54 protein-coding genes and 1 pseudogene (2 of these 55 running past the window's edge) are annotated in these 56,470 nt (G+C 72.4%); 19 read left to right on the top strand and 36 right to left on the bottom strand.

Features of this window, described 5'->3' with window-relative positions:
• Both IF22_RS33800 and IF22_RS0118155 read right to left on the bottom strand, forming a co-directional pair.
• On the bottom strand, positions 1–308 hold the 5' portion of the coding sequence (locus tag IF22_RS33800; protein ID WP_051708588.1) for a hypothetical protein. The gene continues 202 nt to the left of window position 1, outside the view; 308 of the gene's 510 nt are visible here — the first part of the coding sequence; the start codon lies at positions 306–308; the stop codon falls past the left edge of the window.
• A gap of 180 nt (positions 309–488) precedes the next feature.
• Positions 489–1,115, bottom strand: coding sequence for a mycothiol-dependent nitroreductase Rv2466c family protein (locus tag IF22_RS0118155; RefSeq protein WP_030333513.1), 627 nt, complete (start codon positions 1,113–1,115; stop codon positions 489–491).
• A 220-nt stretch (positions 1,116–1,335) separates the two neighbouring features.
• Between IF22_RS0118155 and pepN the strand changes: the two genes are divergently transcribed.
• Entirely contained in the window at positions 1,336–3,885 is a 2,550-nt protein-coding gene (pepN, locus tag IF22_RS0118150) for an aminopeptidase N (protein WP_030333511.1), read from the top strand.
• A gap of 83 nt (positions 3,886–3,968) precedes the next feature.
• Positions 3,969–4,532 (top strand): Uma2 family endonuclease, encoded by a 564-nt coding sequence (locus tag IF22_RS0118145; protein WP_030333509.1) that lies wholly within the window; start codon positions 3,969–3,971, stop codon positions 4,530–4,532.
• Positions 4,533–4,600: 68 nt separating this feature from the next.
• On the opposite strand, the gene IF22_RS0118140 is transcribed toward IF22_RS0118145, so the two are convergent.
• The 14 genes from IF22_RS0118140 to IF22_RS0118075 all read right to left on the bottom strand — a co-directional run bounded on the left by IF22_RS0118140 (position 4,601) and on the right by IF22_RS0118075 (position 17,522).
• A complete protein-coding gene (locus IF22_RS0118140; RefSeq protein ID WP_030333506.1) occupies positions 4,601–5,008 on the bottom strand; it encodes a DUF5130 family protein in 408 nt (135 codons plus the stop codon).
• Positions 4,995–5,309, bottom strand: a complete 315-nt coding sequence (gene ctaJ, locus IF22_RS0118135) for an aa3-type cytochrome oxidase subunit CtaJ (protein WP_435823380.1) — start codon at positions 5,307–5,309, stop codon at positions 4,995–4,997. Before ctaJ ends, IF22_RS0118140 begins: the two co-directional genes overlap by 14 nt.
• A gap of 57 nt (positions 5,310–5,366) precedes the next feature.
• A complete protein-coding gene (locus IF22_RS0118130; protein ID WP_030333503.1) occupies positions 5,367–6,830 on the bottom strand; it encodes an amidase in 1,464 nt (487 codons plus the stop codon).
• 85 nt (positions 6,831–6,915) lie between these two features.
• Positions 6,916–7,917: an amidohydrolase family protein gene (locus IF22_RS0118125; RefSeq protein ID WP_030333501.1), complete on the bottom strand. Its 1,002-nt coding sequence runs from the start codon at positions 7,915–7,917 to the stop codon at positions 6,916–6,918.
• Positions 7,917–8,441 carry a 3-hydroxyanthranilate 3,4-dioxygenase gene (locus tag IF22_RS0118120; RefSeq protein WP_030333499.1) on the bottom strand — a complete coding sequence of 175 codons (525 nt, stop codon included), beginning with the start codon at positions 8,439–8,441 and terminating at the stop codon, positions 7,917–7,919. Before IF22_RS0118120 ends, IF22_RS0118125 begins: the two co-directional genes overlap by 1 nt.
• Complete coding sequence (locus tag IF22_RS0118115; protein WP_030333497.1) at positions 8,438–8,860, bottom strand: RidA family protein; 423 nt, start codon at positions 8,858–8,860, stop codon at positions 8,438–8,440. Before IF22_RS0118115 ends, IF22_RS0118120 begins: the two co-directional genes overlap by 4 nt.
• Positions 8,857–9,630, bottom strand: coding sequence for a 2-keto-4-pentenoate hydratase (locus IF22_RS0118110; RefSeq protein ID WP_030333495.1), 774 nt, complete (start codon positions 9,628–9,630; stop codon positions 8,857–8,859). The genes IF22_RS0118115 and IF22_RS0118110 overlap by 4 nt, the downstream gene beginning before the upstream one ends.
• Positions 9,627–10,742: a 4-hydroxy-2-oxovalerate aldolase gene (dmpG, locus tag IF22_RS0118105; RefSeq protein ID WP_051708587.1), complete on the bottom strand. Its 1,116-nt coding sequence runs from the start codon at positions 10,740–10,742 to the stop codon at positions 9,627–9,629. The genes IF22_RS0118110 and dmpG overlap by 4 nt, the downstream gene beginning before the upstream one ends.
• Positions 10,739–11,671, bottom strand: a complete 933-nt coding sequence (locus IF22_RS0118100; RefSeq protein WP_030333491.1) for an acetaldehyde dehydrogenase (acetylating) — start codon at positions 11,669–11,671, stop codon at positions 10,739–10,741. The genes dmpG and IF22_RS0118100 overlap by 4 nt, the downstream gene beginning before the upstream one ends.
• Positions 11,668–12,465, bottom strand: coding sequence for a 2-keto-4-pentenoate hydratase (locus IF22_RS0118095; RefSeq protein WP_030333489.1), 798 nt, complete (start codon positions 12,463–12,465; stop codon positions 11,668–11,670). The genes IF22_RS0118100 and IF22_RS0118095 overlap by 4 nt, the downstream gene beginning before the upstream one ends.
• Positions 12,466–12,485: 20 nt before the next feature.
• Positions 12,486–13,967 (bottom strand): 2-hydroxymuconic semialdehyde dehydrogenase, encoded by a 1,482-nt coding sequence (locus tag IF22_RS0118090; RefSeq protein ID WP_030333488.1) that lies wholly within the window; start codon positions 13,965–13,967, stop codon positions 12,486–12,488.
• A 23-nt stretch (positions 13,968–13,990) separates the two neighbouring features.
• Positions 13,991–15,328 (bottom strand): FAD-dependent oxidoreductase, encoded by a 1,338-nt coding sequence (locus tag IF22_RS0118085; RefSeq protein ID WP_030333486.1) that lies wholly within the window; start codon positions 15,326–15,328, stop codon positions 13,991–13,993.
• Complete coding sequence (kynU, locus tag IF22_RS0118080; RefSeq protein WP_030333484.1) at positions 15,325–16,605, bottom strand: kynureninase; 1,281 nt, start codon at positions 16,603–16,605, stop codon at positions 15,325–15,327. The genes IF22_RS0118085 and kynU overlap by 4 nt, the downstream gene beginning before the upstream one ends.
• A 14-nt stretch (positions 16,606–16,619) precedes the next feature.
• The gene (locus tag IF22_RS0118075; RefSeq protein WP_030333482.1) at positions 16,620–17,522 is read right to left on the bottom strand and encodes a tryptophan 2,3-dioxygenase; all 903 of its coding nucleotides are present in this window, start codon (positions 17,520–17,522) and stop codon (positions 16,620–16,622) included.
• Positions 17,523–17,670: 148 nt separating this feature from the next.
• On the opposite strand from IF22_RS0118075, the gene IF22_RS0118070 reads away from it, so the two are divergent.
• The 3 genes from IF22_RS0118070 to IF22_RS0118060 all read left to right on the top strand — a co-directional run bounded on the left by IF22_RS0118070 (position 17,671) and on the right by IF22_RS0118060 (position 19,617).
• Complete coding sequence (locus tag IF22_RS0118070; RefSeq protein ID WP_030333480.1) at positions 17,671–18,135, top strand: Lrp/AsnC family transcriptional regulator; 465 nt, start codon at positions 17,671–17,673, stop codon at positions 18,133–18,135.
• Positions 18,136–18,240: 105 nt separating this feature from the next.
• The gene (locus IF22_RS0118065) at positions 18,241–18,765 is read left to right on the top strand and encodes a hypothetical protein (protein ID WP_030333478.1); all 525 of its coding nucleotides are present in this window, start codon (positions 18,241–18,243) and stop codon (positions 18,763–18,765) included.
• Between the two features lie 75 nt (positions 18,766–18,840).
• Positions 18,841–19,617: a class F sortase gene (locus tag IF22_RS0118060; RefSeq protein ID WP_030333476.1), complete on the top strand. Its 777-nt coding sequence runs from the start codon at positions 18,841–18,843 to the stop codon at positions 19,615–19,617.
• Here IF22_RS0118060 and IF22_RS0118055 read toward each other — a convergent pair.
• Positions 19,560–20,291 (bottom strand): TioE family transcriptional regulator, encoded by a 732-nt coding sequence (locus IF22_RS0118055; RefSeq protein WP_245233664.1) that lies wholly within the window; start codon positions 20,289–20,291, stop codon positions 19,560–19,562. The genes IF22_RS0118060 and IF22_RS0118055 overlap by 58 nt on opposite strands.
• A gap of 96 nt (positions 20,292–20,387) precedes the next feature.
• Between IF22_RS0118055 and IF22_RS0118050 the strand changes: the two genes are divergently transcribed.
• Positions 20,388–21,983: a DUF6194 family protein gene (locus tag IF22_RS0118050; RefSeq protein ID WP_030333472.1), complete on the top strand. Its 1,596-nt coding sequence runs from the start codon at positions 20,388–20,390 to the stop codon at positions 21,981–21,983.
• 15 nt (positions 21,984–21,998) lie between these two features.
• Here the strand turns inward: IF22_RS0118050 and IF22_RS0118045 are convergent, their stop codons facing one another.
• Entirely contained in the window at positions 21,999–22,535 is a 537-nt protein-coding gene (locus tag IF22_RS0118045) for an HNH endonuclease (protein ID WP_030333470.1), read from the bottom strand.
• A 223-nt stretch (positions 22,536–22,758) separates the two neighbouring features.
• Between IF22_RS0118045 and IF22_RS0118040 the strand changes: the two genes are divergently transcribed.
• From IF22_RS0118040 to IF22_RS0118025, 4 genes are all read left to right on the top strand, one after another.
• Positions 22,759–23,475: a hypothetical protein gene (locus IF22_RS0118040; RefSeq protein WP_156057617.1), complete on the top strand. Its 717-nt coding sequence runs from the start codon at positions 22,759–22,761 to the stop codon at positions 23,473–23,475.
• A gap of 136 nt (positions 23,476–23,611) precedes the next feature.
• Entirely contained in the window at positions 23,612–24,604 is a 993-nt protein-coding gene (locus tag IF22_RS0118035; RefSeq protein WP_483414219.1) for a mechanosensitive ion channel family protein, read from the top strand.
• A 232-nt stretch (positions 24,605–24,836) separates the two neighbouring features.
• Positions 24,837–26,225 (top strand): MFS transporter, encoded by a 1,389-nt coding sequence (locus tag IF22_RS0118030; protein ID WP_051708604.1) that lies wholly within the window; start codon positions 24,837–24,839, stop codon positions 26,223–26,225.
• A 163-nt stretch (positions 26,226–26,388) separates the two neighbouring features.
• Positions 26,389–26,778, top strand: coding sequence for a globin (locus IF22_RS0118025; RefSeq protein WP_081883881.1), 390 nt, complete (start codon positions 26,389–26,391; stop codon positions 26,776–26,778).
• Positions 26,779–26,799: 21 nt separating this feature from the next.
• Here IF22_RS0118025 and IF22_RS0118020 read toward each other — a convergent pair whose 3' ends face one another.
• From IF22_RS0118020 to ettA, 4 genes are all read right to left on the bottom strand, one after another.
• Entirely contained in the window at positions 26,800–27,384 is a 585-nt protein-coding gene (locus IF22_RS0118020) for a type III secretion system chaperone family protein (protein WP_030333460.1), read from the bottom strand.
• Between the two features lie 131 nt (positions 27,385–27,515).
• Positions 27,516–28,253 carry a DUF8185 domain-containing protein gene (locus IF22_RS0118015; protein ID WP_030333458.1) on the bottom strand — a complete coding sequence of 246 codons (738 nt, stop codon included), beginning with the start codon at positions 28,251–28,253 and terminating at the stop codon, positions 27,516–27,518.
• Positions 28,250–28,696, bottom strand: a complete 447-nt coding sequence (locus IF22_RS0118010) for an acyl-CoA thioesterase (RefSeq protein ID WP_030333456.1) — start codon at positions 28,694–28,696, stop codon at positions 28,250–28,252. The genes IF22_RS0118015 and IF22_RS0118010 overlap by 4 nt, the downstream gene beginning before the upstream one ends.
• Before the next feature lie 12 nt (positions 28,697–28,708).
• On the bottom strand, positions 28,709–30,385 hold the full coding sequence (gene ettA / locus IF22_RS0118005) for an energy-dependent translational throttle protein EttA (protein ID WP_030333455.1): 1,677 nt from the start codon (positions 30,383–30,385) through the stop codon (positions 28,709–28,711).
• Positions 30,386–30,594: 209 nt separating this feature from the next.
• On the opposite strand from ettA, the gene IF22_RS0118000 reads away from it, so the two are divergent.
• The 4 genes from IF22_RS0118000 to otsB all read left to right on the top strand — a co-directional run bounded on the left by IF22_RS0118000 (position 30,595) and on the right by otsB (position 35,415).
• Complete coding sequence (locus IF22_RS0118000; RefSeq protein ID WP_156057614.1) at positions 30,595–30,879, top strand: hypothetical protein; 285 nt, start codon at positions 30,595–30,597, stop codon at positions 30,877–30,879.
• Positions 30,876–31,268, top strand: a complete 393-nt coding sequence (locus IF22_RS33795; RefSeq protein ID WP_051708584.1) for a hypothetical protein — start codon at positions 30,876–30,878, stop codon at positions 31,266–31,268. The genes IF22_RS0118000 and IF22_RS33795 overlap by 4 nt, the downstream gene beginning before the upstream one ends.
• A 143-nt stretch (positions 31,269–31,411) precedes the next feature.
• Entirely contained in the window at positions 31,412–32,812 is a 1,401-nt protein-coding gene (locus IF22_RS0117990) for an alpha,alpha-trehalose-phosphate synthase (UDP-forming) (protein ID WP_030333449.1), read from the top strand.
• A gap of 41 nt (positions 32,813–32,853) precedes the next feature.
• Complete coding sequence (otsB, locus tag IF22_RS0117985) at positions 32,854–35,415, top strand: trehalose-phosphatase (protein ID WP_051708603.1); 2,562 nt, start codon at positions 32,854–32,856, stop codon at positions 35,413–35,415.
• Positions 35,416–35,636: 221 nt separating this feature from the next.
• Here the strand turns inward: otsB and cobA are convergent, their stop codons facing one another.
• The 3 genes from cobA to cobC are packed head-to-tail and all read right to left on the bottom strand — an operon-like array spanning position 35,637 to position 39,251.
• Positions 35,637–36,995, bottom strand: a complete 1,359-nt coding sequence (gene cobA, locus IF22_RS0117980) for a uroporphyrinogen-III C-methyltransferase (RefSeq protein ID WP_030333446.1) — start codon at positions 36,993–36,995, stop codon at positions 35,637–35,639.
• A 40-nt stretch (positions 36,996–37,035) separates the two neighbouring features.
• Positions 37,036–38,166, bottom strand: coding sequence for a nicotinate-nucleotide--dimethylbenzimidazole phosphoribosyltransferase (gene cobT, locus IF22_RS0117975; RefSeq protein WP_030333444.1), 1,131 nt, complete (start codon positions 38,164–38,166; stop codon positions 37,036–37,038).
• On the bottom strand, positions 38,166–39,251 hold the full coding sequence (gene cobC, locus IF22_RS0117970) for an Rv2231c family histidinol phosphate aminotransferase CobC (protein ID WP_030333442.1): 1,086 nt from the start codon (positions 39,249–39,251) through the stop codon (positions 38,166–38,168). Before cobC ends, cobT begins: the two co-directional genes overlap by 1 nt.
• A 121-nt stretch (positions 39,252–39,372) precedes the next feature.
• Here cobC and IF22_RS0117965 point away from each other — a divergent pair, with 121 nt between their 5' ends.
• Positions 39,373–41,502: a transglycosylase domain-containing protein gene (locus IF22_RS0117965; RefSeq protein WP_030333439.1), complete on the top strand. Its 2,130-nt coding sequence runs from the start codon at positions 39,373–39,375 to the stop codon at positions 41,500–41,502.
• A gap of 43 nt (positions 41,503–41,545) precedes the next feature.
• On the opposite strand, the gene IF22_RS0117960 is transcribed toward IF22_RS0117965, so the two are convergent.
• Together IF22_RS0117960 and IF22_RS0117955 are read right to left on the bottom strand one after the other, a co-directional pair.
• Positions 41,546–42,115 (bottom strand): GNAT family N-acetyltransferase, encoded by a 570-nt coding sequence (locus IF22_RS0117960; protein WP_030333437.1) that lies wholly within the window; start codon positions 42,113–42,115, stop codon positions 41,546–41,548.
• Positions 42,112–43,515 (bottom strand): cobyrinic acid a,c-diamide synthase CobB, encoded by a 1,404-nt coding sequence (locus IF22_RS0117955; RefSeq protein ID WP_051708602.1) that lies wholly within the window; start codon positions 43,513–43,515, stop codon positions 42,112–42,114. The genes IF22_RS0117960 and IF22_RS0117955 overlap by 4 nt, the downstream gene beginning before the upstream one ends.
• A 206-nt stretch (positions 43,516–43,721) precedes the next feature.
• On the opposite strand from IF22_RS0117955, the gene IF22_RS0117950 reads away from it, so the two are divergent.
• Positions 43,722–44,543, top strand: coding sequence for an SURF1 family cytochrome oxidase biogenesis protein (locus tag IF22_RS0117950; protein WP_030333433.1), 822 nt, complete (start codon positions 43,722–43,724; stop codon positions 44,541–44,543).
• Between the two features lie 10 nt (positions 44,544–44,553).
• Here IF22_RS0117950 and IF22_RS0117945 read toward each other — a convergent pair whose 3' ends face one another.
• From IF22_RS0117945 to IF22_RS0117925, 5 genes are all read right to left on the bottom strand, one after another.
• Positions 44,554–46,146 carry an ATP-dependent DNA ligase gene (locus IF22_RS0117945; protein ID WP_030333431.1) on the bottom strand — a complete coding sequence of 531 codons (1,593 nt, stop codon included), beginning with the start codon at positions 46,144–46,146 and terminating at the stop codon, positions 44,554–44,556.
• Positions 46,147–46,240: 94 nt separating this feature from the next.
• On the bottom strand, positions 46,241–46,447 hold the full coding sequence (locus IF22_RS0117940) for a hypothetical protein (protein WP_030333429.1): 207 nt from the start codon (positions 46,445–46,447) through the stop codon (positions 46,241–46,243).
• 83 nt (positions 46,448–46,530) lie between these two features.
• The gene (locus IF22_RS0117935) at positions 46,531–47,874 is read right to left on the bottom strand and encodes a dipeptidase (protein ID WP_030333427.1); all 1,344 of its coding nucleotides are present in this window, start codon (positions 47,872–47,874) and stop codon (positions 46,531–46,533) included.
• 36 nt (positions 47,875–47,910) lie between these two features.
• Complete coding sequence (locus IF22_RS0117930; RefSeq protein WP_030333426.1) at positions 47,911–49,056, bottom strand: M48 family metallopeptidase; 1,146 nt, start codon at positions 49,054–49,056, stop codon at positions 47,911–47,913.
• A gap of 67 nt (positions 49,057–49,123) precedes the next feature.
• Complete coding sequence (locus IF22_RS0117925; protein WP_245233663.1) at positions 49,124–49,768, bottom strand: uridine kinase family protein; 645 nt, start codon at positions 49,766–49,768, stop codon at positions 49,124–49,126.
• A gap of 284 nt (positions 49,769–50,052) precedes the next feature.
• Between IF22_RS0117925 and IF22_RS0117920 the strand changes: the two genes are divergently transcribed.
• Positions 50,053–50,454 (top strand): rhodanese-like domain-containing protein, encoded by a 402-nt coding sequence (locus IF22_RS0117920; protein WP_030333422.1) that lies wholly within the window; start codon positions 50,053–50,055, stop codon positions 50,452–50,454.
• 161 nt (positions 50,455–50,615) lie between these two features.
• Here IF22_RS0117920 and IF22_RS0117915 read toward each other — a convergent pair whose 3' ends face one another.
• The 3 genes and pseudogenes from IF22_RS0117915 to IF22_RS0117905 form a co-directional block, all read right to left on the bottom strand.
• Positions 50,616–52,157, bottom strand: a complete 1,542-nt coding sequence (locus IF22_RS0117915; RefSeq protein ID WP_030333420.1) for a cobyric acid synthase — start codon at positions 52,155–52,157, stop codon at positions 50,616–50,618.
• Positions 52,158–52,294: 137 nt separating this feature from the next.
• A pseudogene (locus IF22_RS0117910) lies at positions 52,295–53,278 on the bottom strand (cobalamin biosynthesis protein); the annotation flags it as partial.
• A 200-nt stretch (positions 53,279–53,478) separates the two neighbouring features.
• On the bottom strand, positions 53,479–54,261 hold the full coding sequence (locus IF22_RS0117905) for a single-stranded DNA-binding protein (protein WP_030333417.1): 783 nt from the start codon (positions 54,259–54,261) through the stop codon (positions 53,479–53,481).
• 304 nt (positions 54,262–54,565) lie between these two features.
• Between IF22_RS0117905 and IF22_RS0117900 the strand changes: the two genes are divergently transcribed.
• On the top strand, positions 54,566–54,976 hold the full coding sequence (locus IF22_RS0117900; protein WP_030333415.1) for an HPF/RaiA family ribosome-associated protein: 411 nt from the start codon (positions 54,566–54,568) through the stop codon (positions 54,974–54,976).
• Positions 54,977–55,142: 166 nt separating this feature from the next.
• A complete protein-coding gene (locus IF22_RS0117895) occupies positions 55,143–56,168 on the top strand; it encodes an alpha/beta hydrolase (protein ID WP_030333413.1) in 1,026 nt (341 codons plus the stop codon).
• A 76-nt stretch (positions 56,169–56,244) separates the two neighbouring features.
• Here the strand turns inward: IF22_RS0117895 and IF22_RS0117890 are convergent, their stop codons facing one another.
• On the bottom strand, positions 56,245–56,470 hold the 3' end of the coding sequence (locus IF22_RS0117890; RefSeq protein WP_030333411.1) for a hypothetical protein. Its footprint extends 470 nt past the window's final position; the window shows 226 of its 696 coding nt (coding positions 471–696); its start codon lies off the right edge, out of view; the stop codon is at positions 56,245–56,247.

Below are 56,470 nucleotides of genomic sequence, written 5' to 3'. Positions count from 1 at the left end.
GGCGGCGGGGGCGCGGGTTCGGCCGGCGCCGCCCCCGACGGCACCAGCGCCGGCACGTCCGCCGGCACGGCGTCGGCGGGCGACGGGAGCGGGTCGACCACGGCGGGCGGGGTGAGCCGGGACGTCACCGGTACCCGCGCCACGCCCACCACGATGGGCGGCGCGAGCAGATCCACCAGATGGGCGGGAAGATCCGGGCGGACCGTCGGCCAGCGGGAGTCGTCGACGGACCAGTAGTCCGCGCCGGGAGGTTCGATCACCCCCTGCCGGGTCGACTGTTCGTCACCGGACGCGCGGTGCTTGGCCATCGGGAATGCCTCCACGAGCTGCGGCGTGCGGCCCTACGGGTCGCTGCGGCGGACACCGAGGGAAACGACGCCGCCCGCCTCCCGGTGACGCCACGACCGCCCGCCGACCTCGGCACCCGACCCGAAACGCCCCCGTCCACGCAGCTGACGCGGCACGGACGGGGGCGCGGTGGCCGTCGCTCAGTCGAAGATCGGGTCCTGCTCCCGGGTGCGCTTGAGCTCGTAGAAGCCCGGGGTGCCGGCGACCAGCAGCACGCCGTCCCAGAGCCGGCCGGCGGCCTCACCCTTCGGAGCCGGGGTGATCACCGGGCCGAAGAACGCGACAGGAGCGCCGTCCGGGCCGGGCGCGTGCACGACCGGAGTGCCCACGTCCTGTCCGACCGGGCGCATGCCCGCCTCGTGGCTGGCCCGCAGCGCCTCGTCGTAGTCGGTGCTGTCGGCGGCCGCGGCCAGCGCCGGGTCCAGGCCGGCGTCGGTGAGCGCGGCCACGTACAGCTCGGTGTTCCGCTCCTGCTTCTGCAGGTGGATCCGGGTGCCGAGCGCGGTGTAGAGCGGGCGCAGCACCTCGTTGCCGTGGCGCTGCTCGGCGGCGATGCAGACCCGCACCGGGCCCCACGCCGTCTTCAGGAACTCCTTGTACTCCTCGGGCAGTTCCTCGCGGCCGTCGTTGAGCACGGCGAGGCTCATCACGTGGAACCGGATATCCACATCCCGGACCTGCTCGACCTCGAGCAGCCAGCGTGAGGTGATCCATGCCCACGGGCAGGCCGGGTCGAACCACATGTCGGCGGTGACACGTTCGGTCACGGTGAGATCCCTTCACAACGGGTGGCGCCGGGAGTCGGCGTCTCAGAAGAATCTTCACCCCGCAGCACATCGACCGGCACCCGAATGAGAGCGTGACCTCGGCCACCGCGGGCTGCCCGTACATGGAAGACTCGAATCGGGCCGGCCGTCACGAGCGGTAGGCGAACGGGCGCCGCCGGGCGTACGGCGACACGTGGGATGGAGACGAACAGTGCCGGGAGTGCGCAACCTGACGCAGGTCGAGGCGACCGAGCGGGCACGCCTGCTCAACGTGACGGGGTACGACATCAGTCTGGACCTGTCCACCGCCGTGCTGGCGGCCGACGGTCGCACGTTCTCCTCGACGACCGAGGTTCGGTTCCGCTGCTCCGAACCGGGGGCGAGCACGTTCATCGAGTTGGCCGCCGAGTCGGTGCGGTCCGCGACGCTGAACGGCACGCCCGTCGACCTCTCCGACTGGTCCGCCGAGAAGGGCCTGACCCTGTCCGGTTTGGACAGCGACAACGTCCTGGTGGTCGAGGCCGACTTCGGTTACTCCAACAGCGGTCAGGGCCTGCACCGGACGGTCGACCCGGTGGACGGCGAGACGTACCTGTACAGCCAGTTCGAGACGGCCGACGCGCAGCGGGTGTACGCCTGCTTCGACCAGCCCGACCTGAAGAGCGTCTACACCTGGCACGTCACCGTGCCGGCGCACTGGCGGGCGGTGTCCAACATGCCGGTGCAGCGCGAGGAGCCGGCGGGTGAGGCGCTCAAGACGCTGCACTTCGCCGAGTCGCCCCGGATGAGCACCTACATCACGGCGATGTGCGCCGGGCCGTACCACGAGGTGCGCGACGCCCACGACGGCATCGACCTGGGGGTGTTCTGCCGGGCGTCGATGGCGCGATACCTGGACTCCGACGACCTGTTCCTGATCACCAAGCAGGGCTTCGACTTCTTCCACGAGAAGTTCGGGGTGCGCTACCCGCTGCCGAAGTACGACCAGCTCTGGGTGCCCGACTTCAACGCCGGCGCGATGGAGAACTTCGGCTGCGTGACGCACGCCGAGTCGCACTACCTGTTCCGCTCGCAGGTCACCGACTTCGAGTACGAGCAGCGGGCCAACACGATCCTGCACGAACTGGCCCACATGTGGTTCGGTGACCTGGTCACCATGCGCTGGTGGAACGACCTGTGGCTCAACGAGTCGTTCGCCGAGTGGGCCAGCCACTGGTGCAACACCAACGCGACCCGGTTCACCGAGGCGTGGACGACCTTCCTGTCCATCCGGAAGAACTGGGGCTACCGGCAGGACCAGCTCTCCTCCACCCACCCGGTCTACACCGAGATGCCGGACATGGAGGCCGTGGAGGTCAACTTCGACGGCATCACCTACGCCAAGGGCGCGAGCGTGCTCAAGCAGCTCGTCGCCTACGTGGGTGAGGAGCCGTTCGTGGCCGGGCTGCGGGCCTACTTCGGCAAGCACGCCTGGGGCAACGCCACCTTCGACGACCTGCTCACCGAGCTGGAGGCCGCATCCGGTCGGGAGCTGCGCAAGTTCGCCGCGCAGTGGTTGGAGACCGCGCAGGTCAACACGCTGCGGCCGGAGGTGACCATCGGGGCGGACGGCACGTACGAGCAGGTGCTGGTGCGACAGGAGGCGCCGGCGGCGTACCCGACGCTGCGTACACACCGGATCGGCGTGGGCCTGTACGACCTGACCGACGGGCGGCTGGTCCGTCGGGAGCGGTACGAGGTGGACGTGACCGGCGAGCACACGGATCTCGCCCCGCTGCGCGGTGTCCGGGCGGCCGACGTGCTGCTGCTGAACGACGACGACCTCAGCTACACCAAGCTGCGCCTCGACGAGCGTTCGATGGCGACAGTGGTGCAGCACATCGGTGGCTTCGACTCGTCGCTGGCCCGCGCGCTCTGCTGGACCGCCGCGTGGGACATGATCCGCGACGCCGAACTGTCCGCCCGCGACTACGTGGCGCTGACGCTGAGCGGGCTGCCCGCGGAGACCGACATCAACCTGGTCACCGCCACCCTGCGGCAGGCGACCACCGCGCTCACCCTGTACGCCGACCCGGCCTGGGCGCCCACCGGCTGGGCCGACCTGGCCCGTACCGCCCGCGACGCGCTCGCCGCCGCCGAGCCCGGCAGCGGGTTCCAGTTGGCCTGGGCCCGCGCGTTCACCTCGGCGGTCCGCTCCGAGGAGGACCTGGCGACGCTGCGGGGTTGGTTGGACGGCACCGGCGTGCCGGCCGGGCTGACCGTCGACACCGAGCTGCGCTGGTCGGTCCTCGCCGCGCTGGTGGCCAACGGTGCCGCCGGCGCCGCCGAGATCGAGGCGGAGCTGAGCGGCGACCGTACGGCCAGTGGTGAGCGGGAGGCCGCGTACGCGCACGCGTTGATCCCGACGGCGGAGAACAAGGCCGCCGTGTGGGCCCTGCTCACCGGCCCGGACGCGCTGCCCAACTGGCGGCACCGGGCGCTGTTGCAGGGCTTCGCCCACCCGACGCAGGTGGAGCTGGTCACCCCGTACCGCGAGCGGTACTTCGCGGCGGTCGGGCAGGTGTGGGCCACCCGGGACAGCGAGCCGGCGCAGGAGTTCGCCCAGCTGGCGTACCCCACCTACCTGGTGGCGGACGACACGGTGGCGGCCACCGACGCGTGGCTGGCCGGCGACGGGCACCCCGCCCCGCTGCGTCGGCTGGTGGCCGAGGGTCGCGACGGTGTGGTGCGGGCGTTGAAGGCCCGCGCGAAGGACGCACAGAGCGCCTGAGCATCGAGTACGTGGCCCGGGCCGGCGTGGGTGCGAACCGACGCCGGCCCGGGCCATTATGGTTGCGAGAGGAGGTGAACGCGATGGCACAGCCGACCTACGAGTGGCGACCCCCTGCGCGCGCGTGGCGTGAGCAGGACCTGTTCCACCTGCCTGAGGACGGGAACCGCTACGAGATCGTCGACGGGAGCCTGCACGTAACACCTCCAGCCGGTCCCGAGCACCATGAGCTGGCGGACGACATCCGGATGGCGATCCGCCTGGCCGCGCCCACAGGTTGGCGGGTGATCCGGGAGATCGGGGTACGGGTCCCGGGCGGCAATCTCATCCCTGACCTGACGGTGTTGCGGCCAGACGCACCGCGCGAGCGGATGTGGGCCGAGCCGGCGGACATCGGTCTCGTCCTGGAAGTCGAGTCGACAGGAAGTCGTCGCCACGATCGGTTCACCAAGCCCGCCCTCTACGCCGAGGCTGGTATCGCACATTACTGGCGGGTGGAACGGGGCAACTTCGGCCCGGTGGTCTACCGCTACCGGCTCGGCGAGGGCGAGCACTATGAGCTGTTGGGCACCCTGGGTCCGGACGACCCAGTGAACGTGGACGAGCCGTGGCCGATGAAGCTGGACCCGTCTGCCTGGCCGCGCTGAGACAAACACCCGGACAGACCGAAGCCCGGCCCGCTGCACGCGGGGCCGGGCTTCGTCGTCTGTGTAGCTCAGCCCTTGCCGGCGTGGCTGGCGAGCTGGTCGAGGCCGTTGATGATGCCGCCGGCCAGGTCGCCGCCGCTGAACGCGCCGACCATGGAGAGCGCGGCCAGCTTGGCGTACGTGTCGGGGATGCGCTTGCGGGCGTATCGCCCGGTGACGATCTCCAACTGCCGCTGGTTGGGCGACACGGCGATCAGCACCGACTTGTCGGGCTCGGCGAGCTGACGGTGCAGCCGCTGGGCGTGCTCGCGGATCGGCTCGTCGAGACCGCCGACGAAGACCGAGAACACCAGGCCGGTGCCCTTGTCGGCCAGGCGCAACGCCTCGTCGATGCGCAGCAACTGGCGGGTCGAGAACGGCCCGTCCAGCACCTCGGGCGGATTTTCCGACCCGGCCTGCTTCTCACCAACGGTCACTTGCGCCTCCGGTTCCACCGGCCGGCGCCTCGACGCTGGCCTTCTCAAGCTTGTGGCTGGTCAGCGCGGGCGCCTGCGCCCCCGCCGTCAGCGCGGTGCCGGCCGAGTCGGCCAGCTGCTCCGGGCGGCCCAGGAACCAGACCGGAGTGAAGTCGAAGGGCCGGCCCGGCCGGTAGCGCTTGGCGTGACCGCCACCGCCGGTGGCACCCCCACGGCTACCGGCGTACGACAGGCCGGCGATGACCAGCACCGCTGCCAACGGGATGCCGACGAAGACCAGCAACGTCTCGGTAACAGACAATCCCAACGCCCCCAGGCGGAAGAAGGACGACCTTGAAAAACCGGGTCGGATGGACGATCACGCTGCCGACCGCCCGACTCCGTCGCCATTCACGTTAGCGGAGTCGACGGCCCGCCAGATTGCGGGGTGCCGATCCCATCCGTCACTGGAGTTCTCCAGTTGCGCAGCGGTAGCGATAAGCCGCGCGTCGTCGCCGTACCGGCCGGTGAGCAGCACCCCGACGGGCAGTCCGTCGGTGGTGCTGCCCAGCGGCAGGGAGACGGAGGGATCGCCGGTGACGTTGAAGATGGCGCAGTAGGGCGAGAACCGGCGTTGCCGGTCGAAGTCGGCGGCTGGGTCCGCGTCGGCGCTGAACCAGCCGACCGGCGCCTGCGGGGTGGCCAGAGTGGGGCAGAGGAGCAGGTCGCAGCCAGCGGTGCGACGGGTGCCCAGGCGGACCTGCGCCTGCAACTCCCCGAGGGTGGCGGCCAGGGTGCCGGCGGAGAGCTCGGCGCCCCGGGCCCGCAGCAGCCGGGTCAACGGCAGCAGCTCCGCCTCCCGCTGCGGCGGCACCGGGGCGAGCGCCAGCACGTACCAGAGGATCTCGAACAGCGGCCACGCCGCCGGCCCGAGCGGCGGCGGCACCTCGACCACCTCGTGGCCGGCCGCCGTGAGCAACGTGGTGGCCCGGTCCACGGCGGCGACGCAGTCGGGGTGCACCGGCTCGTCGGCGAGCATCGGCGTGGTGAACCGGCCGATCCGCAGCGGGCCGGGCTCGGCCCGGCGCGCGACGGCCAGGTAGCCGCCGGGCGGCGCGACCGGCGGCAGGTAGGGCTCGCCGGGGACCGGGACGGCCATGACGTCGAGCAGCGCGGCGACGTCGGTGACCGTCCGCCCGAGCGGACCGCTGATGGGCAGGCCGAACGCGCCGGAGCCGACCGGCCCGCCGGAGACGAGGCCCCGACTGGGCTTGTAGCCGACCAGGCCGCAGAGCGACGCCGGGATGCGTAGCGACCCGCCGCCGTCGGACCCCTGGGCGACCGGGACCAGCCCGGCCGCGACCGCCGCCGCCGCGCCGCCACTGGACCCACCCGCGGTGTACGCCAGCTGCCACGGGTTGCGGGCCGGTGGCGCGACCCGGCCCTCCGAGTAGAGCGAACAGCCCAGCTCGGAGGTGGTCGTCTTGCCCAGGCTGACCAAACCGGCGGCCTTGATGAACCGGACCACGTCGGCGTCGACCGGCGGGACAAAATCGGCGAACGCCGCCGAGCCGAAGGTGGTGCGCACCCCGGCGGTGAGGGTGAGGTCCTTGATCGCGGTCGGTACGCCGTGCAGCGGGCCGCGCTCCCCGGTCGGCACCGCGTCGGCGGCCCGTGCGGCCTGCCGGGCGAGATCCGGGGTGACGGTGACGAACGCGCCCACCGTGTCGCCGAGCGCCGCCACCCGTCTCAGGCAGTGCTCGACCAGGTCGACGCTGGACAGCTCGCCGCGCGCGATGGCGGCGGCCTGCTCCAACGCGGTCAGGTCGTGCGGTTCGGCCATCCCGCCATCCTGCCGCCCGTCGGCCCTTCGCGCAGCCGACACGCGCTGCCGTCCCTAATCGGACCAACCGGACGGCCCGGGTTGGTCAGCCGTGCAGGAAACGCAGGGCGTTGGCGGATCGGAGCTTGTCGCGCTGGGCGTCGGTGAGGAAGTCGGCCGCGTCGACAACAGCGCCGGCCGGCCGTTCGCCAAGCGGGTACGGGTAGTCGCTGCCGATCAGCACCCGATCCTCCCCCATGGTGTCCACCAACAGCCGCAGCGCGGGCGGCGTGAAGACCACCGAGTCGACGCTGAACCGGTCGACGTAACTGCTGGGCGGGGCGGCGGACGCGCCCCGGACCAGGTCGCCGCGGCGGTGCCAGGCGTTGTCGGCGCGACCCAGCCAGAACGGGAAGCTGCCACCACCGTGCGCGAAGCAGATCCGCAGCGTCTGCGGCACCCGGTCGAAGACCCCGCCGAGGATCATCGCCAGCACCGACAGGTGCGTCTCGGCGGGCATCCCGGTGAGCCACCGGGCCATCCAGCGGTCCAGTCGCGGTCCGCCCGGCATGTCCCACGGGTGGACGAAGACGGGTGCGCCCACCTCGGCGCAGTGCTGCAGGAAGGTGACCACACCGGCGTCGTCCAGGTCGCGGTCGCCGACGTGGTTGCCGATCTCCACGCCCACGTGCCCGGCGGCGAGGCTGCGGTCCAGCTCGGCGCAGGCGGCGTCCGGGTCCTGCAACGGCACCTGGCAGAACGGCACCAGCCGGTCACCGCCGGCCGCGGTGACCTCCAGGGTCAGGTCGTTGAAGATCCGGGCGACCTTGACCGCCTGGTCGGCCGGGCGGTCGTAACTGAAGAAGACCGGGGTCGGCGAGACCACCTGCACGGCCACCCCGTCGGCGTCCATGTCGGCCAGTCGCGTCGAGGCGTCCCAGCACTCCGCGCCGACCGGGCGGAACTCCGTCTCCCCCACCATGATCATGGCGGCGCGCTCGGAGTCCACCCGCAACCACGGCCAGCCGGACCCGCCGCACGCCGCGCCGAGGTCCGGCCACCCCTTCGGTACGACGTGCGTGTGCACGTCGACAACGGCTGCGGGCATCAGCCCTTACCCGGGTGCAGGGTGCCGCAGTTGGCGCAGGTGCGCGCCGCCTCGTCGGCGTAGAACGCCTGGAACACCGGCGGCAGGTCGGCGGCGATGTCGCGGACCTGCAACTCCACCTCGTGCACCTTGTGCCCGCACTCGGGGCAGTACCACTGGAATGTCTCCAGCGTGCCCTCCTCGCGGACCCGCTCGACGACCACGCCGATCGAGCCGGCCTCGGGCCGCTGCGGGGAGTGCGGGGTGTTGCGCGGCAGCATCCACATCTGACCCTCGCGCACGTGCACCGTACGCGGCCCCTCGGGAGTGACCAGGTTGATGTGCATGTTGCCCTTGACCTGGTAGAAGAACTCCTCGTACGGGTCCACGTGGAAGTCGGTGCGCTGATTGGGCCCGCCCACCACCATCACGATGAAGTCGTCCCCGCCGGGGAACATCTCCTTGTTGCCCACCGGGGGCTTCAACAGGTGCTGGTTGTCCGCGATCCAGCCCGGAAAGCTGAACGGCTCGGCGATCTCACTCACGACTGACCTCCCGAGGGAAGAAGGGCCACGGCCTGGATTTCGATCAGCAGGTGCGGGTGCGGCAGCTGGTGCACCGCCACCGTGGTACGGGTCGGCCCGGAGGCGTCGAAGAACTCCGCCCACACCTCGTTGTAACCACCGAAGTCATTCATGTTGACCAGGTACGTCGTCACCTGGACGAGGTCGGTGAGGTCCGCGCCGACCGAGCGCAGCAGATCGCCGATGTTCTCGATCACGGCCCGCGTCTGCACCCGGATGTCGAGGTTCGTGGTGCCGAACTCGTCCACCTCGACGCCCGCGAAGCTGTTGTCCGGCCGCCGGGACGACGTACCGGAGACGAAGACGAACCCACCCGCCACCTTGACGTGCGGAAACGCCCCCCGAGGAACGGCCTTCCCGGCGACGACCCGGGCGGTCACGACGACGCCCGGAGCGACGCCGTGCCGAGCTTCTCGACGACCGCGCGGACATGGGCACCGGGACGCAACGGCACCGCGGCGGTCGCGGCACCGGCCAGGAAGACCCACCCCGACTCCAGCCGCACCCCGTGCCCGCCCGCCAGCCGGATGCCCTCGTCGAGCGCCCGACGCGGGTCACCGAGGATCGCCGCCGTCGAGCCGACCTGCGCCACCCGCCCGTCGACCTCCAGCAGCACGCCGAGGTTGTCCAGCCCCGCCGGCACCGGCGACCACGGTCCGATCACGAAGGCGGCGGCAGAGGTGTTGTCAGCGATCACGTCCGGCAGGGAGAAGCGGAAGTCCGCGTACCGGGAGTCGATCAACTCGATGGCCGGGGCGACAGCGCGGACCGCCGTGGCGAAGTCGCCGACCGGTTCGCCCGGCTCGGGCAGCCGGTCCAGCAGGAACGCCACCTCCGGCTCGACGCGGGGATGGATGTACGCGGCCGGGTCCACGGCGCCGCCGTCGGGCACCCGCATCGCGTTGGTGAGCCGCCCCCAGATCACCTCGTCCACACCGACCTGGGCCATCTTCGCCCTGCTGGTCAGCCCCATCTTCAACCCGACCAACCGTTCACCGGCGTTCAGCCGGCGGTGCAGCAGCGCGGCCTGCACGGCGTACGCGGTGTCCACGTCGAGGCCGGTCTCGGCGGCGAGCTGCGGGATCGGGGTGGCCGTGTCGGCCGCCGTACCCAACTTCTCAGCGATCCCGGCGATGTCCGGTCCGATCATGCTGCGCCACCTTCCGTTCGCGGCTGCGGGGCTCGCAAACCCGGCTCACTCACCGCCGGCTCCTTGCCGGCCAGGTCGAGTGCGACGTCGACGATCATGTCCTCCTGGCCGCCGACCATCCGGCGGCGGCCCAGTTCGACCAGGATCGACCGGACGTCCACGCCGTACTTCGCCGACGCCCGTTCGGCGTGCCGCAGGAAGCTGGAGTAGACCCCCGCGTACCCCAGGGAGAGCGTTTCCCGGTCCACCTGGACCGGCCGGTCCTGCAGCGGGCGGACGATGTCGTCGGCCGCGTCCATCAGCGCGAACACGTCGCAGCCGTGCTTCCAGCCGTGCAGCTCGGCGACCGCGACGAAGACCTCCAGCGGGGCGTTTCCGGCACCCGCGCCCATGCCGGCGAGCGAGGCGTCGACCCGGACGGTCCGGCCGTGCGCCGCGTCGGGGCCGACCGGCGCGGACCCGGTGACCCGCCCGTGCTCGACGGCGAGCACGCTGTTGGCCACCCCGAGCGACAGGTTGTGGTGGGCGTGGATGCCGATCTGCGTGTCCGGGGCGAGGACCTGCCGGTACGCGTCGACCCGCTGCGCCACGTCGGACATCAGCAGCCGCCCGCCGGAGTCGGTGACGTAGACGCAGTGCGCGCCGTACGACTCCATCAGCTTCGCCTGACCGGCCAACCCGGCCGCGTCGTTCATGTGCGACATCATCAGGAACCCGGCCACGTCCATGCCGTTCTCGCGGGCCCAGGAGATGTGCTGGGCGGAGATGTCCGCCTCGGTGCAGTGGGTGGCGACCCGCACGCTGGTCACCCCGAGCGCCTTCGCCGCCTTCAGGTCGGCGATGGTGCCGATGCCCGGCAGCAGCAGGGTGGTCAGTTTCGCGGTGGTCAGCACCTCGGCGGCTGCGGAGATCCACTCGGCGTCGCTGGCCGCGCCGTGACCGTAGTTGACGCTGGAACCGGCGAGCCCGTCACCGTGCGCCACCTCGATGGCGGCCACCCCGGCGGCGTCCAGCGCGGCGGCGATCGTCCGTACCTGGTCGACCGTGTACCGGTGGGCGATGGCGTGCATGCCGTCGCGCAGCGTCACGTCCTGGATGTACAGGTCGGTCATGCCACCGCTCCCGTCGACCGCAGGGCGACCAGCCGCTCCGCCGTACGCAGCGCGGCGGAGGTCATGATGTCCAGGTTGCCGGCGTACGCGGGCAGGTAGTTCCCGGCACCGGAGACCTCCAGGAAGACCGACACCTGCAACGCGGTGAGCTGCCGCCCGAGCGAGGGCAGGTACGTCTCGACCCGGTCGAACTGCACGTCCTGCTTGAGCCGGTAACCGGGCACGTACTCCTGCACCGTCGCCACCATGTCCGCCACCGAGGCCGCGATGGCACCGGTGTCGGCGTCGGCGTCCGGGCAGAGGCAGTAGACGGTGTCCCGCATCAGCAGCGGCGGGTCCGCCGGGTTCAGCACGATGATCGCCTTGCCCCGTTCGGCCCCGCCGACCACCTCGATGGCCCGGGCCGTGGTCTCGGTGAACTCGTCGATGTTGGCGCGGGTGCCCGGCCCCGCGGACTTCGACGCGATCGACGCGACGATCTCGCCGTACGCCACCGGCGTGACCCGACGCACGGCGGCCACGATCGGCACCGTCGCCTGTCCGCCGCAGGTCACCATGTTGACGTTTGGCTCGTGCAGGTGCTCGTCGAGGTTGACCGGCGGCACCACGTACGGGCCGAGCGCGGCCGGGGTCAGGTCGACCACAGTGCGGCCGTGCGCGCGCAGCACCTCGTCGTGACGTCGGTGCGCGCCCGCCGAGGTGGCGTCGAAGACCAGCTCGACGTCGGCGAACTCGGGCATCGCGACCAGCCCGTCCACACCGTCGGCGGTGGTGGCCACGCCGAGCCGGCGGGCCCGCGCCAGACCATCGGAGGCCGGGTCGATGCCGGCCATCGCCACCATCCGCAGACTGTCGCTCAATCGCAACACTTTGATCATCAGGTCGGTGCCGATGTTGCCGGAACCGAGCACCGCCACACCGACGCTCATGCCGAACCCTCCCTGCTGAAAGAGGTACGCACCGAGCCGAGCCCGGAGATGCGGGCCTCGTACGCGGCGCCCGGGGTGACCGGCACCATCGGACCGAGCGCCCCGGAGAGCACCACGTCCCCGGCGCGCAGCGGGTCGCCGGCCCGGGCGAGGGTGCCGGCCAACCACTGCAGGGCGTGCAGCGGGTTGCCCAGGCAGGCCGCGCCCGCACCGACGGAGACCGGCTCACCGGCGTGCTCCAGCACCATTCCGCACAGCCGCAGGTCGACGTCGGCGAGCCGGCGCGGCGTGGTGCCGAGCACGAAGAGCCCGCTGGAGGCGTTGTCGGCGACGGTGTCCACGATGGAGATGTCCCAGGCGGCGATCCGTGAGTCGACGATCTCGATCGCCGGCAGCACGTGGTCGACCGCGCGGATCAGGTCGACTGTGGTGAGCTGCGGGTTCGGGAGATCCTTGTCGAGCACGAAGGCGATCTCCGCCTCGACGCGGGGCTGGAGCAGCCGGTCGATGGGCACCTCGACCCCGTCGCCGACCGCCATCGCGTCGGTCAGCATGCCGAAGTCCGGCTGGAACACCCCGAAGGTCTCCTGCACCGCCCGGGAGGTCAACCCGATCTTCGCGCCGACCCGGCGTTCGCCGCGACCCTGCCAGGCCCGCGCCTGGAGCTGCTGCACCCGGTACGCGGACTCCACGTCGCCCTCCGGCAGCAGCCGGCCCCGCAACGGCGCGCACGGCTTGCCGGTGCTGCGGGCGTCGGCCAACTCCCGGTTGGCGGCCTCGATGTCAGCTTCCATGCCCGCTCCCTCGGTACGGCTCACGACAGGTCCACGCAGACGTTGGTGAGTTCGGAGTAGAAGTTCAGCGAGTGCACGCCGCCCTCACGACCGATCCCGGACGCCTTCACCCCACCGAACGGGGTGCGCAGATCCCGCAGGAACCAGGTGTTCACCCAGACGATGCCGGCGTCGAGCCGGGCGCCGGCCCGGTGCGCCACGCCCACGTCCCGGGTCCACACGGTCGCCGCCAGACCGTACTCGGTGCCGTTGGCGAGGGCGTACGCCTCGTCCTCGGTGTCGAACGGCGCGACGTGCACCACCGGGCCGAAGATCTCCTCCCGGTTGGTACGGGCGTCCGGGGCGAGCCCGGTGAGCACCGTCGGCTGCACGTACGACCCGCCGTCGCGGGCGTCGCCGAAGGTGGGCGTGCCGCCACCGGTGAGCACCTCGGCGCCCTCGGCGCGGGCCAGGTCGTACGCGCCGAGCACCTTCGCCCGGTGCTGGTGGGAGATCAGCGGCATGGTGGCGGTGGCCTCGTCGGTCGGCCAGCCGTACGCCAGCTCGCCGGCCCGCTTGGCCAGCCGGGCGGTGAACTCCTCGAAGACCGGGCGCTGCACGTAGATGCGCTCGGTGCAGAGGCACACCTGCCCGCCGTTGGTGAAGCTGGACCGCACCGAGCCGGCGACCGCGGCGTCCAGGTCGGCGTCGGCGAAGACCAGGCCGGCGTTCTTGCCGCCCAACTCGAAGCTGACCGCCTTCACCCCGTCGGCGGCGGCCCGCATGATCGCGCCGCCGGTGGCCGACTCGCCGGTGAAGGTGATCGCGTCGACCCCCGGGTGGCGGGTGAGATGTTCACCGGCCGAACCCGGCCCGAAGCCGTGCACCAGGTTGAACACCCCGGCCGGCACCCCGGCCGCCGCCATCACCTCGGCGAGCAGCGTCGCCGAGGCGGGAGTCTCCTCGCTGGGCTTGACCACCACCGCGTTGCCGCAGGCCAGCGCCGGAGCCACCTTCCAGGTGAGCAGCAGCAGCGGCAGGTTCCACGGCACGATGACAGCTACCACACCGACCGGCTTGCGCAGCGCGTAGTTGAGCGCCCGGCCGCCGGTCGGGGTGACAGTGGTGAACGACTCGGTGGGTGCGGTCGCCACGATCTCCGCGAACGCCCGGAAGTTCGCCGCACCGCGCGGAATGTCCAACGTGCGGGCCTGGGCGATGGACTTGCCGGTGTCGGCGACCTCGGCGGTGATCAGGTCGTCGAAGCGGCGCTCCAACTCGTCGGCGACGCGGCGCAGCACCTCGGCGCGCTCCCGCTCCCCCATCCGACCCCACGGCCCGCGCAGCGCGGCCCGAGCGGCGGCCACCGCGTCGTCCACGGTGGACTCCGATGCCTCGTCGACCTCGAAGACCTGCTCCCCGGTGACCGGGCTGGCCTTGGCGAACGTCGTCGCGCCGTCGACGAACTCACCGGCGACGAAGTTGCGCAACCGGTGCGGGCCACTCGGCGCGTGGCCGGCCATCAGTCGCGGATCCCAGGTGCCGGTCATGCGCGCCTCCCTCGGCTCAGTGCCGCACCGATCGCGCCGACCAGCAGCAGCGCGGCCCCGCCGACGACCGCCCCGAGCACCCGGTGCTGTCGGCGCACCCGGCGGCGCACCTCGGCGTACGGGGTGGTGGAGAACGACACCAGCTCGTACTGGGAAACGTACCGGCCGGGCAGGGCCCGTTCCAGTGCGTGCTCCACCCGCCGCCGGGCCTGGAAGACCGGTGAGGCGACCTTGTCCCGCATCTCCACGAAGTTGGTGAGCGCCATCGTCGCGATGGCCTCGGCGTTCTCCTGCCGGCGCCGCTGGAACAGCGGCAACGCCGCCAACCAGTCGTCGGCGCACTCGTCCAGGCAGCGGTCCAGCTCCACCACGTCCTCGAACGCGCAGTTGGCGCCCTGGCCGTAGAACGGCACGATGGCGTGCGCCGCGTCGCCGAGCAGGCCGACAGTGCCGCTGACCTGCCAGGGGGTGCAGCGCACCGTGCCGAGCACGCCCACCGGGTTGTGCTGGTAGTCGTCGACCAGGTTCGGGGCCAGCGGGACCACGTCCGGATAGTGCTCGGTGAAGTGCCGTTCGATCTCCGCCGGGCTGGTCAGGGAGGCGAAGCTGCCGGCACCGTCGTTGGGCCAGAACAGCGTGCAGGTGAAGGAGCGGTCCGGGTTCGGCAGGGCGATCATCATCGAGGTGCCACGCGGCCAGATGTGCAACGCGTCCGGGTCCAGGGCGAAGTCCCCGCCCAGCGGCGGGATCGTCAGCTCCTTGTAGCCGTAGTCGAGGAAGTCCACGCTCTCGTCGAGCAGCCCGTACGCCAGCAGTTGCCCGCGCACCGCGGAGCCGGCGCCGTCGGCACCCAGCACGACCGACGCCTTCGCCGCGACCGGGCCCTGCGGGGTCTCGAAGCTCAGCGCGCCGTCGGTCGGGTCGAGCCCGACGAGGCGGTGGTCGAAGACGACCCGTACCCCGGGCAGCGCGGCGGCCTCGTCCAGCAGGGCGTTGTTCAGCGCACCCCGGCTGATCGAGTTGATCGCCCGGTCGCCGGCCGCGCTGTACGACTGGAACTGCTGCTCACCCTCGACCGGGTGGATCATCCGGCCGCGCATCGGCAGCGCGTCGGTCATCACCTGCTCGGCCAGCCCGATCCGGCGCAACGCGTCCAGGCCGCGCTCGGAGAGCGCCAGGTTGATCGAGCGGCCGCGCTCGGCGGTGCCGGCCCGCGGGTCGGGGCGGCGCTCGTAGAGGGCCACCGGGTAGCCCCGCCGGGCCAGGAAGCAGGCCGCCAGACAGCCGGCCAGGCCGGCACCGATGATCGCGATCTCGTCGCGCCGCGCGGTCACGGGTTCACCCGCCCGACCGTCGCGGCCAGCGCGGACGCGGCCCGCCAACAGTCCAGGTACGTGGAGTACAGCGGCACCGGGGCGAACCGGACGACGTCCGGTTCGCGGGCGTCGGCGATGACCCCGTGTTCGTACCGGAGGCGTTTGGTCAGCTCGGCGGCGCTGCCGGAACCGATGCGCACGGAGAGCTGGCAGCCCCGGCGGGCCGGGTCGCGCGGGGTGACCACCCGCAGCGGCCGGCCGACGGTCACCTGGTCGAGCAGCGACTCCAGCCAGCCGGTGAGGCGCTGGCTGCGCGCGCGCAGCGCGGTCATCCCCACCGTGTCGAACAGCTCCAGCGAGGTACGCACCGGACCCATCGCGAAGATCGGCGGGTTGGAGATCTGCCAGGCCTCCACAGTGGCCGGTGGCCGGGACACCGGCGTCATCTCGAACCGGGTCGCCGATGCGGTGCTCCACCACCCCTCGAAACGGGGCAGGCTGTCGTCGCCGAGGTGCCGCTCGTGCACGAAGACACCGGCCAGGGCACCGGGGCCGGAGTTCAGGTACTTGTAGGAGCACCACGCGGCGAAGTCGACATCCCAGTCGTGCAGGGCCAGCGGCACGTTCCCGACGGCGTGGGCCAGGTCCCAACCGATCACCGCGCCGGCGGCCCGGCCGGCAGCGGTGATCGCCGGGATGTCCAGCAGCTCGCCGGTGAGGTAGTTGACGCCGCCGAGCAGCACCAGCGCCACCCGGTCACCCTCGGCGGCCAGGTAGTCGGTCACATCCTCGGTGCGCAGGGCATCCTCACCGTCGCGGGGACGCAACCGGACCACTGTGTCGTCCGGGTCCAGGCCGTGGAACCGGGCCTGGCTGCGCACCGCGTAGCTGTCCGAGGGGAAGGCCGCGTCCTCGATGACGATGCGGGTGCGCGCGCCGGCCGGGCGGTAGAAACTGACCATCAGCAGGTGCAGGTTGACGGTGAGCGAGTTCATCACCACGGCCTCCGCCGGGCGGGCGCCGACCAGTCGGGCGGCCGGCCCGGTCAACAACTCGTGGTACGGCAGCCAGGCGCGCTCCGCCTCCAGGTGCCCCTCCACGCCGAGCCGCCCCCACGCGTCCAGGTCGGCCAGGAGTTCGTCGCGGGTGGCCCGAGGTTGCAGGCCGAGTGAGTTGCCGGCCAGGTACGCCGACTCGGGGTGCTCGCCCCCGTCGGCCGGCGGCACGTGGAACAGGTGCCGGTGGCCGGGGTCGGCCTCGTCGCGGCGATGCGCTTCTTGTTCTGAGGTGTGCATGTCTCGCTCTCCGGTCACATCGCGGTGCGGGCCGACCACAGCTCCGGGAAGACCACCCGGGCCATGCTGCGTTGCAACCACGCCAGGCCGGCGGAGCCTCCGCTGCCGACCTTGGCGCCCATTGTCCGCTGCACCGCCTTGACGTGATTCCAGCGCCAGTCGCCGAACTCCTCGGCGACCGCGCTCAGCGCCTCACCGAGCAGCCGCAGGTGGTTGTCCGGGCCGGCGTCGTCGTAGATCCGCACCCAGGCCGCCTCGACCGAGGGCTGCGGGTCGTGCTCGACGGCCACGTCCCGGTCGAGCAGGTCGGCGGGGAGGTCGAAGCCGCGGCGGGCGAGCAGGGCGAGCACGTCGTCCCAGAGGCTGGGGGTGGCCAGCGCGGCGCTCAGCGCGGCGTGCACCTCGGCCTGCCGGCGGAACGGGCGGATCAGCGTCGGGTCGCGCAACCCGAGCAGGAACTCCAACTGCCGGTACATCGCCGACTGGAAGCCGGAGGCTTCGCCGAGCAGGTTGCGGAACCGGTTGAAGTCGGCCGGGCTCATCCAGCGCAGGCCCTGCCAGGCGGCGTTGAGCCCCTCAAGGTGCAGCTTGGCTCGGCCCAGCGGGGCCAACGCCTCCCAGACCTGGTCGGCGCGGATCAGCCGCTGGGTCTCCCGCAGCTCGTGGCAGGTCAGCCCGAAGTACAGCTCCATGATCTGGCTGACCATCAGGAAGGACATCTCGCCGGGGTCGTCGCTGAGCGGGTGCTGCATCTTGTGCAGGGCGCTGGCCTGCACGTACGCGTCGTACGGCACCATGTCGGCGAACTCCAACGTCGGCTCGCCACCGGTCCGCTCCGCCTGCGCGGCACGCTGCCCGGGGGTCACCGGCTGCACCGTGGCACGGCGGTTCGTCGCCCGCCGCTCCGTCTGATCCACCATCTCGTCTCCCTCCCCCGGACTAGGCGACGCCATGATCTCGCGGTCGGATCGGCCTGCGGAATGCCGAATCAACGGCTCTCGCCGCCTTCTCCTGGCAAACCAAAGGCAACTAGGCGAAGTCGGTTCACGAAAGTAAGGTCTGAGCGTGGACGACATGGACTGGGCGCTGCTGCGCGAGTTGCAGGCCGACGCGCGGCTCTCCTTCAGCGAGTTGTCCCGGCGGGTGCACCTGTCGCCGCCGTCGGTAGCGGAGCGGGTCCGCCGGCTGGAGGAGTCCGGGGTCATCACCGGCTACCACGCCCATGTCGACCTGACCCGCGCCGGCCGAACAGTGGTCGCGTTGATCCGGATGTCCTGTTACGGAACGCGGTGCATCCTGCACGACCCGGCGGTGGCCGGCTGGCCGGAGATCCTGGAGATCCACCGGATCACCGGGGACGCGTGCAGCGTGCTGAAGGTGGCGGCCGGCTCGATCGGCGCGTTCGAGGGGGTCATCGACCGTCTCGCCCCGTACGGCCAACCGTCGAGCACGATGGTCCTTTCCTCCCCGCTGAACTGGCAGCCCGTGACCCCCCTTGCCAGCCCGAACCCCGCACCCCGCCCCCGCTGACCCCCCGCACCCCGCCCGCCTGCGGGTTTGCGCCTGCGCCAACGGGAAAGCAGCGCGCGTGCCCAGGGGAGGGTTCCGGCGGTCGTCGCCGGTTGGGGGGAAATCATGCAGGGAATCCGCACGATCAACCGCGCGCTCTCGTCGCTACTGACACTGGTGGGGCTGGTCGGGGCGTTCGTCCTGTTGTCGGTCGCACCGGCTCGGGCCGGCGAGAACGTCTTCGTCGAGGTGACACCGAACAGCGCCCAGGCCGGTAGCCGGGTCAGCATCAAGGCAAGCTGCGACAACGACAACAACAACCGCCAGTCCAATGTGCACTCCGACGCGTTCGGGAACGTGATGCTCAAACCGGACAAGGGTTTCCTGACCGGACAGGTGACCATTCCGCGTGACAAGCCGGCCGGTGACTACCCGGTCGACCTGCGCTGCGAAAACGGCCAGACCTCGTCGACCACCCTGACAGTGCTGAACATGGCCTCGCCCAGCAAGGGGCCGGCGACCGGTGGCGGCGGTATGGCCGGCGGTCGCGGCACCGGCTCGTTGCTGGTGCTCGGCGGCGTCGCGTTGGTGGCCACCGCGATCGGGCTCGGGATGGCCGGCGGCCGGCGTCGATCGGGAGCCGGCTCCTGAGCCGGATCACCAATGACCCGCAGATCCGCGCGGGCGCGGCGGGACCGCCGCGCCCGCCTCCGGGCCGGGCCGGCGCTGCGCGCGTCCGGCCGGCTGGTGGCGCGCGTCTCCGGGCGGCTGCGCCGGGTCGCCGGGCAGGCCGTGTCGGCAAGTGTCGCCACCATCGATCCGGCCGCCCGCCCGCTGCCGCCACGGCGTCCGGCCGGGCCGCCGTCGGCCCGACACCGTTTCGCTACGAGCCCCGGGTTGCCGGTGCTGGCCATCGGCGCGCTGATGGTGCTGATCGTGGCGATGCTCGGCGTCGAGCAGGTGACCGGGATGAGCCTGCTGCCGGACCGGCTCAGCGCCGGCCTGCGACCACCGCCGAAGAAGTTCCCGGTGCTGCCGGCCAGCCAGCCGACCAGCCTCGCCATCGAGGAGATCGGCGTGCGGGCGCCGGTGCACGCCGTGGGCATCGCCCCGGACGGCACGATCGCCGTGCCGGACGCGGGCCGCGCCCAGGAGGCCGGGTGGTACGACCAGGGGCCCACCCCGGGCCAGTACGGTCCCGCCGTGATCGTCGGGCACGTCGACACCACCAGCGGCCCGGCGGTCTTCCACAAACTCCGCGAGCTGCGCTCCGGTGACGAGATCGAGGTCACCCGCACCGATCAGCGGGTGGCGGTCTTCGAGGTCAACTCGGTGGAGAAGTTCGACAAGGGCCGGCTGCCGGTGGACGAGGTGTACGGGGACTTCAGCCGCCCGAGCCTGCGACTGATCACCTGTGGCGGGCAGTGGGTCGGCGGCGAGACCGGCTATGCGGACAACGTGGTGGTCTTCGCCTCGCTGGTCAAGGCGCGTTCCGGCGGCTGAGCAGCGTCGAGGTAGTCGGCGAGCCGGGCGGCAGCGGTGAGCATGGCCCGGCCCCGCTCGGTGAGTCGCTGCCGCCACTGACCCAGCGACGCGGCGAGCGGTTCCGCGCCGCCCGCGTCGCGCACCCGACGCAGCACGTCGGCGATGTGGTCGAGCCGGTACCCGCCCCGGCGCAGCAGGTGGGCCAGTTCGGCGTCGCGGACGTCGTCAGCCGAGTAGACGCGGTAGCCCGTCGCCGGGTCACGCACCGGCCGCAGAATCCCGGCCCGCTCCCACTTGCGTAGCGTGGCCGGTCGTACACCGAGCCGGTGGGCCAGCACGCTGATCGGCACGGCTCTGCGGCTCTGCGGCTGCGGCGGCGCCCCGGTGAGCGTCGCCACCGCCGCCTCGACCGCGTCCAGGGTTTCCCGATCGCGCTGGAGCAGCGCATGACCCTGGTCGACGACGCGCAGCGCCGTGTCGATCTCACCCCGGTTGACGGCCCGCATGATCTCGCCGCTGGCCGGATAGCCGTGGCCCACGATCAACGCGAGGTAGGCGCCCAGGGCCTTGGCGTGCAGCTCGGTGAAGCGACGGTAGCCGTTCGGGGTGCGCTGGGCCGGCGGCAGGACGCCGTCGCGTTCGTAGTTGCGCACGGCCTGCGCGGAGAGGCCGTGCGCACGCGCGAGATCCACCGGTCGGCGTACACCCAGGTTTGAGGGTTTTGTGGCTGTCACCGCGCTCCGCCGCTCGTAGGTCTCAACCGCTGGTTCAACGATACGGTTCATGGAATGGCATCTTTTCTCGACCTGCTGGCGGCATCCCCGGACCTTCTCGCGCTCGGTGAACCGACGCACGGTGAATCCGCCTTCCTGCAGCTGCGCAACGAGGCCTTCCTGTCGCTGGCAGAGCACGGCTACCGCTCGATCGCCCTGGAGAGCGACCGGGCGGCCGGGCTGATCGCCGACGAGTTCGTGCGGGGCGTCGCCGACGTGACGCTCGACCGTGCGCTCGCCGAAGGGTTCAGCCACGGGTTCGGCGCGTACCCGGCCAACCGCGACCTGCTGCTGCGGATGCGGGAGTGGAACGCCGGACGGCCGGACGCGGAGCGATTGACGTTCCACGGCTTCGACGCCCCGGTCGAGCTGGACAGCGCGCCGAGCCCACGCCACCACCTCCGCCAGGTCTGCCACTTCCTCGGCGTGGACCGGTCCGCCGAGATCGACGACCTGATCGGGGACGAGGCGCGGTGGAGTGACCCGGCCGCGATCTGGGAGCCGGGCCGGTCGGTCGGGCGTTCGGCGGACGCGCAGCGTCTGCGGGTGATCGCCGACGACCTGCTGACCGAGCTGTACCTGCGGGCACCGGGCAGGTCCGAGGGCTGGTCGGCGGCGTTCGTGCACGCCACGGCCGCAGTGGAGTTGCTGCGCTACCACGCCGCAGCCGCCACCCCGGTGGCGCAGGAGGAACGTTTCAACCGCCTGGCCGCGGTCCGGGACGCGCTCATGGCCGAGAACCTGCTCGCGATCCGGGCCGTCGAGGCCCATCGCGGACCCACGGTGGTCTTCGCGCACAACGCGCACCTGCAACGCCACCAGAGCACGATGATGCTCGCCGACAGGCAGCTGACCTGGGCCGGCGCCGGTGCGATCGTCGCGGCGCTGCTGGGTGACCGGTACGCGGTGATCGCCGGCAGCCTCGGCGCGAGCCCGGCGCTCGGCATCGGAGCGCCCGCCGCCTCGACCTACGAGGGCAGACTCCAGCAGCAGGCCGGCCTGCCCCGGTACCTGCCGGCGGCCGACATCGCGCCGGCCGAGCGGCGGACGCACGACTACCGCTACTTCCCGCTGGATCAGGCCACGATCGACCACGCCGACCTGGTCCTGCACATCCCGACCGGTGTCGACGCGGCGGTGCTCGCCGATCGGATCCTCGCACTGCCCGACGTCGAGCAGGTGGTGGCGAGCGAGGAGAACGGATCACCCGAGGCGGCGTGGGGCGACCGGTTCTTCCACGTGGGCCCGGACCGCCGCCAGCCGTTCGCCACCATCGTCGAGCACGACGTGCCCGGCTTCGACGAGGCCGCACAGCTCGACCGCCCCGGCGTCTTCCGCCTCAACCTGGACCTCGGCCGGGCCGAGTTCGAGCGGCTGTTCGGCTTCCCGCCCAAGGAGTTCGAGGAGCACCGGCACGAGTTCGACTTCGCCCGGCTGGACACCCTCGCGCCGCACCCGGGCTACGCCCTGTACGGGTTCGCCAGCGTCGTCATGCCCGGCCCGCACCTGCTGCCCGAGATCGACCGGCTGCTCGCGGTCGCGCACCGCCGGGCTGTCGACCGCCACGAACGCGCGACCCGCCGAGCACCCCACCCGCAGTCCGGAGCCTGACCACGCCCCTCGACGTCAGGCGGCGGCCTCGGGCTCCCGCAGGTCCAACCAGTCGGCCCAGCGGGGGTCGGGGGCGCGGTGCCCGAGGACCCGCCAGGCGGTGCCCTTCGGGGCGGCCGGCAACGCGTGTAACCGCCACCCCATCTCGGCCGGGGTCTTGTCGCCCTTGGTGTGGTTGCACCTGGCGCACGCGGCGACGACGTTCTCCCAGGCGTGCCGGCCGCCCCGGCTGCGCGGGAAGACGTGGTCGATGGTCTCGGCCGGGCCCCGGCAGTAGGCGCACCGCCACCCGTCCCGGGCGAAGATCGCCCGCCGGGACAGCCCGACATGCGTTCGGTACGGCACCCGGACGAAGCGCGTCAGCCGGACCACCGACGGCACCGGGAGCGCGTCCCGGGCGCTGTGCAGGATGCCGTCACCATCGGCGACGCAGACCGCCTTGGCGGAGAGGACGAGGATCGCGGCGCGACGCACCGACACGACACACAGCGGCTCGTAGGTGGCGTTGAGGACCAACGCGCCGGAGCCCACCGTGGGTCGTATGTCAGGCATCGCGCTCACCCTCCCGGTTCAGCGGCTGCTGGGGACCGCCGCCGACCGGGGCCGGGCACAACGGCCCACACGGTCGACGCCGGGCCGATCACCGACGTCCGTTGCGCCAATAGTCCCTGATCGGACCCCGGATTGCACGTACTAATCTCTCTTCTGGTAAGCGGATCACCCCTGCCGGGTCGGGTAGCTGCGGCAGTGGCCATCGACACCTATGGTCACGGGCATGATCGACAGACTTTCCGCCGCCACCGTGCGCCACCGGCACGTCGTCCTGGCGCTCGGGCTTGTCCTTGCCTGCGTGAACGCCGCCGCCCCGGGTTCCACCGTGGGGACCCGCGTCCTGCTGTTGCTGTCCCTGGCGGCGCTGGTCCTGTCGGTGTTCCTCATGGGGGTCCGTCCGGCCTACTTCGTGGTGCGGCCGCAGGTTCCCGCCTTCGCCACCCCTGGTCCGGCCTGGATGGTGTTCTTCGCCCTGGGCTACCTCGGGCCCGCGTCGCTCTGCCTCGGCGCGCTGATCCGCTCGACCAGCGAGGGCACTCTGTCGACGTTCGACCTGGTTTTCAATCTTCTCTGGTTGCTCCTGGCCGCGTTGGTGATCACGCGGGCGTGGCGGGGTCACGGGGTACGCCTGCATCCGTCCGGGGTACGGCAGACCTGGCCGCTGGGCTCGCTCACCGTGCCGTGGGAGGCAATGCTGGCGCCGCAGGTTCCCCCGGCGACCGACAGTCGTCCGTGGCTGGCGATGCGGATCACGGAACCCGAACTGGTTCGGGGGCGCGGCATCCCGCGCAGCCGGCGGGCGTTGCGGACGGACGTCGTCGATCCGGGATTCCTCGCCTCTGCCATCGGGCACTACGTCGCGCACCCCGAACACCGGGCGGCGATCGGCAGTCACGCCGAGTACGAACGGCTGCGCGCCGAGTTGCCCGCGAGAGGGTGAGCAACGACCGGCAGGCAAGCCTGCCGGTGGAATCACCGGCCGGTGGGTCGGCGGCGGACGCCCGGTCTCCTTACGGTACGAAGACAGGGTGAGTGCCGCCAGCGTGACGCCCCTAGCCCTGTCCGACGCCGTCTCGGTGAGCTGCCAGGGCAGCACCTCCTGCGAGTGGATCTACCGGATCACCGGGTCCGGCTGGTTCGCCGAGGGCAGCTACTGGATCCTGCTCAAACCGCTTCGGGTGCTGCTGATCCTGGCGCTGGCGATGGTGGCCCGGTGGGCGCTGCACCGGACGATCAACCGGTTGGTGCGGACGACCACCGACGGCGCGGTGCCGACGATGCTGCGGCCGCTGCGCGAGCGGGTGCCCACCGCCGCGGCCGACCCGGCCGAGTTCGTCCCCGAGCGACGACGGCAGCGGGCCGAGGCGATCGGGTCGGTGCTGCGCAGCCTGACCACCGCGTTCGTCTTCGGCATCGCGCTGCTGATGATCCTTCGCGAGTTCAGCTTCGACCTGGCTCCGCTGCTGGCCAGCGCGGGGATCGCCGGCGTCGCGCTGGGCTTCGGTGCGCAGAGTCTGGTGAAGGACCTGATAGCCGGCCTCTTCATGCTGATCGAGGACCAGTACGGCGTGGGCGACAACGTCGACCTGGGCGAGGCGATGGGTGTGGTCGAGTCGGTCGGCCTGCGGGTCACCACGGTGCGCGACGGCCGGGGCGTGCTCTGGTACATCCGCAACGGCGAGATCATCCGGGTGGGCAACAAGAGCCAGGGCTGGGCCCTCGTGGTGGTGGACCTGCCGATCGGCTTCAACAGCACCGAGGAGGCCACCGCGGTGCTGCGGACCGCTGCCGCCTCGGTCGCGATGGACCCGGAGCTGTCGCCGGAGATCGTGGAGGCACCCGAGGTGCTGGGGGTCGAACAGGTGACGGTGGACGGCGCGGTGATCCGCACAGTGGTGAAGACGACCGCGGACGGGCAGTTCGCTGTGGGTCGGGAGTTGCGTCGGCGGCTCGCGGAGGCCCTGGAGAACTCGGGGATCACCGCGCAGATCGCGGCGGCCCGCATCTATCCCGGTCTCTCGACCCGCCCGCTGTCCGACGGTGAGACTGGTCAGGGCGGCGCCACCTGACCCGGCGACATCGTCCTGCGATTCAGGGGTCGCGAGCCGGCCGGCCCCTCGGGTATCGTCCGTTCGTTCAGTCGGGGAGGCGACGAACGACCCGTTCGACCTAGCTAGTTGTCAGACGATCGGGCAGAATCCGGAACACGCGTTCCCACCAAAGCGTGATCACATCCTCGCTGATCCGTAGATCTGACGAGAGCTTCCGGCCGTGCTGCCACGAGCGGCCAAGCCGGGGCCGATGGAGGCGACGGTGCCTAACGAGCGACCTTCCGCGGAAGGCCCGGCCACATTTCGCGAAGTGTTCTCCCAGCGCGAGTTCCGGGCTGTGTTCGTGGCCAGCGCGCTCTCCTGGGTCGGCGACTATGTAGCGAAGGCCGCCGTCACCCTGCTCGTCTTCCAGCAGACCCGGTCCGTCGCGCTCTCCGCGGCCGCCTTCGCCGTCAGCTTCCTGCCCTGGCTGCTCGGTGGTCCGGTGCTCGCCGCACTCGCGGAGCGGTACCCGTACCGGCGGGTGATGGTGGCATGCGACCTCATCCGGATGGCGCTGATGCTGCTCATCGCCATTCCGAGCCTGCCGTACCAGGCGGTGCTGGTGCTCATCTTCGCCGCCACCTTGGCCAACCCACCGAGCCAGGCGGCGAAGTCCGCGCTGATCCCGCAGTTGCTCACCGGGGACCGACTGGTGCTGGGTCTGTCGCTGAACAGCAGCGTCGGGCAGGCCGCCCAGGTGGTGGGGTACGCCTTCGGCGCCGCTCTCGCCGCGATCACCCCGGAGGTGGCGCTGCTGTTCAACGCGGCCACGTTCGGCCTCTCGGCGCTGCTGGTACGCCTGGGCGTGCGCGACCGCCCGGCGGTGATGAACCCGGCGCACCGCAGTCACCTGCTGCGCGAGACCCGCCAGGGGTTCGGCATCGTGTTCGGCACACCGGTGCTGCGGGCCATCGCGGTGCTGGTGTTCAGCGCGATGCTCTTCTCGATCGTTCCCGAAGGGCTGGCCGCGGCCTGGGCCAACGACGAGAGTCGCGGCGCCGTCAGTGCGGGCACCGCCCAGGCAGCGATCATGATGGCGAACCCGATCGGCTTCATCCTCGGCGGGTTGCTGGTGAGTCGCCTGTTCGGGCCGGCCCGCCGACTGAAGCTGATGCGGCCGCTCGCGGTGCTCGCCCCCCTGATGCTCGTGCCGGCCCTCCTCGACCCCCCGCCGTTGATGGTCGCGCTGCTCGCCGCGCTCTGCGGGTTCGCGGTCGCCGGCATGATGCCGATGGCCAACGGGTTGTTCGTCCAGGCACTGCCGGACGGGTTCCGGGCCCGCGCCTTCGGCGTGATGGCCACCGGTGTGCAGGTCATCCAGGGTTTCGCGGTGCTGGTCACCGGGGTGCTCGCCGACCGGTTCCCGATCCCGATCGTGGTCGGGGTGTGGAGCGCGGCCGGGGTGGTGCTCATGGCGGTGGCCACGCTGCGCTGGCCGGACCGGCAGACGGTGGACGACGCGATCACCGCCGCTGCGAAGGCCAACGTCGAGCCGCCGGCCGTCGGACCCGACGGCCCTCCCGGTGACCGCTCGCCGGGAGGCGCCACCGCCGACCCGCACGCCGGTGACGGACACCGCCGGCACGCCGTCACCTGACCCGTCGCGCCGAGGTCGACACGAGCGGGTCGGACGCCCGACATCGGGGGGCGTCGACCCGGCGTGATCCGACGCACGCCGTGCGGGTCGGGTCGGCCCGGGGCGCACCTGGCAGGATGGAACTGTGACTTCCGCAGGCGAATCCGACCGTCCCGGTGCGTCGATGACCCTCTTCGAGGCGGTCGGCGGCGAACCCACCTTCCGCAGGCTGGTCGACGAGTTCTACGCCGGTATCGCCACCGATCCCCTGCTGCGCCCCATGTACCCGGAGGAGGACCTGGGCCCGGCCGCGGACCGGATGACCCTGTTCCTGATGCAGTACTGGGGCGGGCCGAACACCTACTCCGCCCAGCGCGGGCACCCGCGGCTGCGGATGCGGCACGCGCCGTTCCGGATCGGCGCGGCCGAACGGGACGCCTGGCTGCGGAACATGCGCCGGGCCGTGGATCGACTCGACCTTGAGCCGGAGATCGCCGGCACCCTCTGGGACTACCTGGAGCGGGCCGCGTACTTCATGGTCAACGTCGAGGACGACCCCGCCCACGGCGTCTGACCCGCCCGGCCCGCCACACCGTCAGAGCAGCGCGCCCTCGTCGTGCAGCCAGTCCACGAAGCTGGTGGCGACCGCCGCGCCACAGTCGAGCATCTCGACCAACAGCGCGTCGTGGGTGCCGGCACCGAGCGGGACCTGAAGCTCCGCGTAGATCGGCAACTGACCGCGCTCGGTCGGGTCACCGATGTACGCCTTGCAGAACCGGCGGGTGTGGTTCCACTCGTTGACCACCCGGTACGCCCGGTCGGCCCAGTCCGGCGGGACCGTGGCGTGCGGACGGGCCCGCATGACGAGGATCTCGTCCTCGGGGCCTTCCAGGGTGACCAGCACCGCGTGCCGCTCCCACATCGCCAGCAGGTTGCCGTCGCCGTCGGCCAGGTAGCGCACGTCCAGTAGATCGAGTGCGTCACAGACCCGGCGCAGGCTCACCGGCTCGACGGTGGCGGGCATCTCGGTCAGCACTGGCCGCTCGTTGGACGGGCAGTCGTCCCCCGGCTGGCGAGGGCTGGGCGGACCAATCCGGACCGCACTGTCGACTGTGATCCCGCTTCGGGTTTCCGGATCGCCGCCGTCGGCGGGACCGGGGCGCCATGACCACCACGGCATCGCTCGCGCACCTCACTCCCCAGCGGATCCAGTCGCCTACGGTGCGTTGGATCCGAGGATGGACGGTACCCGGACAGCCGGGTTGAAGCACCCCCCCAACGACCGCCCCTGACCAGAAGAATGAACCGGGGTCATCCGTTCGGACGAGCGCTCAGGGGTGTCACGGCAAGATCCGTGGCCTTCTGCAACCACGCCGCTCCGTGCGGTCCCACCAGGCCGACCCAACGACCGGCCACCCGCACCTGAACGGTGCCCCCGCCCTCGCCGGCCGACGAGCCGTCGGCGGCGCCGAGGAAGCCCATCCGGACCACCCCCTGCACCAGCCGCTGCGGCACCTCGACCGGCGCGGCGGGCGTCCCGTCCGGGGTGATCAGCACCGCCACGTGGTCGAGCAACGCGTCGCGCAGCGCCCGCTGGCCCACAGCCCGGCCGGCGACACCCTGCTCGCTCGCCGTCCGCAGGGTGCCCGCCGCCGCGTCCGCGATCCGTCGCAGCTCGGCGACGGGCAGCGCCTCCACCTGCTGGCTCCGCGCCGGCGGCAGCGGCCACCGCCACTGGGCGTCCCGCCGGGCCGGCAGGGCCGTACCGCCGCGCTCCAGCTCGGCGAGCAGCTCCGCGGCGGCCACCGTGACGTCCTCAGCGGCGCCGTCGGCCGGCCCGCCGGCAACGGTGCGGACCACCAGAACCTGCCACGGCAGCCGGGCCCACAGCGCGACCCGGCCGGGTGCGCCGGCCGGCCGCAGCCGGACCGGCGCGGCCGGGTCCAGTCGGACCAGCCGGGCCAGGAAGGCGCCCGCGTCGGCCACCCCGGCGACACCGTGCGTCGACGCCGCCACCCGGCCCGGCCCAGCGGTGCCCGGCCGGGTCACCCCACACCGCCCTGCGGTGCGTACGTGAGCAGGAAGTCCCGTTCCTCGGTGGTGATCCGCCGGGGCACCTGACGGGTCAGGTCGAACGGCACCAGCACGGACCGGGCCCGGCTGGCCAGCACGTCGCCGTCGTACAGCTCGTAGGCGACGGTGAACCGGGAGGCCCGGATCTCCTCCACCCACAGCTCGATCCGTACGGTGGGCGCCGCCTCCGCGGTGGCCCGGCCGAGCGCGTAGTCGACCGGGCGCAGGTAGTCGACCTCGTGACGGCGGATCACCACCCCGTCGGCGAACGAGCCGACACCCCAGGCCCGCCCGCCGGCGAACATCAACGCGACCCGCGCCTCCTCGTACAGGGTGAGGAAACGCGAGTTGTTGACGTGGCCGTACGCGTCCAGGTCGGACCAGCGCAGGGTGCAGTGGTAGACGAAGCGATCAGACACCGTCTGCGCCGGTCAGTCGCGGGTCAGCTTGCGGTAGGTCACCCGGTGCGGCCGGGCGGCCTCCGCGCCGAGGCGGTCGATCTTGTTCTTCTCGTACGCCTCGAAGTTGCCCTCGAACCAGAACCACTTCGCCGGGTCCTGGTCGTCGCCCTCCCAGGCCAGGATGTGCGTGGCGACGCGGTCCAGGAACATCCGGTCGTGGGAGATGACCACGGCGCAGCCGGGGAACTCCAGCAGGGCGTTCTCCAGGCTGGAGAGCGTCTCCACGTCCAGGTCGTTGGTCGGCTCGTCGAGCAGGATGACGTTGCCGCCGATCTTCAGGGTCAGCGCCAGGTTCAGCCGGTTGCGCTCGCCGCCGGAGAGCACCTTGGTCGGCTTCTGCTGGTCCGGGCCCTTGAAGCCGAACGCGGCGATGTACGCCCGCGACGGCATCTCGACCTTGCCCACCATCAGGTAGTCCAGTCCGTCGGAGACGACCTCCCAGACGGTCTTGTCGCCGTTGAGGCCCTCCCGGTTCTGGTCGACGTACGACAGGGAAACCGTCTCGCCGACCCGGACCGACCCGCCGGTCGGCTGCTCCAGCCCGACGATGGTCTTGAACAGGGTGGTCTTGCCGACGCCGTTCGGGCCGATGATGCCGACGATGCCGTTGCGGGGCAGCGAGAACGACAGGTTGTCGATCAGCAGCCGGTCACCGAAGCCCTTGCTGAGGTTGTTCGCCTCGATCACCGTGCTGCCCAGGCGCGGGCCCGGCGGGATCTGGATCTCCTCGAAGTCCAGCTTGCGGGTCTTCTCCGCCTCGCTGGCCATCTCGTCGTAGCGGTCCAGGCGGGCCTTGGACTTGGTCTGTCGGGCCTTGGCGTTGGAGCGGACCCAGTCCAGCTCCTCGGTGAGGCGCTTCTTCATCTTGGCGTCGCGACGACCCTCGACGGCCAGCCGGGCGGCCTTCTTCTCCAGGTAGGTGGAGTAGTTGCCCTCGTACCCGATGGCCCGGCCGCGGTCCAGCTCCAGGATCCAGCCGGCCACGTTGTCGAGGAAGTACCGGTCGTGGGTGATCGCCATGACCGTGCCGGCGTACTTCGCCAGGTGCTGCTCCAGCCAGGAGACGCTCTCCGCGTCCAGGTGGTTGGTGGGCTCGTCGAGCAGCAGCAGGTCGGGCGCCTCCAGCAGCAGCTTGCAGAGCGCGACCCGGCGACGCTCACCGCCGGAGAGCTGGGTCACGTCGGCGTCCGGCGGCGGGCAGCGCAGCGCGTCCATGGCCAGTTCGAGCTTGGAGTCGATGTCCCAGGCGTCGAGGTGATCAAGCTCCTCCTGGAGCTTGCCCATCTCCTCCATCAGCTCGTCGGAGTAGTCGGTCGCCATCTGCTCGGCGATCTTGTTGAACCGCTCCAGCTTGGCCTTGGTCTCGGCGACCGCCTCCTCGACGTTGCCGAGCACGGTCTTGGCCTCGTTGAGCGGGGGCTCCTGGGCGAGCATGCCGACGGTGTAGCCGGGCATCAGCCGGGCCTCGCCGTTGCTCGGCTTGTCCAGCCCTGCCATGATCTTGAGGAGGCTGGACTTACCGGCGCCGTTGGGGCCGAGCACACCGATCTTGGCCCCCGGCAGGAAGCTCAACGTGACGTTGTCGAGCACGACCTTGTCGCCGTGCGCCTTGCGCGCCTTTTCCAGGACGTAGATGTACTGGGCCACGGTGCGGGCTACCTCCGTCGGTTGCTGTCGCTGATCGGCGGCGCGGCGCGGGCTGCGAGGACCGCCCGCCGCCGCCGGCCGGGAGCCGGCCGCGCGCACGCCATCGTCAATCCTGACAGGTACGACGCGCTTCGCCCACATCACCCCGCCCCAGGAGTACGCGGGCGAGCCTCTTTGCCGACAGCGGTACTACCAATTAGCGTTCCAGTATGACCAAGAAGATCGCCATCAGCGTGCCCGACGACGTGGCCGACCGGTTGGCCACCGAGCCCAACGTCTCCGCCTTCGTAGCCCGAGCCGTGCGCCGCCAGATGGCCGGCGAAAAGACGCGGGAGGTGCTCGCGCGCGCCGGTTTCGTCATCACCGACGAGGACGTAGCCGAAGCTCATGCGGAGATGGAGCAGCTCAAGGCACGCATCACCCCCGAACTTCGTGAGCAGGCCGCCCGGCTACAGGCAGAGGTCCTCGCGGCACGGGCGAAGGCACGCCGGTGATCGCGTTCGGGTTGGCGCTGGACACGACCGCGCTGCTCTCCTACTCATCCGGCGCCAGGGATGTCGGAAAGAGGATCGCGGAGGCCGCCGACTACAACAGGGATGTTCTTGTGCCCGCACTGTGCCTCGCGGGCGCCCATGAGCGGGCCACGGCCGAGCAGTGGGAGATGCTCGAACTGCTCGGCGCGCTACCGCAGGTGCAGGTCACCCCCGTCGAACCGGAAATGTGCAGCTATCTCGGCGGTTGGTCGCGCCGGATGAACGGCCGGATGGACCTGGCCCAGTTGGCGATGGACGCCGCTGTGCACCCTCTCGTACCGATCATGACGGATCGGCGGGAGCTGCTCGGCGAGGTGCTGCCCAAGGAGTGGCCGATCATCGACCTCTGACCAGGGCGGCTGTCGAGAAGATCACCTTCAGGGTTCGGTCAGACGGAGGCGGGTAGGAGACTCCGGCACTAGGCACAAGACGCCGCAGCTACGCTCAGTACGCTCATCGCGGTGGACCCGTCAGTACCCGGAGGTGGCCGATCGTGACCGTCCGTAGCTCCTTTGTCGTAGTGGCGAACCGTCTGCCGGTCGACGAGGTGAGCACACCCGAGGGCCGGCAGTGGCGACGTAGCCCTGGCGGGCTGGTCACCGCGCTGCACCCCGTCCTCGCCGAACACAAGGGCACCTGGGTCGGCTGGGCCGGTGGCACCGGCGCGGCCCCCGAGCCGTTCGACCTGGAGGGGATCCGGCTGCACCCGGTCCCGCTCAGCGCCGAGGAGCTGGAGCGCTACTACGAGGGCCAGTCCAACGCGACGATCTGGCCGCTCTACCACGACGCGGTGGAGACACCGGCCTACAAGCGCCGGTGGCGCGAGGCGTACCGCCTGGTCAACGCCCGGTTCGCGGAGGCCGCGGCCGACGTGGCGGCCGAGGGCGCGACGGTCTGGGTGCAGGACTACCAGCTCCAGTTGGTCCCGGCGATGCTCCGTGAGCTGCGCCCGGACCTGCGGATCGGGTTCTTCCTGCACATCCCGTTCCCGCCGATCGAGCTGTTCATGCAGATGCCGTTCCGCACCGAGATCCTGCGCGGCCTGCTCGGCGCCGACCTGGTCGGTTTCCAGCAGCGGCTGGCCGCGCAGAACTTCGTCCGGCTGGCCCGGCACCTGCTCGGGCTGCGCTACGAGGGGCAGATGATCCAGGTTGACGGTCGGCAGGTGAAGGCCGGCGCCTTCCCCATCTCGATCGACACCCAGGAAATGGAGCGGATGGCCGCCGACCCGGCGATCCAGGCCCGGGCCAAGCAGATCCGCGCCGAGCTGGGCGACCCGAAGACGATAATCCTGGGCGTGGACCGACTGGACTACACCAAGGGCATCGAGTTGCGGCTCAAGGCCTTCCGGGAACTGCTGGCTGACGGAAAGTTGACAGTTCCCGACGCGGTCATGGTTCAGGTCGCCACGCCCAGCCGCGAGCGCGTGGAGCACTACCAGGCACTACGGGTCAAGGTGGAGCGCGAGGTCGGCCGGATCAACGGCGAGTTCGGCAGGGTCGGCGTGCCGGCGGTCCATTACCTCCATCAGTCGTACAGTCGCAGTGAGCTGGCGGCGATGTACGTTGCTGCCGACGTGATGATGGTGACCCCGCTGCGAGACGGAATGAACCTCGTGGCGAAGGAATACGTAGCATCACGTGCCGACCAGGGTGGAGCGCTCGTACTCAGTGAGTTCGCCGGTGCCGCCACCGAGCTTCGCCAGGCATTTTTGTGTAACCCGCACGACCCGGACGCGGTCAAGGACGCCCTCCTCCGGGCCGTGCACGTGGAGAAAACCGAGGCACGCCGCCGGATGCGGACAATGCAACGTCACCTGCGTACCCACGACGTGGGCCACTGGGCCAAGTCTTTCCTCTCGGAGCTCGGAGTTCCCGAGGCGGAGGCCGAGTGAACACGTCCGTCAACGATGGGGCGGCAATCGCCACCGGGGTCATGGACCCTGAGCTGCGCGCCGCCATCGGCCGGATCGCCCGGGTCCCCCAGCTCCTGGTCGCCTGCGACTACGACGGCACGCTCGCGCCGATCGTGGAGGATCCGAGCACGGCCGTCCCGCTGCCCGAGTCGGTGGCCGCGGTCCGCGCACTCGCCGCGCTGCCGCAGACCACCGTCGCGGTGGTCTCCGGTCGGGCGCTGCGCGACCTGGCCGCCCTCTCCCGGCTGCCCAGCGAGGTGCACCTCGTCGGCAGCCACGGCTCCGAGTTCGACATCGGCTTCGTCGAGCGGCTCTCGCCCGAGCTGGTCGCCGTTCGCACCCAGGTCCGCAACGCGCTGCGCGAGATCGCCGCCGAGCACCCGGGCATCCGGCTGGAACGCAAACCGGCCAGCGTCGCCATGCACACCCGGGGAATCGACCCGCAGGTCGCGGCCTCGGCCATCGAGGCGGTGCTCAACGGTCCGGCCACGTTCGACGGCGTCACGGTGACCCAGGGCAAGGAGGTCATCGAGCTCTCCGTGGTGGCCACCCACAAGGGCACCGCTGTCGACCAGCTCCGGACCCAGCTCGCCGCCAGCGCGGTGCTGTTCATCGGCGACGACATCACCGACGAGAACGCGTTCGGCAACCTGCACGGCCCCGACCTCGGCATCAAGATCGGCCCCGGTGACACCCAGGCCGGCTACCGGGTGGCCGACCCGCTGGAGGCCGCGCGGGCACTCGCGCTGCTGCTGGAGACCCGCCGGCACTGGCTGTTCGGCGAGCGGGCGGTGCCGATCGAGCGGCACTCCATGCTGGCCAACGGTCGTACCGTCGCGTTGCTCACCCCCGAGGCCAAGGTGAGCTGGCTCTGCCACCCCAAGCCGGACTCGGCGGCGATCTTCGCCGATCTGGTCGGTGGCAGCCCGGCCGGCCACTTCAGCATCGTCCCGGAACGCGGCGGCATCCCGCTGGGTCAGCGCTACCGCTCCGGCACGATGACAGTGGAGACCCGCTGGTCCGGGCTCACCGTCACCGACTGGTTGGACAAGCCGGCCCGGGAGACCACCCCGGACGGCCCGGCGGTCGTCACCGGTGACTCGACCCTGGTCCGGGTGCTGACCGGCGGCGGCAAGGCCCGGGTGGAGTTCGCACCACGGCCGGAGTTCGGCCAGGTGGCCGTGCAGTTGCAGCCACTCGGCGACGGCCTGCTGGTGCTCGGCTCCAACGAGCCGGTCGCGCTCTACTCCCCCGGCGTGCAGTGGGAGGTCGGCAACGACGGCGGGTACGAGACCGCCAAGGCGATCGTCGACCTCTCCGCGGCCGGCGGACAGGTCGTGCTGGAGCTGCGCTTCGGCACGCACAGCCTGGAACATCACCGGGTGCCGATCCACGAGCGTCAGGCCGCCGCCGAGCAGCCGTGGAAGGACTGGGTGGCCTCGCTGCGGCTGCCGTCCACCGCTCGTGACCTGGTCGCGCGCAGCGCCCTCACCCTGCGCGGGCTCTGCCACGAGGCCACCGGCTCGATCCTGGCCGCGGCGACCACCTCGCTCCCCGAGGAGCTGGGCGGCGTCCGCAACTGGGACTACCGCTACTGCTGGCTGCGCGACGCCGCGCTGACCGCCCGCGCCCTGGTCGACCTGGGCTCCGTCGAGGAGGCCGAGGCGCTGCTGCGCTGGGTGGACGGCTGCATCGAGCGCACCGGCGGGCACCCGGAGCGGCTGCACCCGCTCTACACCATCGACGGTTACGAGCTGGGCGCCGAGGCGGTCATCGACACGCTGCCCGGGTACGCCGGCTCCCGGCCGGTCCGGGTCGGCAACCTCGCCAACCACCAGTTGCAGCTGGACGTCTTCGGCCCGATCGCCGACCTGATCGCGGCCGTCGCCGACGCCCGCGGCTCGGTCCGCGACGACGAGTGGCGGGTCCTGGAGAACATGGTCGAGGCGGTCCGCCGCCGCTGGCACGAGCCCGATCACGGCATCTGGGAGGCCCGGCTGCCACCCCGGCACCACGTGTTCTCCAAGGTGATGTGCTGGATGACGGTCGACCGGGCGCTGCACGTGATGCGCCAGCACGGCGGCGAGGACCGGCCCGAGTGGAAGGACCTGCGGGACCGGATCGGCGCCAACGTGCTGGAGCACGGCTGGCACTCCGACGTCGAGGCGTACAGCGTCGCGTACGGGGACGAGGACATGGACGCCTCGTCGCTCTGGATCGGCCTCTCCGGCCTGCTCCCGGGCGACGACCCGCGCTTCCTGTCCACAGTCCTGCGGATCGAGGCGGACCTGCGCAGCGGCCCGGTCGTCTACCGCTACCACTGGGACGACGGCCTGCCCGGCCGTGAGGGCGGTTTCCACATCTGCACGGCGTGGCTGATTGAGGCGTACCTGCGCACCGGTCGGCGCACCGACGCCGAGGAGCTGTTCGCGCAGATGGTGCTGACCGCCGGCCCGACCGGCCTGCTCCCCGAGCAGTACGACCCGCTGGCCGAGCGCGGCCTGGGCAACCACCCGCAGGCGTACAGCCACCTCGGGCTGATCCGCTGCGCCCTGCTGCTGGACAACATGCTCAAGCAGTAGTCGACCGACAGACCACGACGGGCCGGAGCAGCGCTGCTCCGGCCCGTCGTCTGTGCCGGCACCGCCACGTCGCCGGCCCGCTGTCCTGACCCTCGCCGCACCGGCCATCGCTGGCAATCTTGGACAGTTTCCGTCAGCACGTGACGGAAACTGTCCAAGATCTCGTCCGTGAGCACCCTGGCACGCCCGACCGGTGTCGCCGGCGCGGTCGGAACGGACCCTCAGCCGTCGAGCGTGCCCACCACGTCTCCCACCACGACGACGGCGGGCGGGCGAAGGTCGGCGGCGAGCAGGTCGGCGGCCACCTCGCCCAGCGTGGACCGCAGGACGCGTTGGGTGCCGGTGGTGGCTTCCTGGACGACGGCGGCCGGCGTCTGCGGCGGCCGACCGTGGGCGATCAGGGTGGCAGTGATGGCAGCGAGGTTCTTCAGCCCCATCAGGATCACCAGGGTGCCGTGCAGACCGGCGAGGGCGTCCCAGCGCACCAGCGAGGCCGGCGAGTCGGGTGCCAGGTGCCCGGAGACCACTGTGAACTCGTGCGCCACCCCCCGATGGGTGACCGGAATCCCGGCCGCCGCCGGGGCGGCGATCGAACTGGTCACCCCGGGGACCACTGTCACCGGCACACCGGCCGCCGCGCAGGCCAGCAACTCCTCACCACCGCGCCCGAAGACGTACGGGTCGCCGCCCTTGAGCCGGACCACGACGGCGCCGGCCAGGGCCCGGTCGACCAGGATCTGGTTGATCTCCTCCTGAGCCCGGGACGGGCCGTAGGGGATCTTCGAGGCGTCCACCAGCTCGACGTCCGGGCGCAGCTCGTCCAGGAGCAGGCCGGGCACCAGGCGGTCGGCGACCACCACGTCCGCCTCGGTGAGCAGCCGCCAGCCCTTGACCGTGATCAGCTCGGGATCACCAGGCCCCGCCCCGACCAGCACCACCCGCCCGGCCCGCCGCCCACCGCCCGCACTGCCCGCACCGGTCGCGCTGGCCGCACCGGTCGCGCTGGCCGCACCGGTCGCGCCGCCCGCGCCGGCTGTGCCGGTCGCGCCGACCACGTCGGTCCCACCTGTCGCACCGGCCGAAGAGCCGGGCCGGCCCCGCGTCGAAGCGGTCCTGTCCGATCCCAGGCGGACCGCGAGCAGGTCGCGGATCGCGTCACGGACGGTCATCGCCCGTCGGGGGTCGCCGCCGCCGAGCACCGCCACGGTGACCGGACCGTGCCGGGTCACCGCCGGGGTCCAGGCGGTGGCGGCCGTGCGGTCGTCGGCCCGGATGCAAAAGATCCGCCGCTCGGCGGCGACGGCGCTCACCGAGGCCGCCGCCATCGGGTCGTCGATGGCGACCTGGACCAGCCAGGCGCCGTCCAGGTCCTCCGGTTCGAACCGGCGCGGCACCCAGTGCAGCCGCCCCGCGTCGACCTGGGCGCGCAGCGCCGGGGTCAGTTCCGGGGCCACCAGCAGGACGTCCGCACCGGCGTCCAGCAGCGCGGGCACCCGCCGGGTGGCGACCGTGCCGCCGCCCACCACCACCACCCGTCGCCCATGCAGGCGCAGCCCGAGCGGGTACGGGTTGGCGGTCATGCCGCACCGCCGGGGCGGACGGCTCGTTCGTCGCGCGCTGTCACTTCTCGGCCACCCCGGCGGAGTCGAAGGTGGCCACCTCGTGCAGCACCCGGACCGCGCCGGTGACCACTGGCAGCGCCAGCAGCGCGCCGGTGCCCTCGCCGAGGCGCAGCCCCAGGTCGATCAGCGGGTCGAGCCCGAGGTGGCGCAGCGCCACTGTGGCACCGGGCTCGGCCGAGCGGTGGCCGGCGACCATCGCGCAGACCGCAGCCGGGGCGAACGCGGCGGCGGCGAGGGCGGCCGAGACCCCGATCACGCCGTCCAGCAGCACCGGCGTGCGGCGCGCCGCGGCACCCAGGATCAGCCCGGCCAGGGCGGCGTGCTCCAGGCCACCGACGGCGGCCAGCACCCCCAGCGGGTCGGCCGGGTCGGGGGTGTGCCGGGCCAGCGCGGCCCGCACCACCGCCACCTTGTGGGCGTACGTCGGGTCGTCGACGCCGGTGCCCCGACCGGTGGCGTCGAGCGCGTCGACGCCGGTGAACGCGGCGATCAGCGCGGCGGCAGGGGTGGTGTTGCCGATGCCCATGTCTCCGGTGAGCAGGATGCCGGCACCGGCGTCGATCAACTCGTCGGCGATGCGGATGCCGGTCTGTACCGCCGCCAGCGCCTCGTCCCGGGTCAGCGCGGTGGTCACAGTGAAATCGCTGGTGCCCCGGCGGACCGACGCGACGACCAGCCGGGGCACTGCCGGGTCGAGCACTGCCGGACCGGTGACCGCCGGGTCGAGCACCGCCGGGTCGGAACCGGCCGGCGCGGCGGCCGGGTCGGTGGCCAGCGGGGTGGCCACGCCGACGTCGACGACGGTGACCGAGGCACCAGCCTGCCGGGCGAACGCGTTGACCACCGCACCGCCGGCCAGGAAGTTGCCGATCATCTGCGCGGTGACCTCCTGCGGCCAGGGGCTGACCCCCTGGGCGTGCACCCCGTGGTCGCCGGCGAAGATCGCCACCGCGGCCGGCTCGGGCAGCGGCGGTGGGCACGCCCCGGCCAGACCGGCGAGGCGTACCGAAAGCTCCTCCAGCGCGCCCAGCGAGCCCACCGGCTTGGTCAGTCGTCCGTGCAGCTCCCGGGCGGCGGCCATGGCCGCCTCGTCCGCCGGACGGATCGCCGCGATCGTGGTCTCCAGCATCATGCCTCCATGGTCTCGCGCAGCACGTCGATGAACGCGTCGGTGGTGTTTCGGTCACGTACCGCCACCCGCAGCCAGTCCGGGCCGAGGCCGGGGAACGTGTCGCCCCGGCGCACCGCCCAGCCGCGCTCGCGCAGGGCCGCCCGGATCCGGGCGGCGCCCGGCAGGTGCAGCAGCACGAAGGCGCTGGCGGGACGGCCGACGACGCGTACACCGGGCAGGTCGGCCAGTCGCGCGACCAGGTGGTCGCGGTCGGCGGCGAGGTCGGCGGCGATGGCGCGTTCGGCCTGGACCGCGACGACGCTGGCGCAGGCCGACGCGGCCGCCAGCGCGGGCGTGGAGACGGCCCAGAGCGGCTGGACGGCGGCCAGCCGGGACAGCAGTTCCGCTTCGCCGAGCAGGTAGCCGATCCGGAGGCCGGCCAGACCCCACGTCTTGGTGAGGCTGCGCACCACGAGCAACCCGGGCAGGTCGCGGCGTTCGGCCAACGACTCCGGCTCGCCGGGGTGCCCGGGGGCGGTGGTGGTGTCGGCGAACGCCTCGTCGACCACCAGCACCCGGCCGGGGCGGGCCAGCGCGGCCACCGTCCGGGCGGGGTGCAGCACCGAGGTCGGGTTCGTCGGGTTGCCGATCATCACGAGGTCGGCGTCGGCGGGCACCCGGGACGGGTCGAGCCGGAAGTCGTCGGCGGCGTCGAGCAGCACCCGCTCGACCTGGTGTCCGGCGGCCCGCAACGCGGCCTCCGGCTCGGTGAACTGCGGGTGCACCACCACCGGGCGGCGGACGCCGCGCAGCGCCTGGGCGATCAGCACGAAGCCTTCGGCGGCGCCGGCGGTGAGCAGCACCTCGTTCGGGTGACGGTGGTGTCGGGCGGCGACCGCCGCGCGGGCCGGCACCGGGTCCGGATAGCGGGCCAGGTCGGTGAGGGTCGCGGCGATCGGGTCGGCGAGCCAGGCGGGAGGCCGGGCCCGACGGACGTTGACGGCGAGGTCGATCAGGCCGGCGGTGGCCTCCGCGTCGCCGTGGTGCCCGAGGTCCGGCTCGAACCCGGTAGGTGGGGCGAGCGTGCTCGGCTGATCAGACATGTCCGCGATCCTGCCGGGAAGGTGGCCGGTGGGACAGCCGATCTCGACGTAAGCCGCGTCACCACTCGCCGGTTTAAGAGTTCTTCTCATGTACGAATCGGAAATGTCATAACTTGACCAGGTGAGCAATCGACCCCTTGCCGCCGCTGGTCGTCTCGTCCCTCTCCTGCGTGCCGGGCTGATCGCCGGAATCGTGATCGCCGCCGCCGCGTACCCACTGGTCGCCCTCACCGGGCTCGGCGCGAAGGCCACCGCGCACGCCGTGGACCAGAAGACCCGGGTGCTGAAGACCGCCCTGCCCGCCGAGACCTCGTACCTCTACGCCCCCGACGGCAAGACCGTGCTGACCATGTTCTACGAGGAGTACCGGCAGTACACCAAGCTGTCGGACATGTCGCCGAACATCCAGCAGGCGATCGTCGCGGCCGAGGACTCCCGCTTCTACCAGCACCACGGCGTCGACCCGAAGGGCGTGGCCCGGGCCTTCGTCTCGAACGCCCGCTCCGGCGGCTCCCAGGGCGCCTCGACGCTGACCATGCAGTACGTCCGGATGGCCCTGCGGGACAGCGCGACCACGCCCAAGGAGGTCCAGCAGGCCACCCAGCAGACCAGCCTGCGCAAGGTCAAGGAGATGCGGATGGCGCTGGACCTGGAGAAGGAGCTGAGCAAGGAACAGATCATGGAGCGCTACCTGAACTCGGCGTACTTCGGGCACCGCGCGTACGGCATCTACGCGGCCAGCGAGATCTTCTTCTCCAAGACCCCCAAGGACCTCACCCCGGTCGAGGCCGCCACCCTCGCCGGACTGGTCAAGTCCCCGTCCGAGTACGACCCGGCCGACTCCGACCAGAAGGAGGCCACCGGCCGGCGCAACTACGTGCTGGACCGGATGAGCCAACTCGGCTACCTCTCCCCCGACTCGGCCGCCGCCGCCAAGTCCGAGCCGATCCGGCTCAAGCTGACCACCCCACCGCACGACTGCGCCGCGGTGACGGAGAAGTACAACAGCTGGGGCTTCGCCTGCGACTACCTGAAGAACTGGTGGAGCGCGCAGCCCGCGTTCGGCGCGAACCGGCTGGAACGGATGGACAACCTGCGCCGGGGCGGCTACCGGATCGTGCTCAGCCTCGACCCGAAGATCCAGGAGGCGGCGGAGAAGAGCGTCGGCGCCAAGGACGCCACCGGCAGCCCGTTCGCCAACGGCATCGTGGTCTCCGAGCCGGGCACCGGGCGGGTGAAGGCGATGGCTGTCAACCGGACGTACTCGCTGGACCTGGCCGAGAACCCGCAGAGCTCCAACCCCGAAGCCGGGCCGAAGGTGAAGGCCAACTACCCGAACACTGTCGCGCCGCTGCTCGGCGGCGGTGACCTGGCCGGCTACCAGGCCGGGTCGACGTTCAAGATGTTCCCGATGTTGGCCGCGCTGGACTCGGGGATGACCCTCTCCACCTCGTTCAACGCGCCCTACCGCTACAAGTCGTCCGTGTACGACGGCTGGGCGCCCTCCAACGCCAGCGGGGCCATGACCGGTCAGCAGACCATGTGGTCCGGCTTCGGCAAATCGGTCAACACGTACTTCGTGTGGCTGGAGGAGAAGGTCGGCGCGGACCGGGCGGTCCGGTTGGCCGAACAGCTCGGGCTGCGCTGGCGCACCGACGTCGACCGGGAACAGGCGTCCCCGGCCAAGGCGAAGAAGTGGGGCGCGTTCACCCTGGGCGTCTCCGACGCCACCCCACTGGAGATGGCGAACGCCTACGCCGCCATCGCCGCCGACGGCCGCTACTGCGAGGCCATCCCGGTGCAAGCGATCATGAACCGGGACGGCACGCCCGCCACGTACGCCACCCCGGGCGGCCTCCACCGCGAGGTGGCCAAGCCACGGTGCCGGCAGGTCGTCAGCGCGGACGCCGCGCGGGCAGCCACCGACGCGGCCCGCTGCCCCACCGGCGACACCCCGGCGCGCGGCAGCTGCGGCGGCTGGTCCACCGCCGACAGCGTGCGGGGCACCGTCGGACGCCCGGTGGCCGGCAAGACGGGTACGACCGACAGCACCAGATCGGCCTGGTTCGTGGGCTACACCCCGGAGTTGGCGGCGGCGAGCTTCATCTCCGACCCGGACAATCCGTTCAACGCGGTCGGTGACGGGCAGTCCCAGATCCCCATCAAGGCGGTCTCGGAGACCCTGCGCGACGGCCTGAAGGGCAGCCCGACCCGCCAGTTCACCCCACCATCCGACGCCATCGTCGGCTGACCGGCGGGCGGGTCAGCGCAGGTCGGCGCGGGTCAACGGCGACTCAGCGCAGGTCGGCGGCCACGAACGACCACAGCTCCAGATCCACCCGGCCGCCGCTGACGAACCCGGCGTTACGCAGCAGGCCCTCGTAGCTGAACCCGGCCTTCTCGGCAACCCGGCGCGAGGCCAGGTTGCCGGGCGCCACCCGCAGCTCGACCCGTTGGAAACCGTGCTCCAGGATCAGCGCGATGGCCACCGCGTCGACCGCCTCGGCGGCGAAGCCGAAGCCCCGCGCGGATGCCGCCATCGCGTAGGAGATCTCGGTGAGGCGGGCACCCCAGTCGGTACGCCGGGTCCACAGCGACCCCACCACCTGGTCGTCCTCGCGCCGCACCACCGCGTAGTGGTCGCCCTCCCCGCTGTCGCGCCGCTGCCGGGCCAGATCGGTGCACCAGGCCAGCCCGTCGATCGGGCCGGAGTCGTCGGGCAGCGGCAGCCAACGCCGGGTCAGCTTGTCGGCGAAGATCTCCCCCGCCGCCGCCGCGTCGGCAGCCGTGAGCTGACGCACCTCGGTACGCGGGGTGGACACGGTCAACGCCGGGAATCGGCGCACCGCCACCTGACCGATCACACCGACACCCCGCCGGCCTGCGCGGCTACCACCTCGCCCGTCGGGTCGGCCGCCGCCGCAGCGACCAGCCGGGTGGCCGTCGCCGGATGGCTGGCCCAGTGCACGGTGAGCTGCGAGGCGTGCACGTTACGCCAGACGAAGCCCTCCGGCGCGCCGCCCTCCCAGCTCCAGGCCGGGCGCTGACCGGCGCGCGGGGTGAGCACCGCACGGTGCGCCTTGTGCCCTACCAGCACCGTGCCGCTGGCCGCGACCACGCTGTCGGTCTGGGCGGTCGCCTCCCGGTAGCCGGCCACCACCCCGTCCCGGCTGACGCCGACCGCGTCCAGGACACCGCACATCGGCAACCCGTCCAACTCCCGGGCCAGCCACAGCAGCCCGGCGCCCTCGGCGATCACCGGACGCCCGGTCCGCGCCAACTCGGCCACCGCGATGCAGAGCCGCCGGTTGGCCGACAACTGCTCGGCGTACGCCTCGGGCAGCGCGCCGCCGACGACCAGCGCGCGGGTGCCGACCGGCAGCGCCTCGTCGCGCAGCGGGTCCAGGACGACGACCTCGGCGCCGGCGGCCCGGAGCAACTCCGCCGTCTCCGGGTGGCTGAAGCTGCCGCCCGGCCCACCGGTCACCGCCACCAGCGGACGGTTCGCCGGGGGTGTGAACGCGCCGATGGCCTCCTCGGGAGACCAGGCGGGTGCCGGTAGCGGCGGGGCGGAGCGGGCCAGCCCGAGCAGCCGTTCCAGGTCGACGGTGGCGGCGACGGCCTCGCCCAGCCGGCGGACCGCCCGGACGGCGTCGGCCGAGTCGTCGACCACCGGCGCCACCCCGTGCCGCCGCGACGGCAGCACCGCCGGCAGGTCCTGGCGCCGCAGCGCGCCGTAGACCGGCACCCCCACGTCGTCCAACGCCTCGCGCAGCATCCCCTCGTGCCGCGACGACGCCACCCGGTTGAGGATCACCCCGCCGAGCCACAACTGCTCGTCGTACGAGCGGAACCCGTGCACCAGGGCTGCCACCGACTGACCCATCGCGGCCACGTCGACAACGAGCACCACCGGGCTGCGCAGCGCGGCGGCCGCGGCGGCGGTGGACTCCTGCTCGGGACGGCCACCGACCGAGTCGTACAACCCCATGCTGCCCTGCACCACGGCGAGCCCGGCACCGGTGGCGCCGTGCGCCACCAGCGGGGCGAGCCGGTCGACGCCGACCAGCCGGGGGTCGATCACCCGGCCCGGCCGACCGGAGGCGAGACCGAGGTAGGCGGCGTCGACGTGATCCGGCCCGAGCTTGAACCCGGCGACGTCGACCCCGCGCTCGGCCAGGGCGGCGAGCAGCCCGATCGCCAGCGCGTTCTTACCGTGCCCAGAGGACGGCGCGCTGAGCACCAGGCGCGGCACGACGGTCATCATCGACTCCTCGCGAGCGGCGGCGGGTACGCGACGGGACGACCGGGGCCGATCCGTCGGCGTGACGATACCCGCCCGGCCGCAGGCGCGAGCACCGCCAACCGGGGCGGACGGTCCGGCCCTGGCAGGGGCCCCGGACGACGATCCCGGCCCGGTCCGGCCCGGTCCAGGTCAGTGGCGCCGGTCATACGAGTAGCCTCGGTGCCGTGTACCGGTTCCTGCTGAGCCCACGCTGGCTGGGCGCTCTCGCGCTGACCCTGGTCGCCGCCGCCGTCATGGTGTTCCTGGGCAACTGGCAGTTGGACCGCTACCGGGGGCGCACCGAGGTCAACGAGCGGATCGACGCGGGCCAGCGGATGGCCCCCGCGCCGCTCGCCGACGCGCTGCGCGCCCCCAGCGGCGGCCCCGGGACGGTGGGTCCGGCCCCCGCCGAGGACAAGGTCTGGACCCGGGTCACCGTCACCGGCCGGTACGACCCCGCGAACACCGTGCTGGTCCGCGGCCGCACGGTGGACAGCCGCGTCGGCTTCGAGGTGCTCACCCCGCTGGTGCTCACCGACGGCACGGCGCTGCTGGTGGACCGGGGCTGGATCCCGCCGGCAGCCGGTGGGGCGACCGCCCAGCCGTCGGTGCCGGCCGCGCCGACCGGCGACGTGACGGTGGTCGGACGGGTGCACGAGACCGAGAGCGGCGCCGGCGCGGTGGCCCGACGTGACGGGCTGCTGGAGATCCGGCGGATCGGGGTGTCACGGCTGGCCGGCGAACTTCCCTACCCGGTCTACGGCGCCTACCTGCTGCTCGACGAGCAGACCCCGGCAGCCGACCCGGTGTTCAAGGCGGTGCCGGTGGGGCACGCCAACAACTGGCAGAACTTCGGCTACGTCGTGCAGTGGTGGCTGTTCGCGGTGATGGCCCTGTTCGGCTACGGCTGGGTGGCCCGTCGTGAGGCCCGCCGGGCCGCCGGCATCGGCGTCACCGAGGCTCCCCTGGACCGGGCCGCCGAGCCTGCGCCGACCGCGTCCGCCTGAGCACTCCCCGTCAGCCGCTCACCCGGCCGGCGTGGATGGCGCGGACCGCGTCGATGGTGTCCGCCTCGGCGGCGGACTTGTCGTCGCGGTAACGCACCACCCGGGCGAACCGCAGCGCCATCCCGCCGGGATAGCGCGAACTCGTCTGCACCCCGTCGAAGGCGATCTCCACCACCTGCTCGGGCCGGACCCGGACGACCCAGTCGCCGCGCTCGACAGCGAGGTCGAGGAACCGCTCGGTCTGCCAGCGCAGCAGCTCGTCGGTGAGCCCCTTGAACGTCTTGCCGAGCATGACGAAGTCGCCGGTGCGCGCGTCACGCGCACCCAGATGCAGGTTGGACAGCCAGCCCTTGCGTCGGCCGCTGCCCCACTCGACGGCGAGGACCACCAGGTCGAGCGTGTGTCGCGGTTTCACCTTGACCCAGGCGGAACCGCGCCGGCCGGCGTCGTACGGGGCGTCCGGGGCCTTCACCACCACGCCCTCCTGCCCGGCGTCGAGCGCTGCGGCGAACGCGCTGGCGGCCTGCTCCGGATCGTCGACCTCCATGCGGCCGACCAGCAGCGACGAATCCACAGCACCGGCGAGGGCGGCCCACCGCTCCCGGCCGGGGAGGTCGATCAGATCCTCGCCGTCGAGGTGCAGCAGGTCGAAGAAGTACGGGGTGAGCACCGTCGCGCCCGTGCTGGCAGCCGCCGCGAGCACCGCCGGGGCGACCGGGGTGCGCCCGGTGGTGCTGGGGGTGGTGCGTCGGGCGGCCCGGCTCGACGTCTGTTGGAACGGCAGCGGGCGGCCGGTCTCGTCCAGGCCGATCGCTTCGCCGTCGAGGACCATCTCCCGGCCGGGCAGGGCGCGGACCGCGGCGACCACCTCGGGCACCCGGGTGGTGATCTCGTCGAGGCTGCGGGTGAACACCGCGATGTCGATGCCGGAGCGGTGCACCTGGATGCGGATGCCGTCGAGCTTCACGTCGACCACCGCCGGCGTGCCGGTCGCGGCGAGCGCTTCGTCGACCGAGGGGGCGCTCTGCGCGAGCATCGGCGCCAGCGGCCGGCCGACCCGCAGACCGAACCCGGCCAGCTCGGCGGCCCCGCCGGCCAGCGCGGCCACCGCCACGGCCCGCAGATCACCGGCGAGCAGCAGCGCCCGACGGACCGCTGCCACCGGCACCTCGGCGGCCCGGGCCACCGCGTCCGCGAGGAGCCCGGCCTGGGCGCCCTGACGGAGCTCGCCGCTGAACAGACCGGTGAGCAGGCGCTGCTCGTCGGCCGTCGCCGCCGCGTAGAGGGCGCCGAGCAGCGCCCGACGTCGAGCCTGCGAGCCCGAGCCGTGCACGGCGGCGATCTGCGCGATGGCGGCGTCCACGGCGGCCACCGTCAACGTCGGCTCGGCGGCCGGGGGCGGCAGGTCACGCAGGCTCGCGTAGCCAACCCCGGTCTGCCGTTGGCGCAGCTCACCGGCGAGATAGCCGGCGCCGGGCTCGACCTCGTCGGGATCCAGTCGGCGCAGCGCGTCAGCGAGCAGCTCCACCTTGGCGCGTCGGCCGCTGGTGGCACCGACGGCGGCGGAGGTGGCTGCCAGATCGAGGAACCGCACGCAGCTCATCCTGCCAGGCACCTCCGACACCGCCCGGGCATTGCCGTGCCCGGGCGGTGTCGGCAGGGTGCCGCCCGCTCACGCGGACGACGGGCGGGCAGCCCTAGGCCGAGACGGGCTCCTCGATGCGTAGCCCCCGGGCCCGGACCTCGCCGGCCACGCGGGAGAGCACCGAGTCGAGGGCGACCAGTGCGGCGGAAAGCTCACCGAGCTGTTCGTTGAGCGTGTCCTCGGACCACGCGGAGACGTCGACATCTCCCAGCGCGCTGACAGCGGCCCCCAACCGGGCCATCACCTCGTTCGTACTCATGTACGAAAGGCTATAACAGACAGCGGGCCGACACGCCGTAAACCCCCAGATCAGACCCAAAGTTCCCGCGCCGTGCCGGAGGCCTACCCGCCCGCTGCCGCCACCTTGCCCAGCAGGAGCGCCTCGGCGAGGCACACCCGGGCGAACTCCCCCAGGTGCAGGCTCTCGTTCGGGCCGTGCGCACGGGCGTGCGGGTCCTCCACACCGGTCACCAGGATCGCCGCCTTCGGGAACATCTCCTGGAAGGTGGCGATGAACGGAATCGAGCCGCCGACGCCGATGTCCACCGGGTCGGTGCCGTCCCAGGCGGCCCGGAAAGCCGACCGGGCGGCGTCGAACATCGGCCCGGACGCGTCGATCACGCACGGGTCACCGTCGTGCTCGAAGGTGACGGTCACCTGCGCACCCCACGGGGCGTGCCGCTCCAGGTGCGCGCGCACCGCCGCGTACGCCCGCTTGCTGTCGTCGCCCGGGGCGAGCCGGATGCTGAGCTTCGCCTTCGCGGACGGGACCAGGGCGTTCGGCGCCTCGCCCGTGGACGGCGCGTCGACACCGAGGATGGCCAGCGCCGGCTTGGTCCAGAGCCGGTCGGTGATCCGGCCGGTGCCGATGAACCCCACGCCGTCGGCCAGCCCCGCCTCGGCCCGGATCCGGTCCTCCGGGTAGTCGACGGTGGCGCCCTCCCGGCCGACCAGCCCTTCCACCGCCACGTCACCGGCGTCGTCGTGCAGCGTCGCCAACAACCGGACCAGCGCGGTGAGCGCGTCCGGCACGGCGCCGCCGAACATGCCGCTGTGCACCGCCTGGTCGAGCGTGCGCACCTCGACGAAGCAGTTGACGATGCCCCGCAGCGAGGTGGTCAACGCCGGTACGCCGATGTCCCAGTTACCGGAGTCGGCGATCACGATGACGTCGGAGGCGAGCTTGTCGCGGTGCTCGACCAGCAACTGCTCCAGCGAGTCGGAGCCGTACTCCTCCTCGCCCTCGATGAACAGGACCACGCCGACCGGCAGCGCGTCACCGTACGCGCGCAGCGCCGCGACGTGCGCCATGATGCCGGCCTTGTCGTCGGCCGCGCCCCGGGCGTAGAGCCGGCCGTCCCGCTCCACCGGCTCGAACGGGTCGGACTCCCACAGCGACAGGTCGCCGACCGGCTGGACGTCGTGGTGGGCGTAGAGCAGCACGGTGGGCGCTCCGGGCGGCGCGGCCCGACGGCCGATCACCGCCGGCTGGCCGCCGGATCGCACGATCTCGACGTCCAGGCCGCAACCGCGCAGCAGCTCGGCCACCGCCTCGGCGGAGCGTTCCACGTGCGAGTGGTCGAAGCCCTCGAAGGCGATGCCGGGGATGCGGACGAGGCGCTCCAGGTCGGCCCGGACGCCGGGCATCTCCCGCTCGACGGCGGCTCGCACCTCGGACTCGGACATGATCGGTGAGGTCATGACCGGCATCGTATGCCGGCCTTACCTGGGCGTGCCGGCGGAGCCCGTACCGTCACCGCTGTCCGTGGGGCCGGCGCCGGCCCGCGCGCCGGGGGCAGCCCGCCCGGCGCGGTGGGCGCGGCCCGCCGCCTCGGTGGCCGCGTCCATCCAGGAACGGGCCCGACCGGCGGTGCCGCCCACCCACTCGCCGACGTCGCTCGCACCGTCGCCGAGCCGGCGCAGCAACCCGACCAGCGGGTCGCTGGACCTGCTGAACTCCTCCCGGTACGACTCGGCAGCCGCCTTGATCTCCTCCGTGACGCTGGTCGAGCTGTCGTCCTCGCGGCGTGGGTAGTCCCCGGCCAGCACCCGCCCGTACGCCCCGGAGTCGATCCACTGGCGCAGCTGCGCCGCCCGCGCCACCGGCACCGGGTGGGTGCTCCACGCGGTCATCCGGATCTTGTGCAGGCTGTCGCGCAGGTCGCCGCCGCCCGCGTACTCGGCGGCCTGCTCCAGGAAGGCGGTGGTGTCGACCTGGGACAGGTCACCGCCACCGGCCAGCTTCATCAACAGCCGCAACGCGGCGGCCGGGTCCTGCCCGGCGAGCAGACCCGCCCGGTCGGCGGACAGCTCCGCCTTGCGCCACCACTCCAGCATCGCCGCGATGATGGCCCGCAGCGCGATCGCGCCGACCGGCAACCAGCTCAGGTTGGCAGCCCAGCGGGTGAGGATCATGAGCATCGTCTTGTAGACCGCGTGCCCGCTGCCCACATGCCCCAACTCGTGGCCGAGCAGACAGCGCAGCTCGTCCTCGTCGAGTTGTTGCACGCAGGCGGAGTTCACCACGATGAACGGCCGCTCCAGCCCGACCGCCTCGGCGCCCAACCAGGGCGACTGGGTCACGTACAGCTCGGGCAGCTCGGCCACGTCGAGCGCCGCCGCGGCCTCGGTGTAGCGCTGCCACACCGCCGGGTACTGCCGGTGGTCGACCCGGATGCCGGAGGCCAGCACGGACAGCCGGAAACCCCGCTCGTTCCACATGCCGAAGAACGACCGCACCACGTCGTCGAAACCGCGCAGCTCCCGCAGCGCGACCAGGGCACCCCGGTCGGCGGGATGCTCCCAGGCCCGTGAGCTGATGCCGGTGAGGGTGATCCGACGCCGCGCTGGCGCGTCCGCTGCCGTCATGGTGGCTCCCCGTTCGCCGTAGCTCCCCGCATCGTGCCGTAGTCGGTGGCCGACGTCCATGCCCCGCTCAGCGCAGCCGCACGTAGTACCGGTCCGCGTCGTGCGGCAGGCTGGGCGCGCCGTCGACCACCAGGTCGGCGTGGGTCGCGGTCTCGTCGACGGCGAAGTGCACCCGCTCCCCGTCGTGCCAGCGGCGCAGGTCGGGCAGGATCTCCGGCCCGTCCCGGGCGACCGCGCGTGCCAGTCGCAGCGACGCGGGTGCGGTGACGAACACGGCCAGCGTCAGCTCCGGCCGGACGACCGCGCGGGCGGCGCTGACCCCCTCGACCAGCAGCACCGGAGCCGCCGGCACCGGCACCGGCCGGGGCAGGAAACGGTGCCGGACCCAGCTGTACCGCCGGTAGGCACCCGGCGTCCCGGCGCGCAGCGGGGCGAGCACCCAGTCGTCGAGCCGGGGCCAGAAGGTGACCTGGTCGTCCCACCCGTCGAGCAGGTCGTCGGTGTGCACCACCGGCGGTCGGCCGCCGAGCGGCCCCGCCAGGGCATCCGCGAGCTGCGCGGCGAACCGGCTCTTGCCCGCGCCGCTCGGCCCGTCGACGGCGACCAGCCGGGTCCGCCCCAACCGCGCCGGGCCCGCGAGCACCCGACGAGCCAGTTCGGCGTACGCCTCGACAACCGCCACGGTCAGGCCGGCAGTCTCCGGGTTCAGCACAACCTCGCGTGGTGCATGACCGAAGTATGCCGTCGCCGCCGGCGGGCAGGGCGACCGACTCCGGTTCGGTGCGGTCGCGGTGTCCCTGCCGAAGGGGCACCGCGCGGCCGTGTCGATCATGCTGGCTGAGGGGCCAGGGTGGGCCACCGTGCCCCGTCCGGCTGGTCGCCCTGGCCGGCCACCGTCACGTCCGGGGGAATTGGGGCGACGACGGGTGACGGGCGGCCCGTTCGCCGCCCGGGGTGCCACCGAATCGGGATGATCGGGTGGTGCTCCGAGACGTGATGAGCCCCGGCATAGACGCCCTGCTCGAACAGGCCCGCGCCGGGCTGCACCGACTGACTCCGCAGCAGACCGTCGAGGCGGTCCGCGGCGGCGCGCTGCTGGTCGACACCCGTACCGACCTGCAACGCCGCGAACAGGGCGACCTGCCGGGCGCGGTCGTCATCGACCGGACCGTACTGGAGTGGCGCCTCGATCCGGCCAGCGCCTGGCGGATCCCGGAGGCCACCGGGTACGACCGGGAGATCGTGCTGGTGTGCCGGCAGGGCTACAGCTCCAGCCTGGCCGCCGCCAGTTTGCAGACCCTCGGGCTGCGCCGGGCCACCGACATGATCGGCGGTGTGGACGCCTGGCTCGCCGCGGGCCTGCCCACCACCGACCGCCCCGCCGACGTCCGCCCCTGACTCCCACCACCGGGCGCCCACCACCGGCGGGCAGCCCGGCTCACGATCGCGCTCGATCCACGAAACAGGCCCCTCCTCGCGCGGAGAGGCCCCTGGAACAACGATCGAGCACGATCATGGGCGGTCCCCACCTGCACTGTCCCCAGGGGACGGTGTCCCAGTCAGGAGGGTGGCGCGCCGGGTGGGATGAAGGGGAGGCCGGCGGGTGGGCCGGCTTCGATGAGACGCCAGAGGGCATCGGTGTCCAGGTGTTCCTCGACCAGGTCGCCGAGCAGATCAAGCGAGCGTTCCCGGGCGGCGGCGAAGCTGGTGGCCGGTGCGACCCGGAACCCGCTGCGGCCGGCCAGGCGAGCCGCCTCGGTGAGGAACCACCGGCGGAAGCCGTCGGACTCGAACGCCCCGTGCCAGTGCGTGCCGTGTACCGCGCCGAGCACGGCCCCCTCTCCGACACCGTCGTCGCCGGTCAGCAGCGGCGGCAGGCCGGGGTCGGCCTGGGACACGTACCCGTGGTGGATCTCGTAGCCGTGCACCGGAAGGCCACCGTGGCCGGTGCCCACCGACTGCCGCACGGTCTTGCGCGGATCGAAGGTGATCTCGATGGGCAGCAGACCGAGCCCCGGCACGCTGCCCTGCCGACTCTCCACCGGGTCGTGGATGGCGCGGCCGAGCATCTGGAAGCCGCCGCAGAGGCCGAGCAGAGGTTTGCCGGCCGCCACATGGGTGGCGACCGCGTCGGCGAGGCCGGTCTCGCGCAGCCAGGCGAGGTCGGCGACGGTGGACTTGGAGCCGGGCAGGACGACCAGGTCGGCGGCGGCCAGCTCGGCCGGTTCGATGGTGAGGCGTACCCGGACACCCGGCTCGGTGGCGAGCGCCTCCACGTCGGTGGCATTGCTGACCCGGGGCAGGCGAACGACGGCCACGTCCAGCCATTCGGTGCCGTGCGGGGCGGCGGGGCGCCCGAGCACCCGGCCGTAGGCGAGAGAGTCCTCCGCGTCGAGCCACAGGTCCAGCGCCCAGGGCAGCACCCCGTACGTGGGACGGCCGGTGACCTGACGCAGCATGTCCAGACCCGGCTGGAGCAGTCCGCGGTCACCCCGGAACTTGTTGATCACGAAGCCGGCGATCAGCGCCTGGTCGGCCGGGTCGAGCAGGGCCACGGTGCCGAACATCGAGGCGAACACACCGCCCCGGTCGATGTCGCCGACGACGATGGTGGGCAGGTTGGCGTGCCGGGCCAGCCCCATGTTGACGTAGTCACCGGCCCGCAGGTTGATCTCGGCGGGGCTGCCGGCGCCCTCGCAGATCACCACGTCGTACGTCTCGCGCAGCTCGGCGAGCGCGGCGTACGCGGTCTCGGCGAGCCGGGGGCGCAACTGCCGGAAGGTGCCGGCGGTGATCGTGTCGACCGCCTCGCCCAGCAGCACCACCTGACTGGCCAGGTCACTGCCCGGCTTGAGCAGCACCGGGTTGAACCGCAGGTCGGGTGCGAGCCCGCACGCGGCGGCCTGCATGGCCTGGGCGCGCCCGATCTCGCCGCCGCGCCCGTCCGGCCCGACGACCACGGCCGAGTTGTTCGACATGTTCTGCGCCTTGTACGGCGCCACCTTCACGCCCTGGCGGTGCAGCCAGCGACAGATGCCGGCGGTGAGCACGCTCTTGCCCGCGTCGGACGTCGTGCCGGCCACCAGCAGCCCGCCACTCACCGCCCGTTCCCCCGCCGCACCCCGACACCCGCGTCCACTCCGCCGGCCCGCCCGCGCCCGCCGGCCCCGACGGCCAACCCGCGCCGCCCGACCAGTCCGCGCGTGCCGACCCCGGCTGCCAGCCCGGTCCCGCCGGCCCGCACGCGCCCGCCGGCCACGGCGGCCAACCCGCGCCGGCCCACGGCGCCGATCAGCCGGCCGAGGGTCACCGGGTACGCGGCGGCCAGCCCCACCGCGGCCAGCCCCACCGCGCCGGAGATCCGGGCGGCCCGCTTGAGGTGCCGCGCCTCCGGGCGGGGACCGTCGCCGAGGAACGGCCGCACCTCGGAGCGCCCGAAGTAGACGTTGCGGCCGCCGAGGCGGACCCCGAGCGCACCGGCCATCGCCGCCTCGCACTGGCCGGCGTTGGGGCTCGGGTGGTCGTTGCGGTCGCGCAGCCACACCTGCCAGGCGCGCTGCCGGTCCCCGTGCGCGACCGGCGCGACGGCGACGGTGAGCAGCCCGGTCAGCCGGGACGGTACGAGGTTGAGCGCGTCGTCCAGCCGAGCGGCCGGGGTGCCGAACCGCGCGTAGCGCGCCGACCGGTGCCCGACCATCGCGTCGAGGGTGTTCGCCGCGCGGTAGCCCAGCAGCCCGGGCAGGCCGGCGACCGCACCCCAGAGCAGCGGAGCGACGACCGCGTCGGAGGTGTTCTCGGCGACCGACTCGACTGTGGCACGGGCCAGCTCCGACTCGCCAAGCGTCGACGGGTCCCGCCCGCAGAGGTTGCCGAGGCGTCGCCGGGCAGCGGGCAGGTCGCCGTCACGCAGCGTCCGGCCCATGACAGTCGCCTCGTGCCGTAACGTGCGGCCGCCCAGCACGCTCCACGTGCCGGCCGCCACGAGCACCGCCCGGGTCACCGGCCGGTGCCGGGTAGCCGCCGCGGCGGCCGCTCCGAGCAGCACCGGCCCTCCGACGGCCAGCGCGGTGAAGGCCGTACCCGCCGTTCGGTCCGGGCGGTAGAGGCGGCGCTCCAGCGCCCCGGCGGCCTGCCCGAAGCCGGCCACCGGGTGCCACCGGCGGGGGTCGCCGAGCAGCCTGTCCAGCGCGTAACCGGCCAGCAGCCCCACCGCGTTCGCCATCGGCGCTGTCCGTCGCACCCGCACCACCTCCGGCCGGCCAGCCTAGACGAGCACCCCGGGAACCAGCCCAACACACGGTGCCGCAGCCGCGACGAGAACCCCTGGAGCGAACAGTCGGGCCGCCCCGCCGACGCCCGTCACGCGGGGTGACGACGCTGCAGGCGCCGCCACCCCGCCCCCGTTCGTGCCGCCCGGATCGGTCAGGCCGGCTGCGGGATCCGGCCCCGACCGCGCCGCCCGCGACCGAGTTGCGTCGGCTCGGGCTGCCCCTCGTCGGGCACCGCCCCCAACTCGAGGTCCAGGTCACCGTCGGCGTTGTCGTCGTTCGCCTCGGGCGGAGCTGTCAGCTCGTCGATGCCCAGTGCGGCATCGACCTGCTCGACCTGCCCGCCGCTCGGGGAATCGTCCTCCGGGTCGCTGCCGAACGGGCTGGTGCCGAACGGACTGCCTCCGAACGGGCTGGTGCGCAGCTCGGCGTAGTCAGGCAGCTCGAAGTCGTCGTCCAGCGGCCGGTCGTCGGGCAGTGCGGGGGCCTGCCCGGCCGGCACCGACTCGGTGGGCTCGCCGTGCACCCGGCTCTCGGCCTCCGCGTCCTCCACGGTGCTGGTCGTCACGCTCGGCCGGTTGCGCAGGAACCGGGCCCGGCCGCGGGACAGATCGTGGCCGACGGCGACCGCCTCCAACTCGTAGAGCGTGCGGTGGTTGCCGGCGTCGTCGGTCCAGTCGCGGGTGTAGAGCCGCCCACAGACCACCACCGGATCGCCGACCATGACAGAGGCCGCCACCCCCTCGGCGAGCTTGCGCCAACAGTTGACGCGGACGCGGAGCGAATTGCCGTCCACCCACCGGCCACTGTCCCGGTCGAGCCGGCGGGCGGTGGAGGCGACCTTGAAGTTGGCCACCAGGGTGTTGCTCTGGGTCGTACGCCGCCACTCGGGCGTGGTCAGCACGTTGCCGACGATTGTCACGTAAGTGTCGAACATCGTCCCTCCAGGGGGATCGGGGCCTGCCAACGCGAGTCGACTCGCCACCGAGCCTCGACACCGAGGCCGCCCACCGCCACCGCCCACCGCCGGCCTGTGGATGACGAACCCACCTGTGGACAACGCCCTGATCACGCCCGGGTGTGGTACGCCCGACCCGCCCGACCCGCCGTCAACGGTTTCCCGGGCCGCTCGAACTGGGTAAGGACTTGATCAACGCACCACCGACAGTTGCACGTCGACGAGAGGTCAGCGCCATGACGATCACTACCATCGGTTCCGCGAACGCTTCCGAGGCGCGGCGATGAGCGCCGTGGCGAACCCGGCCACCGTGGCTGAGTGCCTGCGGGTGGGCGCCGGGTTCTCGCAGGGCGACCGGAACTGGATCGCCGAGCAGTTCGCCACCCTCGACGCCCGGCTCGCCAGCTTCCACGCCGACGCCACCGAGCTGGAGGTGTCGGTGAAGGACCGGGAGGCACGCGGGCAGAAGGTCACGCTCGAGTGCTGGATCGCCGGCCGGCAGAAGATCGTCACCACCTCCGCGGAGGAGGACCTGCACGCAGCCCTCAACGACGTCCGCGACGACCTGCGCCGCCGTCTCAACGACGCCAAGACCCGCCAGGAGCCCCGGCACAACAAGCACCTGCGCGACCTCCCCCAGCCGCAGGCCGAGTCCGACGACGAGGCCCCCCGCGCCGACGCGGAAACGGCCTGACCCACGCCTCACCCCCGCGATCTTGCACTTTCATCGCCCGAATAGCGGCTACGTCCCCCATATGTCGGGACAGAAAGTGCAAGATCGCGGGGATGAGCGTGGCGGGCGGGCGGACCGAGCGGGCGTGGGCTACCGCTGGGTAGGTCGGCGGCGTAGCGTCGCGTTCGTGGAACCGGACGTGTTGGGGCCGCCGTACGAGCGGCAGACGATCGACCTGGGCGCCGACGACGAAGGCCCCGTTGTCGCGACGCTGGTCCGGAGGCGGGCCGAACGCCCCACCGGGCGGGCCGTGCTCTACGTGCACGGCTTCGTCGACTACTTCTTCCAGACCCACCTGGCCGACTTCTTCGCCGAGCGAGGGTGGGACTTCTACGCCCTCGACCTGCGCAAATACGGTCGCAGTCTGCTCCCGGGCCAGACCCCGAACTTCTGCCACGACATCAGCGACTACTTCCCCGAGCTGGATGCCGCCGCTGAGATCATCCGCAAGGACGACGGGCACGAGACCCTGCTGGCGATGGGCCACTCCACCGGCGGCCTGATCATCTCGTTGTGGGCGGACTCCCGCCGCGACACCGGCATCGTCGACGGCCTGGTGCTCAACAGCCCCTTCTTCGACCTCAACGCCCCCTGGGCGATCCGTCGACCCCTCGCGGCCGCCGCGTCCCGGCTGGGCCGCAGAGCGCCGCACCGCATCCTGCCGTTCGGGCTGGGCACGGTGTACGGCGAGAGCATCCACTCCGACCACCGCGGCGAGTGGACCTACGACCTGGCGTGGAAGCCGCTGGCCGGGTTCCCGGTCCGGGCCGGCTGGCTGAACGCGATCCGCACCGGGCAGCGTCGACTCCGTGCCGGGCTGGACATCCAGGTGCCGGTGCTGCTGGCCTGTTCGACCCGGTCCTTCCGGGGCACCAAGTGGCACGCCAACGCGACAATGGCCGACGCCGTACTGGACGTCGACCACATGGTCCGTTACGCGCCCCGCCTCGGTCGCCACGTCACACTGGCCCGCTTCGACGGCGGGCTGCACGACCTCACGCTCTCCGGCCCCGCCGTACGGAAGAAGGTCTTCGACGAGGTGGGCCGCTGGGCCGAGGCGTTCCTCGCCGCCGGCCCCACCGCCCCGGCCGACGCTGACCCGACCAGTTCACCGACAGCCGACGCGGCGACGGCGACAACGCCCGGCAGTTGACAGGCCGGGATGGCGTCGCCGCTCAGACGTCACCGGACAGCGGGGGCAGTCCGACATCGCCGGACGGCGTCCCGGCTCAGACGTCGCCGGGCGTCGCCGGGAGGACGGCACGGATCCGGTCGAAGGTCGCCACCGGGTGCGCGCCGACGCCAGGCAGGACCAGACCCAGGCAGTACGGTGCGACGTCGCCGGTGTCGCCGGCCTGGACGATGAAGACCGGCGCCCCGACGTACCCCGGCGGCAGCTCCGTGGTGATCAGCACGGCGTCCCCGTCGCGGACCACCCGCTCGATCGCGACCTCC

The organism is Micromonospora parva (genome assembly GCF_000718515.1).
GTDB lineage: Bacteria > Actinomycetota > Actinomycetes > Mycobacteriales > Micromonosporaceae > Micromonospora > Micromonospora parva.
Note: the sequence above shows the minus strand (reverse complement) of the source record. Positions and strands in the feature narration are given on the sequence as shown.

Bases quoted from the DNA above. Each gene is read 5' to 3' on its own strand.
- IF22_RS0118145 (WP_030333509.1), top strand. From the start codon at position 3,969: ATGGCACAGCCGACCTACGAGTGGCGACCCCCTGCGCGCGCGTGGCGT.
- IF22_RS0118130 (WP_030333503.1), bottom strand. From the start codon at position 6,830: ATGGCCGAACCGCACGACCTGACCGCGTTGGAGCAGGCCGCCGCCATC.
- IF22_RS0118125 (WP_030333501.1), bottom strand. From the start codon at position 7,917: ATGCCCGCAGCCGTTGTCGACGTGCACACGCACGTCGTACCGAAGGGG.
- IF22_RS0118110 (WP_030333495.1), bottom strand. From the start codon at position 9,630: ATGATCGGACCGGACATCGCCGGGATCGCTGAGAAGTTGGGTACGGCG.
- dmpG (WP_051708587.1), bottom strand. From the start codon at position 10,742: ATGACCGACCTGTACATCCAGGACGTGACGCTGCGCGACGGCATGCAC.
- IF22_RS0118100 (WP_030333491.1), bottom strand. From the start codon at position 11,671: ATGAGCGTCGGTGTGGCGGTGCTCGGTTCCGGCAACATCGGCACCGAC.
- IF22_RS0118095 (WP_030333489.1), bottom strand. From the start codon at position 12,465: ATGGAAGCTGACATCGAGGCCGCCAACCGGGAGTTGGCCGACGCCCGC.
- IF22_RS0118090 (WP_030333488.1), bottom strand. From the start codon at position 13,967: ATGGCCGGCCACGCGCCGAGTGGCCCGCACCGGTTGCGCAACTTCGTC.
- kynU (WP_030333484.1), bottom strand. From the start codon at position 16,605: ATGCACACCTCAGAACAAGAAGCGCATCGCCGCGACGAGGCCGACCCC.
- IF22_RS0118065 (WP_030333478.1), top strand. From the start codon at position 18,241: ATGCAGGGAATCCGCACGATCAACCGCGCGCTCTCGTCGCTACTGACA.
- IF22_RS0118050 (WP_030333472.1), top strand. From the start codon at position 20,388: ATGGCATCTTTTCTCGACCTGCTGGCGGCATCCCCGGACCTTCTCGCG.
- IF22_RS0118045 (WP_030333470.1), bottom strand. From the start codon at position 22,535: ATGCCTGACATACGACCCACGGTGGGCTCCGGCGCGTTGGTCCTCAAC.
- IF22_RS0118040 (WP_156057617.1), top strand. From the start codon at position 22,759: ATGATCGACAGACTTTCCGCCGCCACCGTGCGCCACCGGCACGTCGTC.
- IF22_RS0118030 (WP_051708604.1), top strand. From the start codon at position 24,837: ATGGAGGCGACGGTGCCTAACGAGCGACCTTCCGCGGAAGGCCCGGCC.
- IF22_RS0118025 (WP_081883881.1), top strand. From the start codon at position 26,389: ATGACCCTCTTCGAGGCGGTCGGCGGCGAACCCACCTTCCGCAGGCTG.
- IF22_RS0118020 (WP_030333460.1), bottom strand. From the start codon at position 27,384: ATGCCGTGGTGGTCATGGCGCCCCGGTCCCGCCGACGGCGGCGATCCG.
- IF22_RS0118000 (WP_156057614.1), top strand. From the start codon at position 30,595: ATGACCAAGAAGATCGCCATCAGCGTGCCCGACGACGTGGCCGACCGG.
- otsB (WP_051708603.1), top strand. From the start codon at position 32,854: ATGGACCCTGAGCTGCGCGCCGCCATCGGCCGGATCGCCCGGGTCCCC.
- cobA (WP_030333446.1), bottom strand. From the start codon at position 36,995: ATGACCGCCAACCCGTACCCGCTCGGGCTGCGCCTGCATGGGCGACGG.
- cobT (WP_030333444.1), bottom strand. From the start codon at position 38,166: ATGCTGGAGACCACGATCGCGGCGATCCGTCCGGCGGACGAGGCGGCC.
- cobC (WP_030333442.1), bottom strand. From the start codon at position 39,251: ATGTCTGATCAGCCGAGCACGCTCGCCCCACCTACCGGGTTCGAGCCG.
- IF22_RS0117955 (WP_051708602.1), bottom strand. From the start codon at position 43,515: ATGACCGTCGTGCCGCGCCTGGTGCTCAGCGCGCCGTCCTCTGGGCAC.
- IF22_RS0117945 (WP_030333431.1), bottom strand. From the start codon at position 46,146: ATGAGCTGCGTGCGGTTCCTCGATCTGGCAGCCACCTCCGCCGCCGTC.
- IF22_RS0117940 (WP_030333429.1), bottom strand. From the start codon at position 46,447: ATGAGTACGAACGAGGTGATGGCCCGGTTGGGGGCCGCTGTCAGCGCG.
- IF22_RS0117935 (WP_030333427.1), bottom strand. From the start codon at position 47,874: ATGTCCGAGTCCGAGGTGCGAGCCGCCGTCGAGCGGGAGATGCCCGGC.
- IF22_RS0117930 (WP_030333426.1), bottom strand. From the start codon at position 49,056: ATGACGGCAGCGGACGCGCCAGCGCGGCGTCGGATCACCCTCACCGGC.
- IF22_RS0117920 (WP_030333422.1), top strand. From the start codon at position 50,053: ATGAGCCCCGGCATAGACGCCCTGCTCGAACAGGCCCGCGCCGGGCTG.
- IF22_RS0117905 (WP_030333417.1), bottom strand. From the start codon at position 54,261: ATGTTCGACACTTACGTGACAATCGTCGGCAACGTGCTGACCACGCCC.
- IF22_RS0117900 (WP_030333415.1), top strand. From the start codon at position 54,566: ATGAGCGCCGTGGCGAACCCGGCCACCGTGGCTGAGTGCCTGCGGGTG.